At 48.6% G+C, this 44,527-nt stretch carries 36 protein-coding genes; 20 read left to right on the forward strand and 16 right to left on the reverse strand.

The features are described from left to right. Positions 1–150 precede the first annotated feature (150 nt). Positions 151–1,182 (forward strand): hypothetical protein, encoded by a 1,032-nt coding sequence (locus tag WG89_RS04915; protein WP_062262154.1) that lies wholly within the window; start codon positions 151–153, stop codon positions 1,180–1,182. A 42-nt stretch (positions 1,183–1,224) separates the two neighbouring features. Here WG89_RS04915 and WG89_RS04920 read toward each other — a convergent pair whose 3' ends face one another. Genes WG89_RS04920 through WG89_RS04935 form a run of 4 tightly spaced genes read right to left on the reverse strand, consistent with a single transcriptional unit; the run spans position 1,225 to position 4,987 of the window. After that, a complete protein-coding gene (locus WG89_RS04920; protein ID WP_062262158.1) occupies positions 1,225–2,403 on the reverse strand; it encodes a lipid-transfer protein in 1,179 nt (392 codons plus the stop codon). Positions 2,404–2,418: 15 nt separating this feature from the next. Continuing rightward, on the reverse strand, positions 2,419–2,853 hold the full coding sequence (locus tag WG89_RS04925; RefSeq protein WP_062262161.1) for a MaoC family dehydratase: 435 nt from the start codon (positions 2,851–2,853) through the stop codon (positions 2,419–2,421). Further along, on the reverse strand, positions 2,850–3,983 hold the full coding sequence (locus tag WG89_RS04930) for an acyl-CoA dehydrogenase family protein (RefSeq protein ID WP_062262164.1): 1,134 nt from the start codon (positions 3,981–3,983) through the stop codon (positions 2,850–2,852). The genes WG89_RS04925 and WG89_RS04930 overlap by 4 nt, the downstream gene beginning before the upstream one ends. A 23-nt stretch (positions 3,984–4,006) precedes the next feature. Next, positions 4,007–4,987 (reverse strand): bifunctional MaoC family dehydratase N-terminal/OB-fold nucleic acid binding domain-containing protein, encoded by a 981-nt coding sequence (locus WG89_RS04935; protein ID WP_079253667.1) that lies wholly within the window; start codon positions 4,985–4,987, stop codon positions 4,007–4,009. 285 nt (positions 4,988–5,272) lie between these two features. Between WG89_RS04935 and WG89_RS04940 the strand changes: the two genes are divergently transcribed. Then, positions 5,273–8,122: a protein kinase domain-containing protein gene (locus WG89_RS04940; protein WP_062262169.1), complete on the forward strand. Its 2,850-nt coding sequence runs from the start codon at positions 5,273–5,275 to the stop codon at positions 8,120–8,122. A gap of 41 nt (positions 8,123–8,163) precedes the next feature. Here WG89_RS04940 and WG89_RS04945 read toward each other — a convergent pair whose 3' ends face one another. Then, positions 8,164–9,063, reverse strand: coding sequence for a LysR family transcriptional regulator (locus WG89_RS04945; RefSeq protein WP_062262172.1), 900 nt, complete (start codon positions 9,061–9,063; stop codon positions 8,164–8,166). A 153-nt stretch (positions 9,064–9,216) separates the two neighbouring features. On the opposite strand from WG89_RS04945, the gene WG89_RS04950 reads away from it, so the two are divergent. Then, complete coding sequence (locus tag WG89_RS04950; protein ID WP_062262175.1) at positions 9,217–10,641, forward strand: DUF1254 domain-containing protein; 1,425 nt, start codon at positions 9,217–9,219, stop codon at positions 10,639–10,641. On the opposite strand, the gene WG89_RS04955 is transcribed toward WG89_RS04950, so the two are convergent. Continuing rightward, on the reverse strand, positions 10,642–11,649 hold the full coding sequence (locus WG89_RS04955; protein ID WP_062262178.1) for an AraC family transcriptional regulator: 1,008 nt from the start codon (positions 11,647–11,649) through the stop codon (positions 10,642–10,644). A 291-nt stretch (positions 11,650–11,940) separates the two neighbouring features. Between WG89_RS04955 and WG89_RS04960 the strand changes: the two genes are divergently transcribed. The 10 genes from WG89_RS04960 (at position 11,941) to WG89_RS05005 (ending at position 23,086) form a co-directional block, all read left to right on the forward strand. Next, positions 11,941–13,149 carry an acetyl-CoA C-acetyltransferase gene (locus tag WG89_RS04960; RefSeq protein WP_062262182.1) on the forward strand — a complete coding sequence of 403 codons (1,209 nt, stop codon included), beginning with the start codon at positions 11,941–11,943 and terminating at the stop codon, positions 13,147–13,149. Between the two features lie 46 nt (positions 13,150–13,195). Continuing rightward, positions 13,196–15,343 (forward strand): 3-hydroxyacyl-CoA dehydrogenase NAD-binding domain-containing protein, encoded by a 2,148-nt coding sequence (locus tag WG89_RS04965; protein WP_062262185.1) that lies wholly within the window; start codon positions 13,196–13,198, stop codon positions 15,341–15,343. An 82-nt stretch (positions 15,344–15,425) separates the two neighbouring features. After that, entirely contained in the window at positions 15,426–16,550 is a 1,125-nt protein-coding gene (locus WG89_RS04970; protein ID WP_062262188.1) for a CaiB/BaiF CoA transferase family protein, read from the forward strand. Positions 16,551–16,683: 133 nt separating this feature from the next. Continuing rightward, entirely contained in the window at positions 16,684–17,679 is a 996-nt protein-coding gene (locus tag WG89_RS04975) for a Zn-ribbon domain-containing OB-fold protein (RefSeq protein WP_079253662.1), read from the forward strand. Continuing rightward, on the forward strand, positions 17,672–18,730 hold the full coding sequence (locus tag WG89_RS04980; protein ID WP_062262191.1) for a thiolase domain-containing protein: 1,059 nt from the start codon (positions 17,672–17,674) through the stop codon (positions 18,728–18,730). The genes WG89_RS04975 and WG89_RS04980 overlap by 8 nt, the downstream gene beginning before the upstream one ends. Beyond that, entirely contained in the window at positions 18,730–19,893 is a 1,164-nt protein-coding gene (locus WG89_RS04985) for a thiolase domain-containing protein (RefSeq protein ID WP_062262194.1), read from the forward strand. Before WG89_RS04980 ends, WG89_RS04985 begins: the two co-directional genes overlap by 1 nt. An 87-nt stretch (positions 19,894–19,980) precedes the next feature. Next, positions 19,981–20,790, forward strand: a complete 810-nt coding sequence (locus tag WG89_RS04990) for a hypothetical protein (RefSeq protein ID WP_062262197.1) — start codon at positions 19,981–19,983, stop codon at positions 20,788–20,790. Between the two features lie 129 nt (positions 20,791–20,919). Beyond that, positions 20,920–21,120: a DUF397 domain-containing protein gene (locus tag WG89_RS04995; RefSeq protein ID WP_062262262.1), complete on the forward strand. Its 201-nt coding sequence runs from the start codon at positions 20,920–20,922 to the stop codon at positions 21,118–21,120. 215 nt (positions 21,121–21,335) lie between these two features. Next, positions 21,336–22,250 carry a cupin domain-containing protein gene (locus WG89_RS05000; RefSeq protein ID WP_062262200.1) on the forward strand — a complete coding sequence of 305 codons (915 nt, stop codon included), beginning with the start codon at positions 21,336–21,338 and terminating at the stop codon, positions 22,248–22,250. Between the two features lie 5 nt (positions 22,251–22,255). Then, a complete protein-coding gene (locus WG89_RS05005) occupies positions 22,256–23,086 on the forward strand; it encodes a methionyl-tRNA formyltransferase (RefSeq protein WP_062262203.1) in 831 nt (276 codons plus the stop codon). Here WG89_RS05005 and WG89_RS05010 read toward each other — a convergent pair. The 3 genes from WG89_RS05010 to WG89_RS05020 all read right to left on the reverse strand — a co-directional run bounded on the left by WG89_RS05010 (position 23,025) and on the right by WG89_RS05020 (position 27,220). Next, entirely contained in the window at positions 23,025–24,251 is a 1,227-nt protein-coding gene (locus tag WG89_RS05010) for an MFS transporter (protein ID WP_062262205.1), read from the reverse strand. The genes WG89_RS05005 and WG89_RS05010 overlap by 62 nt on opposite strands. A gap of 235 nt (positions 24,252–24,486) precedes the next feature. Continuing rightward, positions 24,487–25,911, reverse strand: a complete 1,425-nt coding sequence (locus WG89_RS05015) for a hypothetical protein (protein WP_062262208.1) — start codon at positions 25,909–25,911, stop codon at positions 24,487–24,489. Between the two features lie 124 nt (positions 25,912–26,035). Further along, positions 26,036–27,220, reverse strand: a complete 1,185-nt coding sequence (locus WG89_RS05020; protein WP_062262211.1) for an MFS transporter — start codon at positions 27,218–27,220, stop codon at positions 26,036–26,038. A 235-nt stretch (positions 27,221–27,455) separates the two neighbouring features. Between WG89_RS05020 and WG89_RS05025 the strand changes: the two genes are divergently transcribed. The 5 genes from WG89_RS05025 to WG89_RS05045 all read left to right on the forward strand — a co-directional run bounded on the left by WG89_RS05025 (position 27,456) and on the right by WG89_RS05045 (position 33,462). Then, entirely contained in the window at positions 27,456–29,102 is a 1,647-nt protein-coding gene (locus tag WG89_RS05025; protein ID WP_062262214.1) for an acyl-CoA synthetase, read from the forward strand. 105 nt (positions 29,103–29,207) lie between these two features. Beyond that, complete coding sequence (locus WG89_RS05030; RefSeq protein WP_062262217.1) at positions 29,208–30,023, forward strand: crotonase/enoyl-CoA hydratase family protein; 816 nt, start codon at positions 29,208–29,210, stop codon at positions 30,021–30,023. Between the two features lie 53 nt (positions 30,024–30,076). Beyond that, positions 30,077–30,871, forward strand: a complete 795-nt coding sequence (locus WG89_RS05035) for an enoyl-CoA hydratase/isomerase family protein (protein ID WP_062262219.1) — start codon at positions 30,077–30,079, stop codon at positions 30,869–30,871. A gap of 197 nt (positions 30,872–31,068) precedes the next feature. Continuing rightward, positions 31,069–32,646: an AMP-binding protein gene (locus WG89_RS05040; RefSeq protein ID WP_062262220.1), complete on the forward strand. Its 1,578-nt coding sequence runs from the start codon at positions 31,069–31,071 to the stop codon at positions 32,644–32,646. A 144-nt stretch (positions 32,647–32,790) separates the two neighbouring features. Then, entirely contained in the window at positions 32,791–33,462 is a 672-nt protein-coding gene (locus tag WG89_RS05045) for a TetR/AcrR family transcriptional regulator (protein WP_062262222.1), read from the forward strand. A 44-nt stretch (positions 33,463–33,506) separates the two neighbouring features. Here WG89_RS05045 and WG89_RS05050 read toward each other — a convergent pair whose 3' ends face one another. The 3 genes from WG89_RS05050 to WG89_RS05065 form a co-directional block, all read right to left on the reverse strand. Continuing rightward, on the reverse strand, positions 33,507–34,328 hold the full coding sequence (locus WG89_RS05050; RefSeq protein ID WP_062262225.1) for a formylglycine-generating enzyme family protein: 822 nt from the start codon (positions 34,326–34,328) through the stop codon (positions 33,507–33,509). Between the two features lie 16 nt (positions 34,329–34,344). Continuing rightward, on the reverse strand, positions 34,345–35,160 hold the full coding sequence (locus WG89_RS05055) for a formylglycine-generating enzyme family protein (protein WP_079253663.1): 816 nt from the start codon (positions 35,158–35,160) through the stop codon (positions 34,345–34,347). Between the two features lie 370 nt (positions 35,161–35,530). Continuing rightward, entirely contained in the window at positions 35,531–36,139 is a 609-nt protein-coding gene (locus WG89_RS05065; protein WP_245662879.1) for an HNH endonuclease, read from the reverse strand. A gap of 464 nt (positions 36,140–36,603) precedes the next feature. On the opposite strand from WG89_RS05065, the gene WG89_RS05070 reads away from it, so the two are divergent. Then, positions 36,604–37,755, forward strand: coding sequence for a carbohydrate porin (locus tag WG89_RS05070; protein WP_062262235.1), 1,152 nt, complete (start codon positions 36,604–36,606; stop codon positions 37,753–37,755). Positions 37,756–37,865: 110 nt separating this feature from the next. Here WG89_RS05070 and WG89_RS05075 read toward each other — a convergent pair whose 3' ends face one another. Next, positions 37,866–39,227 (reverse strand): YjiH family protein, encoded by a 1,362-nt coding sequence (locus tag WG89_RS05075; protein ID WP_062262238.1) that lies wholly within the window; start codon positions 39,225–39,227, stop codon positions 37,866–37,868. 274 nt (positions 39,228–39,501) lie between these two features. Between WG89_RS05075 and WG89_RS05080 the strand changes: the two genes are divergently transcribed. Continuing rightward, positions 39,502–40,650 carry a carbohydrate porin gene (locus tag WG89_RS05080; RefSeq protein WP_062262241.1) on the forward strand — a complete coding sequence of 383 codons (1,149 nt, stop codon included), beginning with the start codon at positions 39,502–39,504 and terminating at the stop codon, positions 40,648–40,650. Positions 40,651–40,692: 42 nt separating this feature from the next. Here WG89_RS05080 and WG89_RS05085 read toward each other — a convergent pair whose 3' ends face one another. The 3 genes from WG89_RS05085 to WG89_RS05095 form a co-directional block, all read right to left on the reverse strand. Beyond that, positions 40,693–41,601 carry a DMT family transporter gene (locus tag WG89_RS05085; protein WP_062262244.1) on the reverse strand — a complete coding sequence of 303 codons (909 nt, stop codon included), beginning with the start codon at positions 41,599–41,601 and terminating at the stop codon, positions 40,693–40,695. A 331-nt stretch (positions 41,602–41,932) separates the two neighbouring features. Further along, positions 41,933–42,331 carry a VOC family protein gene (locus tag WG89_RS05090; protein ID WP_062262247.1) on the reverse strand — a complete coding sequence of 133 codons (399 nt, stop codon included), beginning with the start codon at positions 42,329–42,331 and terminating at the stop codon, positions 41,933–41,935. A 224-nt stretch (positions 42,332–42,555) separates the two neighbouring features. After that, entirely contained in the window at positions 42,556–44,010 is a 1,455-nt protein-coding gene (locus WG89_RS05095; RefSeq protein ID WP_062262250.1) for a PQQ-dependent sugar dehydrogenase, read from the reverse strand. Positions 44,011–44,527: the final 517 nt, after the last annotated feature.

Consider the following 44,527-nt stretch of genomic DNA (forward strand, 5'->3'; position numbering starts at 1 on the left):
CGTCGTCTAACTATCACAACTTAGCCAGTAGAACTATATTGGTGCCTACCTCTCATAAATTGGTACGAAAGTAATCATTGTTATTGATTTATATCCATAGTCGCCCCTCCAAGAACTTCTTCACACCCTCTCAACAGTGAGGTTTGAACCATGCTTTACCTCTCAATACCGAAACTCTTCAAAAGAGTGTTACAAGCATCCACAGTCCTGACTGCAGGCTTGGCCTTTTATCTACCGATTTATGTTCTTGCCCAGGAAACGACCACTTCCAGCCCGACGACTGAACCACCTGCAAGGACGTGCTCCGAGTCCCAGGTACTCACTTTCACTGAACAGAGTGAACTAAGAATCCCTCTGAATGGTTTCAAGGCAACAGGTGCCAACCCGGGAGGGAGTGCAGGAGGACTCAACACTTGCCACAGGGCCGTCAGGGACTTTAAAAGTAATGGCAATCTGGACAGTAATCACAGTGTAGAGTTTGGAGAAACCGCCCCTTCCACTTTGGCAAGTATTTTCAGGGGAGAGCATGAGCATGCAGGGATAGTCGGCGCCGCCATTTCCAGCCTTTATCACTATGAGCATTCAGAACCCATTATCCTTTTTCAACCAGCAGGTAACTTTCTCACCCGGGGAGAATTGCTTTTTCAGGTAAAAAACGGCAGCAATCAGCCCATTAACCATCTTCGACTGAATTTCCGGGGCTATCACCTGAATGACAAGGACAGAGCCAGTCAGTTTACAGTCTCTTATTCGGTTGGCAGCTCCGAAGGGCCTTATACCGATATTACTGACCAGGTATTCACTCCCGAAGGACGAATGGCGGAAACAGATCTGTCGGATGAGTGTTACTCCGAACATTTAAACGAAATAAATCTGACACCGGGCCAATTTCTTTTTGTAAAAATAGCTTTGGACGACCGGGATTACTCCGAGACGACAGTTGTTCCAACCGCCAGTGGTGCTCGTGACGAACAGGGCTTTGGTTCATTTGTTCTGACCAGAAACCTGAACATGATGAGCTGTCCCTCACACACCGTTGTGTATGGAGAACCTGTTGCAGGAGAAAGTAGCCTGAACTCATCAGCCGTGGATGCGCTGATTAGATCAACAGCAGAAAAAATGCGGGAAATTCATCGGAATACGAAATGCAATCTGCCCAACTGCGATCGTGAAGAGGGGTAATCAGAGATGGAGAGCCAGAGATGAACTGGCTCTCCCGTGAACTTATCCCTTACCCAGAATAAGACCACTGGTAGGAACACCGGTACCGGCTGAAACAATCATATTTTCAACCTTATCGACCTGGTTAACGGCTTCGCCACGAATCTGGCGCACCGCTTCTGCAATGCCGTTCATACCGTGAATATAAGCTTCACCAAGCTGACCACCGTGCATATTGATCGGCAGTCGTCCACCCATTTTGATTTCTCCATTCCGGACAAAGTCTTTGGCCTTACCTTTATCGGCAAAACCGAACTCTTCCAACTGAGTCAATACAAATGGAGTGAAGTGGTCATAAATGATCGCTGACTGAATATCGTCAGGCGTCAGGCCAGCCTGCTTATACAGCTGTTTGGCTACCAGACCCACTTCAGTCAGACGGGTAATATCCTGACGATAGAAATGCGTCATCATCTGCGGATCATCACAGGCACCCTGTGCAGCACCTTTGATCAAAGCAGGCTCTTTATTCAGCTTCTTCGCACGCTCGGCAGAAGTAATAACCAGAGCAACACCACCATCACTTTCCTGACAGCAATCCAGAAGACGCAGAGGTTCAGCGATCCAGCGTGAGTTCTGGTGATCTTCCAGAGTAATAGGCTGTTCATAGAACCAGGCGTTAGGGTTTGTCGCCGCAAACTCACGAGCGGCTACAGCAACACGACCAAAGTCTTCTGAAGTAGCACCGGTTTCATGCAAATAACGTTGAGCATTCATTGCTACCCAGGAAGCGGGTGTTACCAGGCCATGAGGAATGTACCAGCCATAATGCGCGGTTTCGAAATCAGGCTCTGCAGCGGTATCCTGCATACCCGCACCAAAGCGATACTCCGAGCGCTCGTTCATGGCACGATATACAACTACCACCTCACAAACGCCGGTCGCCACAGCCATGGCTGCTTGCTGAACCGTACCGCAGGCAGCACCACCACCGTAATGAATACGGCTGAACATTTTCAGCTCTTTACCACCAATTTCCCTGAACACTTCAATTTCAGGGTTGTTATCCATGGTAAATGTTGAGATGCCATCCACTTCCGACGGATCAATACCCGCATCGGCCAGAGCCTGGGTGACACACTCTACCGCCAGCTGCATTTCACTGCGGCCCGAGTTTTTGGAAAATTCTGTGGCTCCAATACCGACGATTGCCGCCTGGCCACTCAGCGTTCTGTTAGACATTCTTATACTCCCGCCTTATGCCAGTGGTAACGCAACCAGTACGGTGCCAGTTACATGACTGCCCATACTGTTCTTGCCGATAACCGCCACTTCAACCAGGTTCTGGTCGTCTTTCTGATGTTTCTCGGTCACCTTGCCCACCAGACGCATACTGTCGCCAGGATAATTAGGAGCGCCCAGCTTGATATTAACTTTTTTCAGCATGCCTTCCGGCCCGGTCCAGTCGGTCACAAATCGACCCACCAGACCATTAGTGGTCAGAATGTTCATGAAGATATCAGGAGAGCCCAAAGCTTGAGCCTTGTCTTTGTCATGATGAACATCCTGATAGTCACGAGATGCCATGGCACCTGCAACAATCTGTTCTGCAGTTACGTCAATCACCAGCTCGGGCAGCTTCTGCCCGACTTCTACCTGATCAAAAATCACACGATTCAATGTCTGGCTCATAATACATTCACCACAGATTCTTTATCCGCCAGCAGGGCTCCCAGTTTCGCCAACTGAAGACTGCCGCCTCCCAGGTTCAGCTCATTGCGCTTGGCCCACAGGAAGTAACGATGTAATGGGTAGTCAATGTCTGCACCAATGCCACCGTGCAAATGCTGGGCAGTGTGCACAACACGACCCCCTGCGACACAAGCCCAATATTTAGCGGCTCTGACTTCTGGTTCTGCCGGCATGTTTTCACTCAGTTTCCAGACAGCCTGCCAGTAGGTAGAGCGCATGCCTTCAATGTCCATGTAAGCGTCCGCACACCTCAGTGTGGTGCCCTGAAACTGAGAAATAGACTTACCAAACTGTTTTCTATCGGTCGTATATTCTACAGTGCGCTTCAGTGCTTCTTCGGCAATACCTACCTGAGTAGCAGCGAGGCAGACATTACCGCGATCAACCATAAACTTGTAAGCTTCTTCGCCCTTATCTGCTCCTGCCAGAACCTGCGCCTGAGAGACATTAGACAGAGTCATGGTATAGAGAGGCTCACCATTGGTGCTTTCCTGATATTCCAGTTCAACACCTTCCGCTTCAGGTGCTACCAGGAAAATCAGGGTCTTGCCGTCTTCGCCAGTAGCAGGCACCAGAATCACCGCAGACTCTTTAGCGTAAGGAACACAAACACGAGTACCATTCAAAACATACTGATCACCCGACTGTTCAGCAGTCAGTACCGTTTTATGAGGATTACTGAGTCCTTCCTCGGCCAGAGCGGCGGTCAGAATGCTCTCACCAGTAGCCAGTGCTGTAAGGTACTGGGTCTTTTGTTCTTCAGAACCGTATTCAGCCAGTGTCAGTCCAGCCAGTGCCAGACTTGGCAGCAGTGGCAAGGCAGCCACATAGCGACCCTGCTCTTCCAGCATCAGACAGATTTCAACCAGACCAAAGCCGCTGCCACCGTAACTTTCAGGAACAGCCATGCCCAGCAGTCCTGATTCGGCAAACTGCTGCCATAAATCCTTGTCGTACAACTCACCTTTTTCTGTCAGTTCTTTCAGACGCTCATCAGTGGACAAATCGGCCAGTACCTGTGCGCTCAGGTCCTTGATAGCCAGCTGATCTTCAGTAAATGAAAATTCCATATCCTTGCTCCTTTAAGGTTGCCTTAAGCTTCAACAGGTCTGAACAATGCCAGCGTCAATTCTTCATCGCACTGGGTGATTTCAGCCTTCACTGCCATGCCAATTTTGACATCTTCAGGCTCGATGCCCACCAGCCCTGCAACCAGACGAGTACCTTCTTCCAGCTCAACCAGAGCAATAGGATTCGGTTCATCAAAAGCAGGGAGAGCAGGATGATGGAGATTCACAAAACTGTGAATCACACCGTTACCACTGGCTTCCACGGCATCACGCTCCAGTGAACGACAGCTTGGGCACATAGGTGACGGGGGATGTCTCAGGGTTTCGCAGGACTTGCAACGCTGAATCAGCAGTTTGCCTTCTTTCAGGCCTTCCCAGAAGAAGCGGTTGTCACGGTTGATACCAGGACGCGGTCTTACAGCTTTCTTTGGCTTGGAAGAGCCAGACGACTGGGGTTTATTGTCACTTTTGGGTGGAATGAACTTGAGCAGGCGGAAACGCATTTCGCCGACTTTCTCTTCATTCTGATCGACAAAAGTCCACAGTTCAGTGACGAAATAGCCCGTTCCCAGAGCGGTATCTTTCTTCTCGGAAATAGACTCAATTTCCATGTAATGGGAAATATCATCACCGGGCTTCAGAGTACGAAAGTATTCCTGGTCACAGTTAACCGCTACTACGCCAACAAAACCATATTCATCCAGAATATCCAGAACGTAGGGCTGCTCTGCTGTCCGCTCCCGGGTGCCCGGTGCATGTTGACCGGTAACCCCTCTCATGGTCCATGCCTGCAGCATGGTAGGGGGTGCAATGGTAGAACCTTCAGAGCTATTGGCAGCGTATTCCGGATCGGTATACATGGGGTTCTGATCTCCCATGGCCTGGGCCCAGTGACGGATCATGGGCTGATTGACCGGATCCCAGCTCTTGTGAGGCCCTACCCTCACACCGAGGGTTTCGGCCATCAGGGCTTCCAGTTCCTTATTGTTATTCTGATCAGTCATGCTTACTGTCTCCGCCTGTTGATCAGGCCAGATGTTTTTCTGCTTCCTATGACTTGCCGGAAGCATCTTCTGTTCTTTTATTAGCCATTAACACGATAGGCATAGATCAGTTAGCATTTTACGGTCAGGAGCGAAGCAGACAATTACAAAAGCGGCCAATCGTGGCTGGCAAAAATATCAATACAGGGTAATAAGAAACATTAATGGCCTTACCAATGACAGGATTTGATTATCTGCTAATCTGACAAGCCACCAGGAAGAGGCAGTACAGGCTAAAGATTCCCAATGAAAGCCAGCGGGGCTATCAAAAGAATATTTACACCCATTTTGTTCGTATTAATCTGTGCACTCTTCCTGCTTTTGTCTGCCCCTGCCCTGGCGGGATATCTCGGTTTTGATAAACAACCCGATCCGGACATTGTTATCTGTCTGTTTCCCGTTAATTTTGCGGGCGGACAGACAGTCAGCCTGACACTGGTCTTTAACGGCCCCTTCTACATCGTTTCCGACAGTAATCTGCTGACTGGGCGCAGGAACGGTTACACCATCAGCTCACCCTCCGGCAGGGTTTCAGATGTCAGGCAGTTTGAGATCAATCTTCACTTCACGCAGGAGCCGATCCCCCTGTGCGTAGCACTGGCAGCTCTGAACAACAGCCGGGAACAGTCTGCGGATGCCGATCACTTGGCTCTGGTGGAGAGCGCCAGTCGTCTGATAGATGGCCAGTCAAGAATGTCGCTGGCCTCGCAGGCTATCGATAGAAGATCGCTAACGGCACAATCGCGACGTTTCAACATCCTTTCCCATACTTACAGCCAGAGCACTCTTTATCGATTCGCACAGGCAGCCAGTCGTTTACGACAGTATTCATCCACCCGATTGCAACACACTGAGAGCCTATACAGAGACAACTCTCCCTTTATTCAACTGCCCGACATTCGCAGCCCACTTTATCTTGATCTGGCGAACAGAGTTTCAGACCTGCCTTATCCCGGTATATCCTCTCACTTGTTTCGCTATCTCTGGTTCCACAGTGGTCTTCTGCAAAGAGACCTTGAGCTTCTGGCCCATATGATCAATCGCTTCAGCCAGCGAGCCCTGACTATCGCCCATTCAGACTCTCCTCTTGAGAGACTGAGGTCCATCCAGGCTGCTCCAGATAGTGAGATATTTCGGAGAATCAATTTAAAAGATCTGGAAGAAATCGCCAGGCTGTTTCCCCATAATGGCCACCTTTCCCAGAATCAGGCCAACCTTGCCCTCAAAGAGTATTCCGGCACAGCTACTGTGGCTGAACGAACTACATTGAACCAGCTGATTTCCAAAGGAGAACACCTGATGGCACCGGTTCAGTGTTCAGACGATGATCTGGTCACAGACCTGGAGAGATGCCATATCCCCGTTTTCGATTTTGCCAGTCCGGTCAGCAATCGACGCTTTCGCATTATCCGATTACTGGGCAGAGGCGGAGAAGGTTCAGTCTGGGAAGTGTCTGATGGACAGGAATCCTTTGCTCTGAAAGAGATCGAATACAACGACTTTGTTCGTCAATCCACTGCCCGATTAATGTCCATCATCCAACAGAACAAACTGAGATCAGAGAGGGTTATGCCGTTACTGGAACAATGGAGTGACCAACACAAACTCTACCAGTTAATGCCCGTTATGAGAGATGGAGACTTGCATGACTTTATCGCTAATCACCCGGAAATAGTGAACCAGCATTTGGCTGAACTGGCTTTCCAGATTATTGATGCAGCGGCCTATCTCCATCTGAACCAGGTCGTGCACAGAGATATCAAACCTTTAAACTTCCTTGTCCAGCGCAGGAATGATGACATTCGACTGTTTCTTTCGGATCTGGGACTGGTCAGAGAAATAGACACACCTGATGCCATGACGATGTCATTCGTCGGCACGATTGCTTATATGGGCGCGCATACAGCGATGGCCCGGGCTGAAGGCCTACCTTACCAGGCACTGAAAATGGAATATGAAACCATTGCTATCACTCTGGTTCATCTTGCAACCAATGTATTACTGTTCGAAAAATTCACTTCTCGTGCTACTAACTATGATGAACAAGCCAGATGGCAAGGAACCTTCTTTAAAAACCTGGCGACAGGTGAAGAAGATACCTTTGAGAATATTCGCAGCCAGCTTCCATTCTGGCTGAAGGAAAATAAGGACAAGCTCCCTGCTCCTTTGCTTGAGATTGTTAGTATGCTGCTCGAGCTACCAACAGATAAAAGTCATTTTGGCTATCTGACAGAAATCCTCGATCAGCATCAATACTTTGCCCGGTATAAACATATAAGTGAGGCCATCAAGCTGAGAAACCAGCAAATGGCTGCCGAAGCCATTGCCAGACAGCTGTTACAGATGGCACAACTTCAAGCCCTTCTTCCCCAAGGGTGGACCATTCAATACGTCAATGGCGATGGTGACTGCCTGCCCACTGCCCTGGCTCAGTCAATGAATGCCAATGGCTTTGCCCAGGAGCTGAATCAACAGTTAGTCAGACAGCAGCTGGCCAAACTGCTTCGCACAATTCTTGGTTTCATTGAAAACCTCGCCAGCCATATAGATCCGGAAGGCACTTCACCTGAACTAGTTACCCTGCAGCAAGATTTGCTTTCAAATCAATTATTCACTCTGACAGGCCTCACCATTGATCAGATTGAAGACATGCTTCAGAACGGCTCGATTGAAAATTCTGCTGCCGTTACAGGTCCTGTACTGGGAGAAATGAACAGCTGGCTGGACCCCGGTTTCATTCCCATCCTGCAACAAATGCTGAATGTCCAGATCAACCTGAATTCGCCCAACCATAACCAGGACACGATGCTCAATGAACCTTTCAATAACCAGTTCTGGCACCATAACGCACCGACGCTGGCCTTTTATCTGCAGTCAGCCGGTATCATTGCACTCAGTGAAAACCTGCCTGAAATCACCCTGGTTTTTAACGGCCAAACAGGAAGAAGAGGTCACTACTTTTTTGCCTTGCCGCCCGGTATTGACCCACCTCAGCTTCAGGCCCAGCCCCTTTCAAACCACTCTTCTGAAGTCGTACCGGATCTTTGGAACAGAGGAGAAGTCCGATATCAATTTCAAATGAGTAGACCTTTTTGATCCAGAATCCGAAACTGATCTCTTGAAAAGAATGATGACACTCAATCCAGACGACGACTGATGACTTCTGTCAGGAAACTCTTGAGAACCCTGACATTGGCAGGAAGCAGCTTTCGGTCTCTGGAAACCATATAGATAGGAGGCCGTGAAGCAAACTGGTATTCAGGCAGTACCTGGATAAGTTTTTCAGTATCTATCTCATCATCAACGAAGAACTTCAACATGACCCCTATCCCCATATTCGCCTTCACCAATGTTTTAATGCCATAAATGTCGTTCATGGCCACCCGGCTTTCTATCTCTACAGCAAACTGCTGCTGATCCTTATGAAAAACCCATGGTACGGCATTATTGAATAGCCGGAAGTGGGATGCCATGCAGTGATGCCTTTTCAGATCTTCAGGAAACTTTGGCTCCCCCTTCTCCGCCAGATAATCAGGTGTTGCCACCAGCACCACAGGACACTCACCCAGGCTTTTGCAAATCAGGGAACTATCTGAGAGCTGGCCCATAGTGATAATGATGTCCTGCTTATCAGAGAATGCCTGCAGCGTGGGTTGTTCCACCGTCAAATCCACTCGAAGATCTGGATATTCTTCCATCAACCGGGGCAACTCGGGTATCACCAGTTCCCTGGCTAACAGGGGAGGTACCGAAAGCCTCACCACACCGGAAATATCTTCTTTGAGTGCAGAGCCCGTCTGTTCAAGGATGTTGTAGCTTTCGAGCATTGAGCGAACATAGGGCTGCAGAGTCTCACCCGCCTCAGTTAACAAAAGATGGGGACTGCGATGAAAAAGTTTGTAACCCAGAGCCGATTCCAGTCGGGCCATCTGTTTGCTGATATGGGAATTGGACACCCCCAGCCGTTCTGCTGTCTTGCTGAAACTTCCGTATTCAGCGGCACAACCAAAAATCTGATACTGCTCGATCTTACTCATAAGACATCATTCTTATTTTATTCATGACCGATGCTATCAGATATTTTCCAATCGCGTTTCCATATGGAAAACCCGGGTTTCCAAACAGGCGGTTTATTAATTTTCCTGAGTCCCTAAGCTGAGAACACTTTTCCACCGTTTCTGGATAAAAGAATGACCAGTAAAATAACAATGAAAAAGGTCTCGATCATTCTGGGGGCTTTCGCCGTACTGGGGATACTGGCCAGTCAGATTAACCTGGCAGCCCTGATCAGCTATCAGCAAAAACGCAGCGACGCCATTATTGCCGAGAAGATGGCCGCCAGCATTGGCGCACTGGCCTATGTCTATGGCTATCCTCTGGTGGATATGGCCAAACAAATGCACAACGAAATTCATAAGGTGGAAGAGAACCAGCAGGTTTACGCTCCCATAAACCGCCTGCACCGTTACGATGAAATAGTCGGGCCAGAGAATGCTGGCAACCTTCGTCTGCCCAACAACGACACCCTCTATTTCAGTGGCTGGTTTGATATCAGCAAAGAGCCGGTCATTATTCACACACCGGATACTCAGGGACGCTACTTCACCATTGCTGTCACCAACCTTTACTCTGAAGTAATTCATATTGGACGACGGACTTACGGTACTGACGAAACCTATTACGCACTGGTTTCACCCGACTGGCAGGGCAGCCTACCGGACAATGTTAAGCCTGTAGAAGTAGAGACTTCCAAAGGCTGGTTATTGGGCAGAATGTATGTAGCAGGCAAAGAAGATAAGCCCGCTGCAGTCGATGCCATGAACAATATCTGGATGGCTTCACTCAGTGAATTCACTCTGGATCAGAGACCTGCTACAAAACCTGCAATCACTTCAGAGCCCATTGATCCACTGCAATCCCTCGAATTCTTCAGTTACATGAATAAGGCACTGAGAAGTATTCCAACCCGTGCCAGCGAACAAGCGCTTATGGCCCAGTTCGACCTGATTGGCATTGGCCCCAACAGTGACTTCGATCCAGAAAAGCTCAGTGAAGCCACACTCAAAGGTTTAGAGCAGGCACTGGAAGAAGGCATGAAGATTGTCGAAGCATCCGAACTTCGTACGCTTCCCAGTTACAACGGCTGGATGATTCCCCAGAAAGTGGGTCGCTACGGATTCGATTACATTCAGCGAGCCTCTGTTGTGGCCAATGGTTATGGCAACCTGCCGGAAGAATCGACATATGCAGCCGCTCTGACATCAGGCGACGATGACATTATGACGGGAAACAACACCTACAAGCTGCACTTTGAAAAAGGTCAGTTACCGCCTGTTAAAGGCTTCTGGTCAGTAGCCACTTACGAACTCCCAAAGAAACAGCTGGCCAGCAATGAGATTAATCGTTACAGCATTGGAGATCGTACCGATGGCATCCAGTACAACGACGATGGTTCTTTGACAATCTGGCTTCAGTCCGAAAGACCGGAAGATCCCAATAAAAACTGGCTGCCTGTTCCCGAAGGTATGTTTATGGCGGTGATGAGAATGTACGAGCCTGAGCAGCCCATTCTCAATAAAGAGTATGAGCTGGCCAGGATTGAAAGGGTGAATTGATCACCCTTTTCTATAAGTCAAAGGCGTGAGCCCGGTCCAGCTTTTAAAAGCACGAATAAAGGCACTGGGCTCAGAGAAAGCCACTTTGGCAGCGATCTCTTCAATAGATAGACGCTTCTGATTGAGGAGATGAATCGCAATGTCGCGGCGGGTCTGGGTTTTGATCTCCTGATAGACCGTACCCTCTTTTTTCAATGCACGACGTAGGGTCTGTGAATGCATATTGAGATGAGCGGCTATGACTTCAATCTCAGGCAGCTCCTCTTTTTCCCTCAGGCTGGTTTCAACCAGATTTCTGACATTCATGGCGATCTGCTTGTCACTGACTCGTGTTTCAAACAGATTCATCGGCGCACGCTCCATGTATGACTGAAGCGACGGGTAGTTTTGCCGATTAGGCAAATCAAAGGCACTGCGATTATAAACAATGGAGTTTCGAGGCTGGTTAAACAATACCGCAGCCCCGAAAAACAGGAACTGATACTCTTCCGGGTAATCCGTGGCGGGGTAGTCCAGAGTCACCTGGACAATGGGCATCCTTTCATTAGCCAACCAACTGTGGAAACGGTGAAATGACATCAGCGTGGTTTCAACAATATAAGTATTGGTAATCGTAGAAGTCGATCGACGGCCAATCTCATGGGTAACCAGATTGTCATCTAATGTCAGCTGATGGTAAAAGCCATTCTCCAGCAGGTTGGCGTACTCCACTGAACGCTCATAGGCCTCTCCAACGGAGGGACAATTAATGACCGCATTACACATCATGGCCGATACACCAATGCGTTGAGGCTTGCCTAACAGACCCATTGCCTCATCGTTGAGCAATACCGTTAATTTGCTCACCAGCCTGAAATACTGGGCTGCCTCCACCCTGGATCGATCTTCCGTCAAAACCTGAGGTGGTATCTCGCATTCACGCAGAAGCTTCTTCAGGTCATAGCCCAGAGCCTCTGCGCCATCGAGTGTCTGACGGACATAAGCTGAACTGATGGTGATTGTTTTCATTCTTTACACTCTGAAAAGAGTTAGTCCCAACACTCTTCCAGGGGCTGTTTCAACTCACTTCTCCCCCTGTCCGAAATAGAATTCTAAATTAAAAGTGTCATCTAATGTCAATTTTTATGTCCCCCCCTGTCATTGTTAAGTCAGTTGTTCCAGAGCAGAATGTGCCAAAGTCGATAGCTGCAAGTGACAGCAGCAGGGGAAAGTCGCCGGTCAGGAAAGGGATACAAGAGCGATTCAGGACAGCCGGCCACCCGGAATACAAAAGCAAGAAAAACTTAAAGGAAACCCAAAATGCCCCATCCAGTGTATATCTATGATGCCGTACGCACTCCAAGGAGTAAGGGTAAGAAAGACGGTAGCCTCTACACAGTCAAGCCCATCGACCTGGGCGCATCTGTTCTGAAAGCCATGCAGAGTCGTCTGGACCTGGACACATCCTACGTCGATGACGCGGTATTCGGTTGTGTAACCCCCATCGGCGAACAGGGCGGCGATGTCACCAAAATGATCGTTGCCAACGCTGGCTGGGATCAAAGTGTTGCCGGCGTTCAGTTGGATCGCTTCTGCGCTTCCGGTCTGGAAGCTGTCAACATTGCCGCTCAAAAAATCGCTTCCGGCTGGGAAGATCTGGTGGTAGCCGGCGGTGTTGAGTCCATGTCCCGTGTTCCCCTGGGTTCCAGTGGTGGTGCCATGGGTGCCGACCCTGAGTTTGTCTTCAAGAATGGTTTTATTCCTCAGGGTGTTGCAGCTGACCTGCTGGGAACACTGGATGGTCATACCCGTGAAGAAGTCGATGCCTTCGCCGTAGAATCACAGCGTCGTGCAGCTCACGCCCGTGACAATGGTTATTTTGATAAGTCTGTGGTTGCCGTTAAAGACAACAACGGTGTCACTGTTCTGGATAAAGACGATTTCATCAAGCCTGAAACCACTATGGAAGGCCTGGCCAAGCTGAAGCCCGCTTTTGAAATGCCAGGACAATTCGGCTTTAACGATGTCGCCATCAGCAAGTACCCACAGGTTTCCAAGGTCAACCACATTCATACGCCGGGTAACTCTTCCGGCATCGTAGACGGTTCCTCTGCTGTTCTGGTGGGCAGTGAAAAAGCCGGTAAAGATCTGGGTCTGACACCACGCGCCCGCATTGTTGCCACCGCAGTTCTGGCGGTTGAGCCAGTTCTGATGCTGGCCGGTCCTGCTCCTGCTGCTCGCAAGGCTCTGAAAAAAGCCGGCCTGCAAGCCAGCGACATTGACCTGTGGGAAATCAACGAAGCCTTCTCTTCCGTTGCCCTGCGTTATATGAGCGAACTGGAAATCTCCCACGATGTCACCAACGTAAACGGTGGCGCCATTGCCATGGGTCACCCACTGGGCGCAACCGGTGGCATGTTGGTTGGCACCATGGTGGATGAGCTGGAGCGTCGTAACCTCAAGCGCGGCATGATCTCTCTCTGCGTAGGCGGTGGCATGGGTATCTCCACCATCGTTGAACTGGTCTAAGAGACAGATTTCCTGAAGATTCAAGAATAGAGAGAGCAGAAGAACAATGAGTGGATTTATTTACGAAAAAGACGCCGACGGCATCGTCACCATCACCATGGACATGGAAGGTTCAGTCAATGCCATGACTGAAGAGTACCGTGGCACCATGGAAGACACGGTAACCCGTCTGGAAGCTGAAGAAAGCATGACCGGTGTCGTTTTCGCTTCTGCCAAAGACGTATTCTTTGCAGGCGGTAACCTGAACGAGCTGGTTGAAGCCCAGCCCGGTGATGAAGAAGATTACATGGAAGGCCTGGAAGCGGTTAAAGGTCACTTCCGTCGTCTGGAGAAACTGCCAGTTCCTGTAGTGGCCGCTATTAATGGTGCAGCTCTGGGTGGCGGTTTCGAACTTTGCCTGGGTTGTAACTACCGTATCGCCTGGAATAACCGCAGCGTTAAGCTGGGTCTGCCAGAAGTAAACCTGGGCCTGCTGCCAGGTGCCGGTGGTATCGTTCGTACCGTTAATATGCTGGGTCTGCAAAATGCCCTGCCTTACATCATGGAAGGCAAGCAGATCACTCCGGACAAAGCTCTGGAAGCCGGTCTGATCAATGAGCTGGTCGACACCAAGGAAGAACTGGTTTCCCGCGCAAAAGCCTGGATTCTGGAAAACAAGGACAACGAAGAAGCGAAAAGCCAGCCCTGGGACCGCAAAGGTCACAAGATCCCTGGTGGCGATACCAACAACCCACAGGTTGCCCAGCTGCTTGTTATGTCTCCAGCCATGCTGCTGCAAAAGACCAAAGGTTTGATGCCTGCTCCGGAAACCATTCTGGACTGTGCTGCTGAAGCTGCACGCCTGAGCTTTGACGGCGCTCTGAAAGTAGAAAGCCGTGGTCTGACCAAACTGGTGATGACGCCGGTTGCCAAGAACATGATCACCACCTTTTTCTTCCAGATGAACCAGGTGAATGGCGGTGCCAGCCGTCCAAAAGGCATTGAGAAGACCGACGTTAAGAAAGTCGGTGTACTGGGTGCTGGTGTCATGGGTCAGGGTATTGCTCTGGTATCTGCCATGGCAGGTATCGAAGTGGTTCTGAAAGACCTGACAGTAGAGTCCGCAGAAAAGGGTAAAGCCTACTCCGACAAGACGCTTTCCAAGCGTGTTGCCCGCGGTCGTATGACTGAAGAGAAAAAAGCAGGCATCCTAAGCCTGATCAAGCCAACCGCGAATAACGAAGACCTTCAAGGTTGTGACCTGATTATCGAAGCCGTTTTCGAAGACATCAATCTGAAGAAGAAGATTGTTCAGGAAACCGAACCTTTCCTGGCGGAAAATGGCACTTACGGTTCCAACACCTCTTCCCTGCCTATTGGACGTCTGGCAGAAGCCAGTCTGAATCCAGAAAACTTTATCGGAATTCACTTTTTCTCCCCAGTAGACAAAATGCCTCTGGTCGAGATTATCTGCGGTGACAAGACCAGCCAGGAAACTCTGGCCAAGGCTTTTGACTACTCACAGAAAATCAAGAAGACACCTATTGTCGTTAATGACTCTTTTGGTTTCTTCACATCTCGTACCTTCGGTAGCTACCTGGATGAAGGCGTTCAGCTGCTGAAAGAAGGTTTCCACCCAGTAGCTCTGGACAACCTGGCCAACTCCATCGGTATGCCTCTGGGCCCACTGGCTATTTATGACGAAGTGAGCCTTAGCACGTCCCTGAAAGCCAGTGCATCTGCTGAAGAACTGGGCCTGCTGGACGTTCACGGTGACAGCACCATTACCCGTGGAGTGATGAGCACCATGGTAGAAGAGCACGGTCGTGGTGGTCGCCATCAGGGCGGTGGTTTCTATCAGTACGGTGAAGACGGCAGCAAGGAAATCTGGCCCGGACTCTATGACCTTTACTACAACAAGGATCTGGAAATTCCCAGCGAAGACGTCAAAGATCGTCTGCTGTTCCGCCAGGTCATTGAAGCTCTGAAAGGTTTGCAGGAAGGCGTTGTCCACTCTGTAGCTGACGCCAATATCGGAACCATCATGGGTATCGGTGCTCCTGCGTGGACCGGTGGTCTGATCCAGTTCGTCAATACTTACGGTACTCAGAAGTTCGTAGATCGTGCGACTGAGCTGGCCGAGAAGTACGGCGACCGCTTTGCTCCTCCTGCTATTGCGGTTGAGAAAGCTGAGAAAGGCGAGCTGTTCGTATAACCTTGTTCGCTCATAGCTCCTGCTCGCTTCGGGCAGGAGCTTTAAGCAACCCAATAACAATAAAAATCTGGAGATGTAGGCAATGGGTCCCCTGACAGGTTATAAAATCATCGAACTCGCCGGCATTGGCCCCGGCCCTTTCTGCGGCATGCTGCTGGCTGATATGGGTGCGGAAGTCATTGTTGTTGAACGAGCCAGTTCTGATCATGTCGCACCAGACGTCACCCGCCGTGGCAAAAAGTCTATTGCCCTGAACCTCAAAAGTAAGGAAGGTTTGGAAACCTTGCTGAATCTGGTAGAGGGTGCCGATGCCATTTTTGAAGGCTTTCGTCCCGGCGTTGCCGAGCGACTGGGCGTAGGCCCGGAAGAGTGTCAGAAGCGAAACCCCAAAATTGTTTATGGTCGCATGACTGGCTGGGGACAAATCGGTCCACTGGCTCAGGCGGCTGGCCATGATATCAATTACATTTCCCTGACGGGCGCTTTATATGCGACAGGTCGCAAACATGAAAAGCCGGTTCCACCACTGAACCTGGTGGGCGATTACGGTGGCGGTGCGATGTTCCTCGCAGTGGGTATTCTGGCAGGTTTGCTGGAAGCTCAAAAAACCGGTCAAGGTCAGGTGATTGACGCTGCCATGACCGACGGCTCAGCACTGCTGATGGCTATGTTTAATTCATTCCATGCCATGGGTATCTGGAGCAACCAGCGTGGCAGCAACCTGCTGGATAGTGGCGCTCACTTCTATGACACCTACGAAACCCAGGACGGCAAATACGTTTCTCTGGGTTCTATTGAGCCTCAGTTCTATAGCCTGTTGATTGAAAAAGCCAACCTGGATCCCAGCGTGTTTGGTGATCAGCACAATGCTTCTCGCTGGCCTGAATACAAGGAAAAACTGGAAGTCATTTTCAAGACCAAGACTCAGGCCGAGTGGTGTGAACTGATGGAAGGCACTGACGTCTGCTTTGCTCCGGTTCTCGACTTCCTGGAAGCCCCCCAACATCCACACAATGTCGCACGTAACACCTACATCGACATTGATGGCATGACCCAACCTGCTCCGGCACCACGTTTCAGCCGTACACCTTCCGAGGTGAGCCATGGTTCGAAAGCGGCAGGAGTGGATACCGAAAGTGTACTGGGTGAATGGGGCTTCTCGGCAGAAAAAATCCAGTCACTGAAGAATGCTGGAGCACTCAGCTAAGCGTTCAGAAATCACTTGTTCCCATGCTCCGGTGTGGGAACCGGTTTAAGAAAAGAAATTAGCGGAAGATTTTGTTTTTCATCGCAACGATGAAAAATGTTTCACGATAAAAACAACAAAAGGAGTGATAAATATGCCGCAAAATGAGCCAGAGGTGCTTAGCCAGGCATTTACGCTCGGCTACACCTACACCCGCTCTACCGGCCCCGTTGTAGGTCAATTCCTGACCGGGCTGCGCGACCGTAAACTCATCGGCAACAAAGCCAGTGACGGTAAGGTTTATGTTCCACCTATGGAATACGATCCAAAAACCGCTGAGGCTATCACTGATTTTGTCGATGTAGCTGAAACCGGTGTGGTCAAAACCTGGTCATGGGTCAATGAGCCTAATGAAAAGCATCTTCTGAGAAAACCTTTTGCTTTTGCCATGATTCAGCTGGACGGCACCGATGTACCCATGCTGCATATGGTGGATGCGGGCAGTCAGGATGCCATGAGCACAGGCATGAAAGTTCAGGTTCGCTGGGCGGATGAAACCCAGGGACTGATTACTGATATTGCCTGCTTCGAACCCGTTACTGAAGACTCGAAAGTGGCTGAAAAGCCTGCAGCTTCCGATCTTGAGCCCATTACCGGTGTGGAATCTCCAGTCTATCTGGAATACAACTTCACAGCAGGTAAAGCGACGGCTACCTTCCTTTCCAACATTAAGAAAGGCAAACTCACTGGCGGTAAGTGTTCAGAGTGTTCCGCTGTTTATGTCCCCCCTCGTGGTTCATGCCCAGCCTGTGGCGTAGCAAATGATGAGAATGTTGAGCTGAGCAACAAGGCCACCGTTCAGTCTTTCACCATTATTTCGATCCCTATTCCCGGCAACCCGATCAAACCGCCTTTTGTCGTGGCCAACCTGATGGTTGATGGTGCTCACCAGTCCTTTCTGCACATTGTCAGCGGTTGCGAGAACAGTGATGTTCGTATCGGCATGCGGGTAGAAGCCGTATGGAAGCCTGAAGAAGAGTGGACTCACGCGATGGAAAGCATTGCTTACTTCCAGCCCATTGACGAGCCCGATATTCCTCGTGAAGAGATTGGTCGACTAACGCCAAAGGGGGAGAAGAACGATGCGTGATATTGCCGTTGTAGCCTATGCACAGAACCCTATTGTTCGGGATGCGGGTGCCAATAACGAAGTTGAGTTGATCATGCCTGTGGTCAACGAAGTATTAAAAGAAGCTGGGCTGAAAGACATTCATGATGTCGACTTCACCTGCTCAGGCAGCTGTGATTATCTGCAGGGTGCCGCTTTTGCCTTCGTTGCCGGTGTTGATGCTTTGGGTGCAGTGCCACCTATCAAAGAATCCCACGTTGAGATGGACGCAGCCTGGGCGCTGTACGAAAGTATCCTGAAAATCAACATGGGTGCAGCAGAGTCTGCCCTGATTTACGGATTTGCCAAATCCAGCCCCGGTAAGCTGGCTCAGGTACTGTCTCAACAGCTGGACCCTTACTACTACTCGCCACTGTGGCCTGACGTTGTCAGTCTGAATGCCATGCAGGCTCGTTCCGCTATGGAAGCCGGTGTTCTGACGGAAGAAGACATGGCTGAAGTCGTCAGTCGTTCACGTGCAAACGCGAAATCTAACGACAAAGCTCAACTGTCTGGAGATTATTCGGTAGAACAGCTGCTGGAAGAGCCAGAATATATTGCGCCCCTGCGAAAGCATGACTGCCCTCCTGTCTCTGACGGTGCTTCAGCAATGATTATCTGCACCGTTGAGAAAGCCAAAGAGTGGGGACTGCCCTACGCCGTCATCAAAGCGATGGATCATCGTATCGAGACCCATAACTTTGGTGCCCGTGATCTGACTGTTTCCGAGTCCACCGCTATTGCCGCTGAGGCCGTAGGTGTGAATTCTGCAAAGGTGGATGTAGCTGAAATTCATGCGCCCTTCAGTCATCAGGAAATCATCCTGAAAAAAGCACTGGGTCTGGGTGATGACACAGTGGTCAACCCTTCCGGTGGCCCTCTGGCCGGCAACGTGATGATGGCTGCAGGCCTTGACCGAATTGGTGAAGTTGCCCGTCGCATTATCAATGGGGAAGCAAAACGCGGTGTCGCTCATGCCACCAGCGGACCTTGCTTGCAGCACAACATGGTCACGGTACTGGAGGCAGAATAATGGCTGAATTAGCAGCAGTGGTCGGTGTTGGACAAACCAAATACCAGACCAAAAGATCCGACGTTTCTATTGCAGGCCTGGTTCGTGAAGCCGCCGTTAATGCATTGAAAGACGCTGAGCTGACCTGGGACGACATTGACGCCGTTATTGTCGGTAAAGCGCCTGATATGTTTGAAGGCATCATTATGCCGGAAGCCTATCTGACCGACGCTCTGGGCTGTAATGGCAAACCCATGTTGCGTGTTCACACTGCAGGCTCTGTTGGAGGTTCAACCGCTATCGTAGCAGCGTCTTATGTTCAGAGCGGCATGTTCAAGCGTATTCTGACCGTTGCTTTCGAGAAGCAGTCAGAGTCCAACGCCATGTGGGCTCTGTCTAACCCACAGCCATTCTCGCCACACCTGAATGCCGGTGCCGGTGGTTACTTCGCACCGATTATCCGTGAATATATGCGTCGCAGTAATGCGCCATACAATGCGGGTATTCGTGTTGCTACCAAAGACCGTCTGCATGGTGCATTGAACCCTCTTGCTCATTTGAAGCTGGGAGAGATCACTGAAGAACAGGTAGAACACTCCGGAATGCTTTGGGATCCTATTCGTATGCTGGAATCCTGCCCTTCTTCCGACGGTGCCTGTGCCATGATCATCGCCAACGAAGAGCTGGCTGAACAGTCTCCGAAGAAGCCTGCCTGGATTCGTGGTACTGCTATGCGCTCCGAACCTACCATGTTCGCGGAACGTGAAGAGGTTAACCCTCTGGCGGGTCGTCAGTGTGCTGCCGACGTATATCAACAGGCTGGCATCACCAATCCCCGTAAGGAGATTGACTGTGCAGAAATCTATGTACCTTTCTCCTGGTATGAGCCCATGTGGCTGGAAAACCTGGGCTTTGCCGAAGAAGGTGAAGGTTGGAAGCTGACCATGGACAATGTTACTTCATTGATCGATGGCGGTGATACGCCCTGGAACCCATCCGGCGGTGTACTGTCTTCCAACCCCATCGGTGCATCCGGCATGATCCGTTTTGCTGAGGCTGCCCAGCAGGTGCGTGGCGAATGTGGTGACCACCAGGTGCCCGGTGCTAAAACCGCCATGGGCCATGCCTACGGTGGTGGTGCTCAATTCTACGCTATGTGGATTGTGAGTTCCGATAAGTCCTGATTTTTTGGGGCGGAGTTCTTCCGCCCCTTTCCTTCTCTATAAAGAAAACCATCTATCCTTGCATTTTTGCTTTCACGGAATGCACTGATGCCTCCCGTCCCCATGACAACCGATGACTATGAGTCACTGTTTCAGTGTCACAGCGAGAATGTTCAGCCATTACTTCTGACAGAAAGTCATTATGGCGATGTTATGGCGATCAGAATCAATGATTTTATCCCCGCTTTTGACATTCTGGATCGGCATCTGAATCAAACGCCTCCTTACCCTATTCTGAAAACCCAGGCCAACGCCCTGGAAACCCCAATGCCCTGTGAATGGGGTTATTTCATTGAACAGCAACTCTATGAAATTATTAAACAGTTCTCACAACGGTATAAAGACAGCTGGACGGCCAGGTACTGGGAGAGAACATTGAATCAGTGGCCCTATGTCACATACAACCGAGCCACTTTGTATAACAGGACAGAGGCTGTGACTAAATCACATACCTTTTTGCCTCATTGTGATGCAATAGGAGGATGGGTTTGCCAGTTATGGCGCTGCACTCTGCCCGCAGAGCTCAGTCATACCGCTTTTTATAAGATACTGGGAAGTTTCAGTTGTCATGACAGCCTTGAAGTCACCTGGCGAAAACTGGAAGCAGAGGGCTATCTATCCCCACCGCCAACCTGGTGGCAAACTTCCGGACTGCCCGGTAAAGAAGACCAGATTCAGCAATATTCAACGTTAGCCAATAACAGAAATACACTGATTATTTATCCCACTTCACTCTACCACTCACCCTGGTATTCAAAATCGCTGACCCAATGCAGAAGCCTGATTCAATGGTTTTTAGAACCACACGCTTTTTTCAGTAACGAGGTCATAAGATCACTGTCGTATATCAAAATTTAATTATGCATTCCTTTTATTAAAAATAAATCATCTATGATATTCGAAAGAATTATGATGTCTGACAGCGGCTTGGCTATAGTCTTAATGCACAACTCAGCAAGAGTGTTCGTTCAATCCGAGGACTTGAAAATGAAAGTTGTATTTAAAGACACTGATTTCAAAACCAGCTCCTTCACACACGGAGTTATCTCTTGTGTTGAAGTGGCCATTAAAGATGGTCATATAGCTGTGCGAAATAACCGCCGCCCGGAAAAAGGCATGGTGTTATTCGATGAACTGGAATGGTCTGCATTTCTCAAAGGTGTAAAAAACAACGAGTTTGAACTTTAGGCTGCCACAGTCCAGTAAATATCAGACTCATCGTTCCCACTATTTGGGACAGCGCTTTATTCATCTGACGGCATTTCGACTCTGGTGATATAAATAGACTTATCCAGCCGCTGTCCCAATTACAAAATATCTCAGTCCAAGCACTTTATTGTCCTATCCATGATGTTTCTCCAATGATTATAAATGTTTCATTAGTTTTAAATTGATCAAATAAGATGACAAATGATCCGGAAATCAGAAATAAAGAATTGATTGACCAGTTAGCAAGCGTCACTGCTGATTTTTGCAAACCAGGGATATTGAAAGAAAAAGCCGCAAGCCCACTTTTATACTCCGACATTAAAACGATTCTTCATGCTGTTGCAGACAAGGCTTCAGTCATCAGCCCTACCCTTCGTTTGATGAAGAATCATGGTGTACAACTGGATCTGGCTCAAATACTGATACAAAACCCACCTTCTCACACTGAAAGACTTGAAGACTGGTATTACAAGATTTTTAAAGACGACAATATATGTATTATTATCGGTCAACTGGCTGGTTATTTTTCTGATATTGTTTCTCGTATAAAAGGGATTCATCCGACTCTTTCAAACACCGTTCAGGATCCATTTCTCACACTCCAGCCCAGCCTGTTAATGGGTGATTACGACTTCACACCTTTCGGCATCCATGAAGACGGTTATGGAGTCAGCGTCATTCATTTTCATTTGGGGCCCTGTAGCAAATACATGACGTTCTGGAGCCGAGACCTGCTCTCTGAATTGACGGGAAGTTCTGAACGATTTTATGCCTCCAACCCAAGGCATCAGAGATCTTACAGCAGCCTTATTCCATTAGGAGAAACCTGGTGTATTGAGCCAGGGGATGTCTTTTATATTCCTGAAGATATGCCCCATATTGGCCATGCAACCGGCTTTTCAGCCAGTTTTATGATCATTCTTGAACGGCTGACCAAAAGCGACTGGTATGGAAAAGCCCTGGCCCAACTACTGGAACACCTGGAAAATCAACAGCCACTACCAAACTGGTTAACAGATGCCAGTAAACAGTTTCAACAAAGTGTTCAGAATAATTCCGGAATAGTGCCTTCTCACCATCCAGCAAAACCTCCGAAAACCAGGGAGTAATTTCCATGAAAGTAGCCTTTTTCGGGTACAACTTTTTCAGTTCCTGTCTGGATGTTTTTGCTCAACATGGACATGAAGTGATTCAGCTATTCACTGGCCCGGAAATTCAATACACCGATAACATTCATCAATGGGCTTATGAACATCATGTACCTCTCTATATGGGGCGCCCTTCTGATGAAATCATGGATGAACTGCTTGGCAAAGGCGTCGACCTGTTCTTTTCAGCAGCCTATTCCTGGAAAATCACTCATACCGATCAGGTACCCTACGCTATTAACCTTCACTCAACCCTGTTGCCTGAAGGGCGCGGACCCTGCCCTTTACCTCATATTCTTCAACGCGCGCCACAAATAGCCGGGCTGACCCTTCACCAATTGGCAGAGAGGATTGACGAAGGCGACGTTATCCTTCAAAAAGCACTCCCTCCTGAGCCTGAAGAGTCATTAGATATGTTTGCAACCAGACTCTACCTTGAAGCCCCAAAATTACTGAATACTCTTCTGAACAACTTTGACAGCCTCTATCATTCCCGAGCACCGCAAACCAAAGGTAGCTATATCAGGGACATCAACGACCAGGATCGTACTTTAAACTGGGCAAGCAGCTGCCATACCCTTGAGAAACAGATAAGAGCCTTTAATATTCTCGGCGTTTTTCTAGAGGCTCAGGGTGAAAAGTGGCTGGCATTCTATGGCGAAACTCTGGTCTATTCACACGACTATCAGGCGGGGCAGATCATCCAGAACAATCAGCAGAAACTGGTTATTGCGGTCAGTGATGGTCTTGTTCTGTTTCCGAAGCAGGCTCTTTCACTCTTAACCAATGCCAGATGAACAAGGAGATCAGACAATAGGACATGGTATACAGGGACAAAGCTTTCGTTGTCCCGTCAGCTGACAACACAACCAGAGCGGAAACAATGCTGCTGACAATGATAGCCACAACATCCAGAACAGAACTGGCCGTTGCTGCATCCCTGGGGTGCTCCTGCAAAATCCCCGCCTGGGAATTGGGTCCCACAAACCCGGAAATGTAAAACAGAGCGGCTAAAAAAACCATGCAGCTTGTAAATGTATGGCTCTCGGCCCAGTCAATGACCATGTTAAGCACTGACATTAAAACGAGGATAAAAAAAGCCTTTTGCATTATTTTTTCATAGCGAAACTTTTTCAATAAATAGATATTCGTCACTGCAGATGCCCCCAAAATCAAAAAGGCTAATGTTAGGGCAATAGCGAGGGTAGAATAATCTGTATGAAAGTAGTCAATAAATAAAAAAGAGGCATTATTAAGATAGATAAAAACAGCCATTGATCCACATGAATTAGCGATGACATAGCGAAGTGACGGCTTATCACAAAGTATACGAATGAAGTCGTAGAAAAAGAATTTTCCAGAATCCTCTCTAATAATCTTTTTCTCTTGGCGAAACTCCAGATGATTGATGACAAATAAAGCCAGTGAGCAAAGCGCAAAAAATGCAAACAGAGCCCTCCAGCCTAGCGCAGAAGTTATCTTGATCCCCAGTTCTGGGCAGATAACTCTTGATACCAACAAAACCAGTGCAATAACCGAAAACTGTCTCGCTGATTCATTATCAGAATATCGATCGCGTATCAGTGCCGGGACGATCACCAGAATGGCTGATGCCCCCACTCCCTGTATGATTCTTCCTCCATAAAAGAGCCACTCTGAGCTCGCAAGAAAGCATGACATACAACCTGCCAGGAAAGTCAGCAAACCTGCTTTCAGAACCGGTAACCGACCCAAACGATCCCCGTACCGGGCAAAAAGTGGCATAAAAAGTCCCTGAATAAATATCAGGACAATAGTAGTGAGTTGAAAGTAGTTAACAGACGATCCAAAATCTTTGGCAACGATTCCCGTTACTGAAATGTACGCATCTTCCACCATCACCGTCAAAAGCAATGTAAAGGAAGCAATGAACGAGAAACGCCAGATGGCCAGCTTATCGACAGAAGATTGAAGTGAAAACACAATGGTTTACTCGGATATCTCAGGGGATATTGCCGTTACCCTCCGATAATGGATCATCCGATGAGAGTCCGGCCCGAGTCTGCTCAAATTGTTCATAGGAAAGTTGCAACAACCGGCCTCTAATTTAAGCTGACGGAGTGTAGCTTAGACCAGCTTCAAATAAGTTACCCACCTCGCAAAATAAAAGACGGCAGAGTTATATTCTTACTCCTTGAAACAGGCACCATCTTACTCATCAATATCGATTAAGGAGTCCATCAATCATGGGCAGTTCCGGAACCACATCAGGGACTTCACGCGAAGAACTCTCAGGTTCAACAACAGCCGCATTGATTTCAACATGACGGTACTTAAGGGTAGTAACAGAAGGATAATAAGGCGATAAGTCTCTATGAGGTTGGCCACTCCATAGCCAATCAAACCAGCCTGCATTATCTGCCCCATCTTTTTGGGGTCGTTTGAGCACTAACCTTTTTATAGATGCGCCGGATTTTTTTATTTTTTTTCCTTTTCGATACAGATAGACCTGAGCCATCTGCTGAGATTTGGGACGATGGAGATAGTTATATTTATAGATTATCTGTTCTGCCAACCCATTATTTTCAGGATCAAAATCGGGCTGGTTATCCTGATAGACTTTCGGAGCCGACTTCAAAAGGGTAGCTATCTCTTCCTTTGGATAAATATCTTCAGCAATATGGGTTAGAACGTGGGCTGATTCCCCTTCTGCCAGCATGTCATCCAGCACCAGCTTTACTCTATTGATCATTATCCATTCCCAGTCATCTTCCTGCCCTTGTTTTGGATAAGACCATGCATAACTATGATCTCCAGTCAGCTGAACAATCGAATGCCAATGGCCGTCTTTCAAGATTCTATATTGCGCCATATAGGCCATATTGGCGCTACTGACCCTTGAAAACCAACCCATCTTTCGCCATAGAGTGAGTCCCACATCATCAAATCGATTAATGAATGGCTCAAGAGGCAAGGGACTGATCGCCAGAAAATTACTGCCAAATAAGAGATGCTCCGTTTGAGCATTCAGATAGTCAGTTCCAGATTCAGAGAGGTCGCAGGCTTCCTCAGCAGCTTCACTCGACATGCTTAAGCCAAGAACACTGAGACATAAGCTCCGGATCTGACTCATGTACTCTACATTGGAAACGCCAGAGAACACAAAAAGATCCGGATTTGCTTGCCTGATCTCTTGCAATTGAGAAAAATTTTCAGTCAGCACATCAAACTGCTCGTTGATGGCTTTTATACTGTCAGAATCATCATCAGAAAGATGCCAGTAGAAGAGTTTCAGGTCTGTTGAGCCAGAATCCCCTTTATAAAACCCGGAGCTGCCTGTTTTTTCTTGTTTAGCAGAGTGGCTCAGCCTTTGATGACGTTTTTCACCCTCATATTGAATATCAAGCGGCTGTGCCAAGCTGATATTCTCATGACTTAGCCCACCCTCATCCAAATAGTACCGACGAAACAGAAACACATCATCTTCAGCTCTTGTCGTTCGTCTGATCATCATTTCCATGACCGTATCAATCAGATCATTCTCTTTGCTGAACCGGGTTAAATCGTCATCTGTTCTGATGTAACTACCAGCTCCTGCTGGCAGAGATAAAATACCTGCCAGAACGAAAGAGAGCGCTCGCATAGCAATCCTGTGTTTGAAATGGGAAGAATATCTCAGCCAATAAATAAATCTGGCTTTAATTGTTAGAAATCTTTTTTCGGACTCATACTAGTTGAATGCACTGTCCTGCCTATGGTCGAAACTGTCAGTCACCTTTACTCCATAGAGAGAGAGCCAACAAACAGACAGCCATAGCTACCAAAGAAAGGGTTTTAGGAGTCCCATCGGACAAAAGAATCACCAGTGTAGAAGCCAGACTGCTGATAATGATTGCTACCACATCCATCACAGAGCTGGCTGTTGCCGCTGCCTGTGGATGCTCCTGAACCACTCCGGTCAGTGCATTGGGAGCAATAAAAGCAGAGAAAAAGAACAGTACTGACAGCAGCAACATGTTACTGACCAGAGTATGGGACTCGGTCCAGTCCAGAATCATATTGACCACTGAAAGCGCCACCATGAGATAGAACGTCAAGGTCATGATCTTTTGATACCCCAGTCGCTTCAATAAACAAATATTGATCAGCGAGGCAGCCCCCTGAACAACAAAGGATAAAGAGAGAATCAATGCCAAAGTAGTATCCATCAGCTGGTAGTACTGAATAAACAGGAACGAGGCATTGTTGTAATAGATCAGAACAACCGTTGAGCTGGCGGTATAGGTGAAGATATAACCCAGTGAGGAACGACTGCCTAACACCTTTTTTACATTCTCCAGAAAAGAGCTTTTTTGGCTTTGGACACTGAATCTACCTTCTGAATAAAAAGCCCTATGATTAATGACCAGAATGATCAGTCCGAGTACTGAAATTAAACCAAACAAGGCTCGCCAACCTAAACCGTCGGTAATCTGAACCCCCATTTCAGGGGAGACTATTCGTGTCACGAGCAAAATCAAAGCAATGGCCGAGAACTGACTGGCAGCCTCATTTTCACTGAATCGATCCCTGATCATGGCCGGAATGATCACCAGGATGGCTGATGCGCCGACGCCCTGCAGAATACGACCGAAATAGAACAGCAGGACAGAGCCTGAAAGCATGCACAGCAGTGAACCGGCAATAAAGATCAGCATGCCACTTTCTAACACCGGCGTTCGCCCAACCCTGTCTCCAATACTGGCAAACAGTGGCATTGTGATGCCCTGAACGCAGATGAGCAGGATAGTGGTCAGCTGGAAGTCATTGAGAGCTGCGCCAAAATCTTTTGCCACCTCTGCCGTGACCGGCACATAGGCATCTTCAACCAGTACGGTGAGCATTAAAGACACCGCTGCCAGTATGGCTATGCGCCAGTAAGAATAGAAAGAAACTGCTGCTTCAGCTGGCATCAGTAACTCCTGTTTTTCGAGTGTAAACAGAAAGCAAAACCAAGCCCCTATACCCCATGTGGACGACGTGAATCATAGACCTGTCTGGTATTAGTTACCCCATTAAGAAGTTTGTCTTATTTTGTTGAGACAATGGCACACTATCCGCTCACCAAAACAGGTTGAAAAAGCGGAGTAATCGGATCCGGGAATGATCCGATCGGTGAAATAACAATAAACAACAGGTAAACAGGTAATGGCTGAAAAACACTTCAATATCTGCGATATGTTCGAGCTGGTAGCCGATGCAGTTGGCGAGCGTGAAGCCCTGGTCTGTGGCGACAGCCGCATCACCTATACCCAGCTGGAACAGCGGGCAAACCAGATGGCTCATTACCTAAGCGCTCAGGGCGTGAAGGCTGGCCAGCACGTAGCACTTTATATGTATAACTGCAGCGAATACCTTGAAGGCATGCTGGCCTGTTTCAAGATTCGTGCAGTTCCCATTAATGTTAACTACCGCTATGTCAACGAAGAACTGTCGTACATTTTCGACAACGCTGATGTCGTTGCCTGTATCCACCACCGCGAGTTCATTCCTGCCATCAACGAGATCAAGTCCCAGTTCCCTGAACTGAAAACCTTTGTCTCAGTAGATGATGCCACTGGCAACGACCTGTCATTGATTGGCGCCACTGAATACGAAGAGGCAATGACCGGCCAATCCATCGAGCGTGACTTTGAAGAGCGCTCCGGTCAGGACCTGTTCATCCTCTATACCGGTGGCACCACAGGCATGCCAAAAGGTGTAATGTGGCCACACGAACACGTTTTCCATGCCGCTATGGGCGGCGGCGGCTTTTACAGTCTGGACAAGGGCCCTTGTGAAAAGCCAGAAGACATCATTGATCGTATGCCTGGCTTTGAAATGGCATCTCTTCCCCTGGCACCGCTCATGCATGGCGCCTCCTGGTGGTTTGCCTGCATTACCCTGCTGGCAGGTAATAAACTGGTTATGAACCCAGAGCGTAACCTTAGTGGTGAAACTGTATGGGGACTGGTTGAGCAGGAAGCGGTTAACTCGGTTCAGATTGTCGGTGATGCCATGGCTATTCCACTGCTGGAAGCCCTGGACAATAACCCTGAGCGCTGGAAGCTGGACTCTGTCTTCAACGTCGGTTCCGGCGGTGCTGTTTTCTCTTATGCCAAGCAGGATGCCTTCAAGAAACACTTCCCCAATGTCTTTATCACCAACTCCTTTGGCTCTTCTGAGTCGGGCAGCATGGGCATGGACACAGGCAGTAAGAAAGAAGAAGCCAGTCTGGGCAACGTCAATCGTTCCGAGTTTATGGATGTTATCGTGGAAGGCGAAACGCCAGAACAGGCTCGACACGCCAAGCCAGGTGAAACCGGCATCTTCTCACGTTCCGGTCACATTCCTGCCGGTTACTACAACGACCCGGTTAAAACCGCCAAAACCTTTATTGATGTAGAAGGCAAAGGCAAGGTATGGCTACTGACAGGCGACGCTGCTCGTTTGGAAGAAGACGGCTCAATCACCATCTTTGGTCGTGACTCCAACTGCATCAACTCCGGTGGCGAGAAGATCTTCCCAGAAGAAGTTGAGCAGGCCCTGAAAAACAATCCATCCATTATCGACTGCCTGGTGGTTGAAACACCTGATGAGCGCTTCCATGCCAAGGTAACAGCCGTTGTTACCCTGAAAGAAGGTCATGAAGTCAGCCTGAAGAGCGTTCAGGAAGAAGCTCGTAAACACATTGCCGGCTACAAGATTCCTCGTGAGTTACACGTGGTTGCCGAAATGCCAAGGACACCCAGTGGCAAACCTTCCTACAAGGAAACCCGTGACATTGCCCTGAGCAAATCAAATCAGGTCGGCTAACACCCGCCCCGACATCTGGAGCCTTTTCTGACCTGATTGGAAAAGGCTACCACCCCACTCCCCTCAATAAAGGTGGAGCTATGGAAAGCAGAGAGAATAATAAAAATGTCTGAACTTCCTATTAGTACCCAGAACTGCATCATCGAACAGAAAGGCCATGTTCTGGTCGTTACCCTCAACCGTCCCGAAAAGAAAAATGCGTTCAGTCCTGCCATGCTGGTAGGCCTTTATAAAGCCTGGCGCCTGCTGGACGAAGACGACAGTCTTCGTTGTGCTGTACTGACGGCCAATGGCGACACATTTTGTGCCGGTATGGACCTGTCTGCCGGACCGGAAGGCGGCGATGACGCCGAAGAAATCCAGGAACTGATGAAATCCGTTCCCAACCTGCACTGGCAAGCCCTGCTGCGGGAAGATATGCCCAATAAACCCATTATTCTGGCAGCAGAAGGTTACGCCCTGGCAGGTGGCACCGAAATCCTGCAGGGAACCGACATTCGTGTCGCCGCTGAAGATGCCATTTTTGGTGTCACCGAAGTGGCCCGTGGTCTCTATCCAATGTCTGCTTCCACTATTCGTTTGCGTCGCCAGATTCCTTATGCGCTGGCCGCTGAGGTACTGCTGACCGGTGAGCATGTTTCCGCCCAGAAATGCCATGAGTGGGGACTGATCAACCACGTGGTGGGTAAAGGTGAAGCACTTTACAAAGCCATGGAAATTGCAGAAAAGATTTGTGCAAACGGCCCACTGGCGGTGAAAGCGGTGATGCAGTCACTGCGTCAGCATGATGAATCCATGCCCATGGAGAAAGCGCTGGCAGATTCCGATCAACTGGGGTGGCCTGTCATGTCCAGCAAGGATGCCCGCGAAGGTATGAAAGCCTTTAAAGAGAAGCGTCCAGCAATCTTTACCGGTGAATAATTCCTTAGCCACTCCCCATCGGGAGTGGTTTCTTTATTGAAGGGAGGCTTTCCATGAGCGATACCGTACTGAAGGAATACCAGGATGGTGTTCTGATCCTGACCCTGAACCGCCCCAAAAAGAAAAATGCTTTCAGCCGAGAGCAGTGGGTCGATTTTACCCTGGCGTTGAAAGAAGCACAGTCAGACGACAGTGTAGCGGCTGTCCTGCTGACCGGAGCCGGGAACGATTTCTCTTCCGGCACCGACCTCAACGACTTCACCACTCCCATGGAACCAGGAGAGATTCACCCTTTTGATGCCTGTGCTCTGGCCATGGTCGAATTTGATAAACCTTTGATTGCCGCTGCAAAAGGGATTGCAATTGGAGGAGGTGCAACCCTCCTGCTGCATTGTGACGTGGTATATGTCGGCGAAAGTTTGAGACTGAGATTCCCATTCACCAGCCTGGGCCTGGTGCCTGAACTGGCCAGCAGCTACCTGTTGACCACCATCGTCGGACAACGTAAAGCCACTGAAATCATGCTGCGCTCAGAATGGATCAATGCCGAACGAGCCGCTGAACTGGATCTGGTCACAGAAGTCTGCAGCGATGAAACTCTGTTCGAATCCGCTCTGGCCAGCGCCAAAGATATTGCCAAATGGCCTGTCAGCTCTTTGGTCGCGACCAAGCGTCTGGTAAAAGCCGCACGACTGGAGCCATTAAAACAGGCTCTGGCGGATGAAAAAGTAGAAATGGAAAGGTTGGGTGGTTCCCCCGAAAACATTGAGGCGGTCATGGCTATTTTTGAGAAGCGTAATCCTGACTTCACCCAGTTTCGCAAGCGGGAAGAAGCCGAGCCTGCTTAGGAATAGTTCTGAAAAAACTTCCCGATTAACACTCGGTTTCCGTTCACCCTGAGCTTGTCGAAGGGCAGTGGTATTGGGCTTCGACAGGCTCAGCCCGAACGGGTATTGAGAGGAGTTGAACAGGAAGTTAACTCCAGAATATGCCTTAAAGTTGAACATTTAACTTCCTACGAAAATAAGAACAACAGGAAACCATTATGAGCGACGATATTAACAGTTACCCTCTGATGCCCCATCTGATTATCGATGGCCTCAACCAGCACGATGATCGCCCTTGCCTTCACTTGGGTGAAAGCATTGCCACCTATAAAACGGTACGTGAGAAAAGCAGCCAGTTTCATCAGGTACTGGCCAGCAAAGGCATAGGCATTGGCAGTCGTGTAGCGATTCTTTCCGGTAACCGCCCTGAAGTTCTTTATAACCTTTGTGCCATGTCCATTGCCGGCTCATGCGGTACAGCTCTGCACCCTCTGGGTTCAAAAGACGATCATGCCTATGTCATGAACGACGCCGAGATTGAAACCCTGGTTTACGACGCCAGTCTGTTTGAAGAGCGGGCCAAAGAGCTGAAAGAGATTGTTCCTTCACTGAAAAACCTGCTGGCTTTCGGTGAATCTGAAGCCGGTGAGAACTACATTTCTCTGTCCGAACAGTTTGAACCTCAGCCTCTGAAAGCTCCGGACATTTCACCGGAAGACCTGAATGCCATCGTCTATACCGGAGGTACTACAGGTAAGCCAAAAGGTGTTCTGCAGCCTTATCGCGTTCCTGCACACATGACTCAGGCCATCATGGCTGAATGGGATCTGCCCAAAGATCTGCGTATGCTCATTGCTACACCGCTTTCCCATGCTGGCGCAGCTTTCCTGGTACCCACTTTACAGCGCGGTGGAACCATCTTCGCACCCGCTTATTTCACGCCGGATCTGGTGTTTGACACCATCGAAAAGTACAAGATCAATGCGACCTTCATGGTTCCGGTCATGCTGTATATGCTGTTGGATCACCCACGTTCTGAAACCGCTGATCTTTCCAGCCTGGACATCATCTATTACGGTGCCAGCCCGATGAGTCCGGCTCGTCTGGAGGAAGGCATTAATAAGTGGGGACAGAAGTTCTTCCAGGTTTATGGCCAGTCCGAAGCCCCCATGGTGCTGTCACACCTCAAGCGTGAAGATCATGACCTGAGCAAGCCGGAGCGTCTGGGCAGTGCTGGTAAACCTTCACCCTGGGTACACCTGGAACTGCTGGACAAGGATAACAACCCTGTTGCCCCTGGAGAGCCCGGAGAAATCTGCATCCGCTCACCTCTGGTCATGACCGGTTACTACAAGCAGCCTGAACAAACAGAAGAAGCCCTGGCTGGCGGCTGGCTGCATACGGGCGACGTTGGTCGTTTTGATGAAGACGGCTTCCTGTACATTGTTGACCGTACCAAAGATATGATTGTCACCGGTGGCTTCAACGTGTTCCCTAAAGAGGTTGAAAACGTTCTGTCTGCACAACCTTCTGTAGCACAGGTTGCCGTTATCGGGGTTCCCGACGATCACTGGGGTGAGTCTGTAAAAGCCGTTGTGGTTCTGCGACCTGGCGTTGAAAAGAGTGACGAGCTGACCGAAGGTCTGATCAATGCGGTTAAGGACGCCAAAGGTTCAGTACAGGCACCGAAGACCATTGACTATGTTGAAGCTCTGCAGCTGACACCTGTTGGCAAGCCGGACAAGAAAGCAATCCGTGCTCAGTATTGGGATGGTCAGGAAAGAGCGGTTAAATAACCCATTCCACACGTCTCATCACAAAGGCTATTTCAATCCTGAAGTAGCCTTTTTTATTTTATAAGCCTGTCAGTAAACGCACTTTTCTCTTTACGTAAAACGCTATATCCTGCCCAGTGTCATCAACATAATAATTAAACGAATATGACAGGCACTGGCAGGATCTCTCCAACCAATAGAGTCTCCCGTTCAGATGGCAAAGCGAGCCGTCAGGCCATTCTGGAAGCTACTCTAATCATCATTCTCCGAGACGGTATCAGAGCCGTCAAATACAAGACTGTGTCCGAAGTGGCCGGTGTTTCACCCAGTGCTACCGCCTATTATTTCAAGGATATGCAGGATCTTATTACGGAAGCCTTTCGCTATCATCTTGCATTTTACAAGGAGGCGATGGCCTATAGTCGAGGTACCGGTCATCGAATTCTCTGCCAATACACTCCAGATGAATTTTCAAAGCGTGAAATCCGTGAAGAAATAGCAAGAAAGCATACAGATGCTCTGATGCTGCTGATTGCTCCTGGTGATCCGGACTCCGCAACGTTTATGCTGCTGGATCGAATCTTTCGTAATGAGACACTGCAAAACCCAAAATTAATGGGCGCTCTTCAGGAACAGGATCAGAAAGACATTGATGCCCTGATCGAATTTTATAGACAATTGAATACCGAAGACCCTGAAACAGATGCTCTGCATCTGATGTCGATCCTCTGGTATTACGGTGAGCGATTCCTGCATACAGGTTATTTGGAGCAGGAAGTCACTAAAGCAACTGACGTCGTTTACAAGATGAGCAAGAAAAATCTGGGGATTGGGTAACCAGGCAGAGCTCCTGTGAGCAGCCCTGCCTGTAGATTAAGCCGTTATAAAGCCGAGCTCGCACAGCGGAAGCCCACTACATACCCCTGGCCCAGGGGTGAATAATTGGTTCGAATATTAGAGGCCATACTCTCTGACCTTCTCACCAGCCAGCTACTGCTTTTCAGCGTCTTGTGCTCACCGGTTGAAGGTCCTTTAGGATTACGATCCGCCAATTCATGTTCAATACTGAACCAGTCTGCTGTCCATTCAAAGAGGTTACCTTCCATCCCCATAACCCCGTAGGGTGATGCTCCTTCAGGCTTGGATCCAACAGGCATGGTAGTGCCTGCACCACAGCCCGGCCCCATGGAATTATCTCCCACTTTCTGGCTCATCACTGTCAGATCGCAGGAAGCCTTTTCACTCCCCCAAGGATAGGTTCTGCCGTCCGTACCCCGGGCAGCCTTTTCCCACTCAGCTTCCGTTACCAGACGCTTACCCTCATATTCACAAAGAGCCTTAGCCTGATTCCAGTCAACACAATTCACTGGATGATCCGCATTCCAGCTCATTCCGGCATTGCAGCCACTGCCCGCAAAAGGCTCGGTACAAGAACCATTCTGGACACAATCATTAAATCTGCGAAAAGTCACTTTGTACTTATCAATGCGATAGGCATCCAGATAAATCGGCTTAGCCGGCTTTGACAGATAACAAGCCTCGCTCTGCTGATCTTCTTCGGTACAGCCCATTATGAAGTCACCCGCAGGAATCAGAACAGTGGCTGAATCCTCTGCCAGATTCTTTGGCACAGACGCCTGGGTCGTTGCAACCAGCAAACCGGAAATGGTCAGAGCAGATAGTCTTTTCAATAATTTCATCATGTTCCCTCTCCTTTCCTTATTTGGCACAACGGAAGCCAACGGCTATGCTGGGGTCACTGGGCTCGTATGGGAAGCGGCTTGTCGAACGGACTTCATAGTCATTCCGGCTGAAGAAATCTCCTCCCCTGGTTGTCTTGTATAATCCCAAAGCAGGTCCCTTGGGATTATATCCGGGGCTGTAGTTGTAATAAGTTTCACTGTGCCAATCGGCAGTCCACTCCCAGAGGTTGCCAGCCATATCCATGGCTCCGTAGGGAGAAGCACCTTTGGGTTTAGAACCTACATTCATCGTATTGCCGGTTTTACAACCCAACTCTCCAGCATTGGGAGCATCAATAACCGCTCGCTCACAGCTGGGTTTCCGCCAACCCCATGGATACGTTCTTTGATCTGTCCCACGGGCCGCTTTTTCCCATTCAGCTTCTGTAGGCAGACGTTTTCCCTCAAACTCACAGAATTTTTTAGCCTGATACCAGGTCACTCCATTCACAGGAAAGCTATCAACCCCCTCCCAGCCATAGTTCATGGCGCCTCCAACAGAGGGAGGCGTGCACTTGGCCTTTTTATCATCCATGCATTTCTGATAACGGCGAAAAGTCACCTCGTACTTGTCGATTTTAAAAGCATCAAGATACACATCATGCTTTTTTTCATCCGGTGCGTAATAGCAGACAGGATCCAGATTCGGATTACACCCCATGGTGAAGTACCCCGCTGGAACCCTGACCATTTCTGCGTCATTAATATTGGCTGATGCGCCTGACATCATGAGCCCAGCCAATACTCCGGCACTGGCCCGACAGAACGAAAATGACATCCTATTTTTAGCCATAGAACCCCTCGTATCCTTTGTTTTTATTATTCTGACCAGAGCAATCACTGGCCTTAAAGACCGAATTATTCAGACTTCACAAACTTTTGAAATTACTTTTTCAATTAACCATACGACTATTGACTTATATAGACATAAGACAGGTACGCTTCAGCCAGTTCCATTAACTGAACAACAAGCACTGAATGACATCTCGGACTATGGAGAGGAGTCTATCGAAACTAAATTGAAAAAAAATTCAAGTTAGTCGGGACAATAGGGAAGGTATTCACAGTTTTATGGTGTGGACACAGGCAAATCAAGGGCAGAAGTCACCAGCGCCCACAGATTGAGTGAAGAGATTCAAGCAAATGTCTCCCGAGTCTGCCTTTCAGTTGATACGCTCTAACTGAAAGCCATCAAAATCTCTTTGTCGACTCGGATCAAGGCTCCACCTGCAGTTTTCTGAAAACTGACTGCTCAGGTAATCGGCCTGCTCAGGCAAAATCCTGTTACTGTTAACCAGAGCCAGGTATTCAGCAGCATTGGGTCGATAGGGCAAAGCTACCAGAGTCATATCCAGCTCTTCCAGCAAGCGATCACTCTTGAATTGATTGCATCTTTTGCAGGCCGCCACCACATTCATCCAGTCATCCTGGCCTCCCCTTGACGTGGGCAGGATATGATCGCGGGTCAAAAACTTGCGTGAGAGAAACTTGCCGCAGTACATGCACTGGTGATTATCACGCTCAAAAAGAGAAGAGTTGGTTAAGGCGGGGTTAGTACGTGCAGGAAAGATTCGTTTGCCTCCACAGGCAACAATACTGGGTAACTCAATGACCGTCTGGGTGCCCAGCCAGCGGTTATAGCCGCCTCTTACCTTGTAGATCACATCTCCCAGACTCCAGCGGATCAGGTCTCTTGAGTAGAGACAGACTGTTTCCTGCCAGGTCAGCCATTCCACCGGCTGTCCGGCGGCATTCAGTCGCAGAATATACACAATTCAGCTCCCGTTTTTTCATCCCTGATACAGCCAACTTCACAACATAAAACCCATAAAGATTATATCGGTGAATCATGACCATCTTTTATTAACTTATCGAAATGAACGGGTCTTGGGAAGGCTGCACCCTCCACGCCTCATGATTAATATTTGAACTTTTGTTCAAAAAAACAACACCTTTAAGACAGTCGATTTCAAATCAAAAACACTGACCCCCTCTTTCCTTTTTTCGATATGTAAAAAAATCATAACCTCATCTAATCCGTTGATTTATATCAATGGCTTACAGATCAATTATAAATAACATTCATTCCCGCACACAGACTGACTTTAACAATCAGTCGCAGGTTGCCGTATCAACCCTCTCCTGATGCCGAATAAAAGTGTTTAGAAAACACCCCCTCCAGGCTTCGACACGGCAGTCATTTTTGCTAAACACACACATTAAGACCTTTGTAGTAATGAAAAAATCTCTGATTGCGAGTGCGATTCTGCTGGCTTCTGCCGCTACTGGTGCTAACGCTGCCTGGACTTCCCCTGATGGTGCCCTGACCATTGGTGGAGACATTGAAATCAATACTGATGCTGTTGATGTAAGCAATGGCTCCCAGCGTCCTGAAACAAAAACGATTGATGAAGGCGTCGGTATTGGTGACGATTCACGCTTCAAGCTGGACGTTGAATGGAACACCAAACTGGAAAACGGCGAATACATCAAGGCCAAGGCTCAGCCTCTGATCCGCACCGACGGCACTATGGCTATTGATGACAGCTTTGTAGCCCTGGGTGTTCAGGACAGCTGGGAATTCCAGATTGGTCGTTTTGAAGCTATGGAACTGTTCTCTGTAGGTAAAGACACCGCATTCTTTGTTGCGGCAGGCGGCGATGTTATCGGTCAGGGCGTTTACTACTACAAAGGTCACGAAGCTCGCGGCCGTCGCGATGGCATGGGCCAGGCTCGTGTAGCCACTCAAGCTGGTAACTGGACAATGGAACTCTCCAGCGCTTACGGTGACGCAGCAGATATGCTGGCTGGCTCTGAAGACTATCTGAAAGAGCACGGCTTCAATACTGATACAACCTTCAAGTCTGACGACAGCAGTTTTGTAGTTCGTCCAGCAGTGAACTACACCTCTGACAGCGGTTTCTTCAGCCTGAGTTTTGGTGCTGAATACGACGCCAGCAACGGTGACGTGAAAATCACGTCTACCAATGAGAGCACAGGTGCAGTCATGACTTCTCAAGACCTGTCCAAGCGTATGGGTGCCTCTGTAAAGTCTGAGTTCAAATTCAGCGAAGATCTGGCTGTTCGTCTGAGTGCTGCTCACCAGACTATCAAGGATGTATGGACTGTTTCCCACGTGAACGCCAACTTTGAATACAAGCGTTTTGGCATGGGCCTGTCCGTAGTAGGTAACGAACTGGATCAGACCGGCACCGAAGACATCTCTTCCTACACCGCTTATGCGGCATACACCATGCCAATCATGAGCTTTGACAATGCTACCGTTACTTTCGCTGCTTCCTATTCCGAGACAGATAATGCCTTTGGTATCAAGGACAACAACGAAGAAGTGGCAGCTGTTCGTGCTCGCATCAACTACTACTTCTAATTCATAGTGTTGTAGTGGTATTAGACCGGAAGCAGAAATGCCTCCGGTTTTTTTAATGGCAAAAAAAAGCCTCGATTCCCATCGAGGCTTTTGCAGATATCCAATAAGGATCAGAACACCAGATTGGCCACCAGAACAATGACGGGCAAAGTTACCAGTGTTCTTAATACAAAAATCACCACCAGCTCAAACAGATTCAAAGGCAGTTTACTGCTGAGAATCACAGCTCCTGTCTCGGACATGAAGATCAGCTGGGTTACGGACAAGGCTGCAATTACAAAGCGGGTCATTTCGCTGCTGATGGATGTAGCCAGAATAGAAGGCACATACATATCAGCAAAGCCAACCAGCAAAGCTTCGGAAGCCTGAGCGGCTTCAGGTAACTGCATCAGTTCCAGCAGCGGAACAAAAGGAGCACCCAGAATACTGAACAGTGGCGTGTTTTCAGCAATGACCAACCCTACGGTACCAATAGCCATTACCGCCGGGAGAACACCAAAAACCATATCCAGAGCATTTCTCAGACCCTGCCTGGCAACATCCGTCAGACTGGTCACTTTAGAAGCTCGCTCCAAAGCCAGCTCGTAACCGTAGCTCAGGGCAGAGTGCCCTTCTGGAATTAATTCGTCGTCTTTATCACGGGCAGTGCCATCAATATACAGATCCTTCTTGCGACTCAACGGCGGAATTCTCTGAAGTACAATGGCGGCAATGGCACCTGACAGACAAATAGCCAGATAGAAAGGCACAAACTTATCCTGCAGACCTACCTGAGTCAGAACCACCAGAGAAAATGAAATACCAACGATAGAGAACATAGTGGCAACCACGGTGGCTTCACGTTCTGTGTACTGCTTGTTCTCATACTGGGAACTGGTCAGCATGACACCTACAGTGCCATCGCCCAACCAGGAAGAAAGGCAATCAATAGCAGCACGACCCGGAAGACGGAAAACGGGACGCATGATTTTACTCAGCAGAGTGCCCAGCAGCTCAAGAAGACCGAAATTCAGGAGCAGTGGCAGCAACAAACCCGCCAGGAAAAAAGTGACCAGCAAAGAAGGCAACAGATCATTGAATACCAAGCCACCGGTATTGGCATTCCAGACAATTTCAGCGCCCAGTTTGTTCTGAGCCATTACAGCAAAAACCGCGCCCAGCACACGAATCAGCAACCAGGTCGGAGATACATTAAAAAGCCCATTCAACAGATCAGATTTTTCCATAAATCTCGGCTTTACCACTGTACCAATCAGGGACACTACCGCAGAAAAGCAGAGGACACCGCTGGCCAGTGACAGAATATTATCGCCTAGAACTGCCTTGACCCCCTTGGCCATCAGGGCCAGCGGGAAAGACATGGAACCATCAATAAAAACCGGGACTATAAAAAAAACAAGACCCAACAGGGAAGGAATCAGAAACATTAATGTGTTCCGTGATCCGGAGTTGGCCAGAGCTGTGTCGGTCATCGAGCGCTAAATCCAATATTTATTCAAAATAAAGAGTAATTATGTAGGCGCGCGATAATAGCGATTTCTTATGACGACTTGAACTGATGGAAATACCTACTCACCGGCTTTGCTTTCAACAGAATTAGCAATCCATTTCAGTCTATTGGTTAATCATTATTTCACGACAAACAATAAGTCTGTCGCGCTGGAAGGCAGTAATTCCTAGCGGAAATGGGCAACTGCGACTACGTTTCTTAGTGTTTTGTCCCTTCCTTATATAGATTAATTTGTCATGAAAAAAATTCTGACTGCCAGCGCTGCTCTTCTGGCAACAGCCGCCGTACATGGTGATTGGACCTCTGAGGATGGAAGCCTGACGATTGGCGGTAACGCTGAGATCAATACCGATTATGTTGATGTTGATAAAGCCAAGATTCACCCCAAAGACACTGGGGTGAACGACGGGGGAAAAATTGCTGACGATTCCCGCTTTTTACTGGATGTCCAATGGATTACTCGCCGTGGAGAGAAGGACTACATAACGGCTAAAGCCCAACCTTTGATTCGTACAGACGGCACTGTTGCCATAGACGACTCTTATCTTGCACTGGGTCAGGAAAAAATCTGGGAATTCCAGATTGGTCGCTATGAAGCCATGGAACTGTTTTCAGTGGGTAAAGATACCGTTGCCTATATCGCGGCCGGTGCTGACACTATGGGCCAGGGTGTTTATTACTACAAAGGTCATGAGGGTCGAGGTCGCAGGGATAAAATGGGGCAGGCCAGACTGGCCGGAGAAACCAGTAATTGGGATATCGAGCTTTCAACCGCCTATGGTGATGCCGCAGACATGCTGGCTGGCTCCAACGACTACCTGAAAGCCCATAACCTGCAGGGTGAATTCAAATCCGATGACAACAGCTTCGTCCTGCGTCCAGCAGTCCGGTACACATCCGACAGTGGCTTCTTCAATGTAAGTCTGGGTGCGGAGTTTGATGTCAGCAGGGACAAAGTCCATATCATGGTCGTCAAAGGCGATACAGATGAGACCAGAAAAGAGCTGGCTGAGTATGACCTGTCCGAAAGAGTCGGTGGTGCCATCAGAACCGAGTTCATGATTACTGAAGATTTACCCCTTCGCCTGAGCGGTGCCTACCAGAAGCTGAAAGACATCTGGAAGGTTTATCACTTTAACGCAAACTTTGAATACAAGCAGTTCGGTCTGGGTCTCTCCCTGGTTAAAAATGACTTTGATAATAAAACTTTGGAAGACACCAGCTCCTACGTGCTCTACACAGCATATACCCTGCCCATTATGGACTTTGATAACGCCACCCTGACACTGGGAGCCTCCTACTCAGAAACTGATAATGCCTATGGCTACAAGGACAATAAGGAAAAGACTGGCGCTGTCAGAGCCAGAATTAATTATTACTTCTGAAGACCCGCCATCTGAATGGGGCCCTCTGGGCCCCAACAAACACTACAGCTTTACTGACAAGTTAAACGACCGTTTACGAATAACATTACTGAATGCCTCATCATATGCAGCCAGTGCAAGAATAATTAATGCACTCCCTACCATTAACTGAGTTGTGATGACTTCACTCAATACTGCCGCCCCGAGCCACAAAGCCAGCACTGGAGTAATCAGGGGAATGACTGAAACCAATGCCAGTGAGAGCTGCCTGAGAATCACGAAGTAAGCCACAAACCCTAATAACGATCCTACTACTGCCAGATAAATCACAGCCCAGAGACTTTGCATGGAAACTTCTGACGGCATACCGCCGTCCATCAGCCACCAGGTAAGAAAGAAGCCAGGCAAGGCAAAGGTCAAGGAACCAAAAGTTTGTTCCAGAGCATCGATATGGGTTTCTTTTTGCAGATATCGCGTCCCAACCTGACTGATACTGAATACCAGGTTTGCTATCAACATCAGACCGATGCCAATAAAAGCGTCTTTTCCCAGTGACCACTGAGAAGCAAACACCACCAGCAAACCCGTGATCGCCAGAGCTAATGCCAGAATTTTACGGGCAACAAAAAAAGGTTCTTTTAAAACAACCGCTCCCAGTACTCCAGAAATAATGGGCACCATAGCAAACAGCACTGAAATCAAACCGGACGGAATGTAGTTGGCCGCCATATAGACCAGCAGCATATTCGGGAACAACCCCAAGCTGGCCACCCAATAAAGTCGCCAGTGTTTGCGTTTCAGACCGGCAACATGCTTGATCATTGCAATAACTACGGCTGTCAGCAAAAAGGCCAACAGCATTCTTGAAAGCACCGCTGCATAAGCGCTCAAACTGCCATTGCTGAGTTTGATTGCCAGAGGCGTAGTAGACCAGATCAGTATCACGGCCAGATAATTACCCAGAACAGGCATTTCCCTTCCCTCGTTGTTACCGCATAGACCTGTGACTGAAACGAAAAAGCCGCAGGCTTGGCTGCGGCTTTTTTCAAATTTGAATTCGTTCAGCTTTTTATTCTTGCTTCTGAATTCTCACCGCAGCATATCCAATACGTGCTAGCCAGCGACCCGCACAACGCTGTGCAGATGCAATAATGGCAATGACGTGGATAAGATTCGGTGACATTCAGTTCAACATATTTTTATTGTGAATTTGAATACCGGATAGTAACGGTCCCGATAAACTGATTGCAACAGCTGGCAAGGCAAATAATGTTAAATCATCGAAATAACTGCCATCTGACGTTTATTCGATAACGTACTGCTTGAACTCCTCAGAGGGTTCACGGTCTGAATAGATATAAACTGAGTTGCCAATGGGGTCTACGACTGAAAAGCCCCTGTCACCCCACGGGTGATCTTCCAGAGGCATAGCGACTTCAAGACCTTCTCCCGTTAAACGAACATACTCACTATCGACATTGATTACCTTGAAGTTAAGCATCACACCAGCTCCGGCAAATACCGGCATAGCCTCCTGTTGCGGCTCGATAAAACTGATTTCGGGGCCATCACGACCGATCTTCAAAGTGACGTACCAGCCACAGTCAAACACAGGCCTGGCATTAAAATAACGAATATAGAACTCTCTGCACGGCAGGACTTTATCGGTGCAAAAGCAGGTGGATAGTTGAATGGTTTTCATCTGCCTTCCTCGCTTATTCAAGCCATTATGGACTTGCCTGTAATTAATTTCCTGTTGAGATCCTCTCAAAACCCGTTCGGGCTGAGCCTGTCGAAGTCCAATACAACCCCCCCTTCGACAAGCTCAGGGTGAACGGAATCCGAATTTCATCGGGAAGTTATTTTGAGGCAAATCCTAAGTGAATAACTCATACTATTGACTCCTGATCTTATCTGCTCAATTTATTACATGGATTCTGCTTCCCCGAGAATCGCTTGCTGTACTGACTCTGAAAGACGTCCCTGGGGAGGCATAAACCGGACACGCGCTCTGAGACGTTGTTCCAGAACACTCTTCCCTTTCTCTTTTCGCAGCCAGCCACCCTCACGATTCAGCAGCAATTCAGGTGAAGTTCTCAGCTCCAGATGACAGGCAGCGCAATACTTCTTCAGCAACGGTAGCTCTGGAGCAACCTGCCTGCTCTTCTTTTCAGATACCACTGAAAAAGATTGTTTCTCTGTATACGCCTGCCCCTCGGACAGTCTGAGCAATGCCTTGTTTTTATCATCAACAATTAACAACGTACCATCTTTAAGCTCAAGCAATCCAACCGGTGCCCCCTCTGGACGAACACCAGGTACTTTATTCCAGTGACTGATAACTTCCTGATGCTGAGCTTCACGCTTCATTCCGCCTTCAGAATTAAAGGGATGAGTTGTCCACTCTGTTGCTGGAGGAATAGGGTCGCGGTAGAAAACCGGTTGATCAGAGAGTATGGGGCGCCCTTTGTCATCCACTTCATAACTGACCAGACGATTGCCTGCTACTCGAAAGCCATGCCAGCTGACCAGCAACTTTCCTGCAAGTTGCGGTAGTCTTTTACCCTGATAGTAAATCATATCCAGGGGGGCAACATGTGGCGGCATCAGACTATAAGGCTCAATATAAACTTCACTCTGGCAGTGCCCCGTGTCAGCTACATCCAGTTGGCGATTCAGGCAGAAAGGCCAGCCATAAAAACCGCCTTCCTCGATGATATTGATCTCTTCATAAGGTTCATCGTGATCAGGGAAGTCAGAGCTGTTTTCCGCCTGCAAAATGGTGCCACTTTCATGGACAGCCAGGGCCATTGAATTCCTAAGTCCCGTTGCATACACCTGGTAGTCCTGATCCCAACGGTGCTTATCCGATTGATAGCGATATAAGCGAAGTCCGGTTTCAGTCAGCTCCTTGCATTCATCCGACGATTTACGCACATCACAGTTATCCGACCTGGAGCCGACATTCACCAACAAGTCGCCATTGGCCAGAAACACCATATTCGTCAATGGATGGAGATAACCATCTTCTGCATAAGGCAGATCGGCAACAACAATTTCCTGCTTCGAAACAGAACCTTTTTCAAGGGACAGACGACTGATCTGATGGGCTTCACCCAGATAAATACTGCCATTCGGGCCGTACTTTATGTCATGAGGTAAATTAAGCCCGGTCAGAATACGACGAGCATTCAGCAATTTGCTATAGGGGTGCTTTGGATCAAATGTCAGTATCCATAGACTCCCCCTGTCTTTCTCCCACCCCCCCATGTCAGTGACCAGAAGTGCATTTTCTTCAGAAAGCTCCAAAGCTTTTCTGGGCTTTTTGAGAGGCACACTGTCACTACGGTTCAACACCAGCCCCACACAGAGTGAAGGCATAGTGCCTACTGCCACCTGGGGGAGCCCATCACATATCCGGTCAGGGAGTGGTGAGTAGCTGGCCCAACTGGAGATGCTCAAAGTCAGGCTGAGTAAAAAGGTAAACAGATTGCGAACGGGGAGAGAGGACAACTTCATATAATATTCGATACGGCTGATAAAACTTGTTTAGAACTTTCTTTTTTCTTATTGATCAAAGAGAAAGTTTAAACGCTCATTCGACATGGAAGGTGAAAATTCAATAATTTCTGCAGTGACCACGTCTTCCACGACAAATGGAAGTCTCTTCCAATATGAAATGAGCCTGAAGAAGGGGCTGGTTTCTAACATGAAATGAGCCGACTTCAGCACTGTCGTTCATGATGAGGATATGAAAATCATCATGAACACCCATTTCATCAAAACCCTGGAGGATGTAAGAAGCCTCCTTTCACAAGCAGACTGTCTGGAGCCCGGCTGGGACTCCAAGGACGAATGTTACCGTTGGATTGAGCTAACCCTCAGCCACTTCAAATAC

The sequence above is a fragment of the Endozoicomonas arenosclerae genome, from assembly GCF_001562015.1.
Classification (GTDB): Bacteria; Pseudomonadota; Gammaproteobacteria; order Pseudomonadales; family Endozoicomonadaceae; genus Endozoicomonas_A; species Endozoicomonas_A arenosclerae.

Coding starts and splice junctions, on each gene's coding strand:
- WG89_RS04915 (WP_062262154.1), top strand. CDS start 151: ATGCTTTACCTCTCAATACCGAAACTCTTCAAAAGAGTGTTACAAGCA.
- WG89_RS04920 (WP_062262158.1), bottom strand. CDS start 2,403: ATGTCTAACAGAACGCTGAGTGGCCAGGCGGCAATCGTCGGTATTGGA.
- WG89_RS04925 (WP_062262161.1), bottom strand. CDS start 2,853: ATGAGCCAGACATTGAATCGTGTGATTTTTGATCAGGTAGAAGTCGGG.
- WG89_RS04930 (WP_062262164.1), bottom strand. CDS start 3,983: ATGGAATTTTCATTTACTGAAGATCAGCTGGCTATCAAGGACCTGAGC.
- WG89_RS04935 (WP_079253667.1), bottom strand. CDS start 4,987: ATGACTGATCAGAATAACAATAAGGAACTGGAAGCCCTGATGGCCGAA.
- WG89_RS04940 (WP_062262169.1), top strand. CDS start 5,273: ATGAAAGCCAGCGGGGCTATCAAAAGAATATTTACACCCATTTTGTTC.
- WG89_RS04945 (WP_062262172.1), bottom strand. CDS start 9,063: ATGAGTAAGATCGAGCAGTATCAGATTTTTGGTTGTGCCGCTGAATAC.
- WG89_RS04950 (WP_062262175.1), top strand. CDS start 9,217: ATGACCAGTAAAATAACAATGAAAAAGGTCTCGATCATTCTGGGGGCT.
- WG89_RS04955 (WP_062262178.1), bottom strand. CDS start 11,649: ATGAAAACAATCACCATCAGTTCAGCTTATGTCCGTCAGACACTCGAT.
- WG89_RS04960 (WP_062262182.1), top strand. CDS start 11,941: ATGCCCCATCCAGTGTATATCTATGATGCCGTACGCACTCCAAGGAGT.
- WG89_RS04965 (WP_062262185.1), top strand. CDS start 13,196: ATGAGTGGATTTATTTACGAAAAAGACGCCGACGGCATCGTCACCATC.
- WG89_RS04970 (WP_062262188.1), top strand. CDS start 15,426: ATGGGTCCCCTGACAGGTTATAAAATCATCGAACTCGCCGGCATTGGC.
- WG89_RS04975 (WP_079253662.1), top strand. CDS start 16,684: ATGCCGCAAAATGAGCCAGAGGTGCTTAGCCAGGCATTTACGCTCGGC.
- WG89_RS04980 (WP_062262191.1), top strand. CDS start 17,672: ATGCGTGATATTGCCGTTGTAGCCTATGCACAGAACCCTATTGTTCGG.
- WG89_RS04985 (WP_062262194.1), top strand. CDS start 18,730: ATGGCTGAATTAGCAGCAGTGGTCGGTGTTGGACAAACCAAATACCAG.
- WG89_RS04990 (WP_062262197.1), top strand. CDS start 19,981: ATGCCTCCCGTCCCCATGACAACCGATGACTATGAGTCACTGTTTCAG.
- WG89_RS04995 (WP_062262262.1), top strand. CDS start 20,920: ATGAAAGTTGTATTTAAAGACACTGATTTCAAAACCAGCTCCTTCACA.
- WG89_RS05000 (WP_062262200.1), top strand. CDS start 21,336: ATGACAAATGATCCGGAAATCAGAAATAAAGAATTGATTGACCAGTTA.
- WG89_RS05005 (WP_062262203.1), top strand. CDS start 22,256: ATGAAAGTAGCCTTTTTCGGGTACAACTTTTTCAGTTCCTGTCTGGAT.
- WG89_RS05015 (WP_062262208.1), bottom strand. CDS start 25,911: ATGCGAGCGCTCTCTTTCGTTCTGGCAGGTATTTTATCTCTGCCAGCA.
- WG89_RS05020 (WP_062262211.1), bottom strand. CDS start 27,220: ATGCCAGCTGAAGCAGCAGTTTCTTTCTATTCTTACTGGCGCATAGCC.
- WG89_RS05025 (WP_062262214.1), top strand. CDS start 27,456: ATGGCTGAAAAACACTTCAATATCTGCGATATGTTCGAGCTGGTAGCC.
- WG89_RS05030 (WP_062262217.1), top strand. CDS start 29,208: ATGTCTGAACTTCCTATTAGTACCCAGAACTGCATCATCGAACAGAAA.
- WG89_RS05035 (WP_062262219.1), top strand. CDS start 30,077: ATGAGCGATACCGTACTGAAGGAATACCAGGATGGTGTTCTGATCCTG.
- WG89_RS05040 (WP_062262220.1), top strand. CDS start 31,069: ATGAGCGACGATATTAACAGTTACCCTCTGATGCCCCATCTGATTATC.
- WG89_RS05045 (WP_062262222.1), top strand. CDS start 32,791: ATGACAGGCACTGGCAGGATCTCTCCAACCAATAGAGTCTCCCGTTCA.
- WG89_RS05050 (WP_062262225.1), bottom strand. CDS start 34,328: ATGATGAAATTATTGAAAAGACTATCTGCTCTGACCATTTCCGGTTTG.
- WG89_RS05055 (WP_079253663.1), bottom strand. CDS start 35,160: ATGGCTAAAAATAGGATGTCATTTTCGTTCTGTCGGGCCAGTGCCGGA.
- WG89_RS05070 (WP_062262235.1), top strand. CDS start 36,604: ATGAAAAAATCTCTGATTGCGAGTGCGATTCTGCTGGCTTCTGCCGCT.
- WG89_RS05075 (WP_062262238.1), bottom strand. CDS start 39,227: ATGACCGACACAGCTCTGGCCAACTCCGGATCACGGAACACATTAATG.
- WG89_RS05080 (WP_062262241.1), top strand. CDS start 39,502: ATGAAAAAAATTCTGACTGCCAGCGCTGCTCTTCTGGCAACAGCCGCC.
- WG89_RS05085 (WP_062262244.1), bottom strand. CDS start 41,601: ATGCCTGTTCTGGGTAATTATCTGGCCGTGATACTGATCTGGTCTACT.
- WG89_RS05090 (WP_062262247.1), bottom strand. CDS start 42,331: ATGAAAACCATTCAACTATCCACCTGCTTTTGCACCGATAAAGTCCTG.
- WG89_RS05095 (WP_062262250.1), bottom strand. CDS start 44,010: ATGCCTTCACTCTGTGTGGGGCTGGTGTTGAACCGTAGTGACAGTGTG.